This window comes from Rhodococcus sp. Leaf225, assembly GCF_001426145.1.
GTDB lineage: Bacteria > Actinomycetota > Actinomycetes > Mycobacteriales > Mycobacteriaceae > Rhodococcoides.
In genome coordinates, this window is record NZ_LMRN01000009.1 from 979,646 (window position 1) to 1,030,161 (window position 50,516).

Annotated in this window: 54 protein-coding genes and 1 riboswitch; of the genes, 38 read left to right on the forward strand and 16 right to left on the reverse strand. The window is 66.8% G+C overall.

From position 1 onward, the window contains the following. The first annotated feature begins 29 nt into the window (after nucleotides 1–29). From ASG69_RS08885 to ASG69_RS08900, 4 genes are read left to right on the forward strand one after another with little or no spacing between them, the layout of a single operon-like run. Nucleotides 30–2,840, forward strand: coding sequence for an FAD-binding and (Fe-S)-binding domain-containing protein (locus ASG69_RS08885; RefSeq protein WP_056442988.1), 2,811 nt, complete (start codon nucleotides 30–32; stop codon nucleotides 2,838–2,840). Nucleotides 2,841–2,900: 60 nt separating this feature from the next. Then, a complete protein-coding gene (locus tag ASG69_RS08890) occupies nucleotides 2,901–4,286 on the forward strand; it encodes an acyl-CoA dehydrogenase family protein (protein ID WP_056442983.1) in 1,386 nt (461 codons plus the stop codon). A 42-nt stretch (nucleotides 4,287–4,328) separates the two neighbouring features. Beyond that, nucleotides 4,329–4,847, forward strand: coding sequence for a DUF2243 domain-containing protein (locus ASG69_RS08895; protein ID WP_056442980.1), 519 nt, complete (start codon nucleotides 4,329–4,331; stop codon nucleotides 4,845–4,847). After that, a complete protein-coding gene (locus ASG69_RS08900; protein WP_056442977.1) occupies nucleotides 4,844–5,632 on the forward strand; it encodes a cytochrome c oxidase assembly protein in 789 nt (262 codons plus the stop codon). Before ASG69_RS08895 ends, ASG69_RS08900 begins: the two co-directional genes overlap by 4 nt. Here the strand turns inward: ASG69_RS08900 and ASG69_RS08905 are convergent. Continuing rightward, nucleotides 5,580–6,494: an alpha/beta hydrolase gene (locus ASG69_RS08905; RefSeq protein ID WP_056442974.1), complete on the reverse strand. Its 915-nt coding sequence runs from the start codon at nucleotides 6,492–6,494 to the stop codon at nucleotides 5,580–5,582. The two genes, ASG69_RS08900 and ASG69_RS08905, sit on opposite strands and share 53 nt — an antisense overlap. Before the next feature lie 72 nt (nucleotides 6,495–6,566). Between ASG69_RS08905 and ASG69_RS08910 the strand changes: the two genes are divergently transcribed. Next, complete coding sequence (locus ASG69_RS08910; RefSeq protein ID WP_056442972.1) at nucleotides 6,567–7,097, forward strand: TetR/AcrR family transcriptional regulator; 531 nt, start codon at nucleotides 6,567–6,569, stop codon at nucleotides 7,095–7,097. Between the two features lie 102 nt (nucleotides 7,098–7,199). Next, nucleotides 7,200–7,601, forward strand: coding sequence for a (R)-mandelonitrile lyase (locus ASG69_RS08915; RefSeq protein WP_056442969.1), 402 nt, complete (start codon nucleotides 7,200–7,202; stop codon nucleotides 7,599–7,601). Nucleotides 7,602–7,604: 3 nt separating this feature from the next. On the opposite strand, the gene ASG69_RS08920 is transcribed toward ASG69_RS08915, so the two are convergent. Further along, on the reverse strand, nucleotides 7,605–8,612 hold the full coding sequence (locus tag ASG69_RS08920; RefSeq protein WP_056442966.1) for an alpha/beta hydrolase: 1,008 nt from the start codon (nucleotides 8,610–8,612) through the stop codon (nucleotides 7,605–7,607). Between the two features lie 48 nt (nucleotides 8,613–8,660). Here ASG69_RS08920 and ASG69_RS08925 point away from each other — a divergent pair, with 48 nt between their 5' ends. The 6 genes from ASG69_RS08925 to ASG69_RS08950 all read left to right on the forward strand — a co-directional run bounded on the left by ASG69_RS08925 (nucleotide 8,661) and on the right by ASG69_RS08950 (nucleotide 15,192). Next, entirely contained in the window at nucleotides 8,661–9,506 is an 846-nt protein-coding gene (locus ASG69_RS08925) for a tryptophan 2,3-dioxygenase (RefSeq protein WP_056442964.1), read from the forward strand. Then, a complete protein-coding gene (kynU, locus tag ASG69_RS08930) occupies nucleotides 9,503–10,708 on the forward strand; it encodes a kynureninase (protein WP_056442962.1) in 1,206 nt (401 codons plus the stop codon). The genes ASG69_RS08925 and kynU overlap by 4 nt, the downstream gene beginning before the upstream one ends. Nucleotides 10,709–10,809: 101 nt before the next feature. Further along, a complete protein-coding gene (locus ASG69_RS08935) occupies nucleotides 10,810–11,442 on the forward strand; it encodes a response regulator (protein ID WP_056443005.1) in 633 nt (210 codons plus the stop codon). Continuing rightward, nucleotides 11,439–12,617, forward strand: a complete 1,179-nt coding sequence (locus ASG69_RS08940) for a sensor histidine kinase (RefSeq protein ID WP_082544374.1) — start codon at nucleotides 11,439–11,441, stop codon at nucleotides 12,615–12,617. The genes ASG69_RS08935 and ASG69_RS08940 overlap by 4 nt, the downstream gene beginning before the upstream one ends. Next, nucleotides 12,614–13,630, forward strand: coding sequence for a hypothetical protein (locus tag ASG69_RS08945; RefSeq protein WP_056442957.1), 1,017 nt, complete (start codon nucleotides 12,614–12,616; stop codon nucleotides 13,628–13,630). The genes ASG69_RS08940 and ASG69_RS08945 overlap by 4 nt, the downstream gene beginning before the upstream one ends. A gap of 41 nt (nucleotides 13,631–13,671) precedes the next feature. After that, nucleotides 13,672–15,192, forward strand: a complete 1,521-nt coding sequence (locus ASG69_RS08950) for an alkaline phosphatase D family protein (protein WP_056442955.1) — start codon at nucleotides 13,672–13,674, stop codon at nucleotides 15,190–15,192. A gap of 8 nt (nucleotides 15,193–15,200) precedes the next feature. On the opposite strand, the gene ASG69_RS08955 is transcribed toward ASG69_RS08950, so the two are convergent. From ASG69_RS08955 to ASG69_RS08965, 3 genes are read right to left on the reverse strand one after another with little or no spacing between them, the layout of a single operon-like run. After that, on the reverse strand, nucleotides 15,201–15,500 hold the full coding sequence (locus tag ASG69_RS08955) for an AtuA-related protein (RefSeq protein WP_056442954.1): 300 nt from the start codon (nucleotides 15,498–15,500) through the stop codon (nucleotides 15,201–15,203). Continuing rightward, the gene (locus ASG69_RS08960) at nucleotides 15,497–16,831 is read right to left on the reverse strand and encodes an acyclic terpene utilization AtuA family protein (protein WP_056442953.1); all 1,335 of its coding nucleotides are present in this window, start codon (nucleotides 16,829–16,831) and stop codon (nucleotides 15,497–15,499) included. Before ASG69_RS08960 ends, ASG69_RS08955 begins: the two co-directional genes overlap by 4 nt. Beyond that, nucleotides 16,828–18,141, reverse strand: a complete 1,314-nt coding sequence (locus tag ASG69_RS08965; protein WP_056442951.1) for a CitMHS family transporter — start codon at nucleotides 18,139–18,141, stop codon at nucleotides 16,828–16,830. The genes ASG69_RS08960 and ASG69_RS08965 overlap by 4 nt, the downstream gene beginning before the upstream one ends. Nucleotides 18,142–18,243: 102 nt before the next feature. On the opposite strand from ASG69_RS08965, the gene ASG69_RS08970 reads away from it, so the two are divergent. Beyond that, nucleotides 18,244–19,125: a LysR family transcriptional regulator gene (locus ASG69_RS08970; protein ID WP_235578888.1), complete on the forward strand. Its 882-nt coding sequence runs from the start codon at nucleotides 18,244–18,246 to the stop codon at nucleotides 19,123–19,125. A 4-nt stretch (nucleotides 19,126–19,129) separates the two neighbouring features. Here the strand turns inward: ASG69_RS08970 and ASG69_RS08975 are convergent, their stop codons facing one another. Further along, complete coding sequence (locus ASG69_RS08975; RefSeq protein WP_056442948.1) at nucleotides 19,130–19,822, reverse strand: TerD family protein; 693 nt, start codon at nucleotides 19,820–19,822, stop codon at nucleotides 19,130–19,132. Nucleotides 19,823–20,063: 241 nt separating this feature from the next. Between ASG69_RS08975 and ASG69_RS08980 the strand changes: the two genes are divergently transcribed. The 7 genes from ASG69_RS08980 (at nucleotide 20,064) to ASG69_RS09010 (ending at nucleotide 25,806) form a co-directional block, all read left to right on the forward strand. After that, nucleotides 20,064–20,513 (forward strand): Hsp20/alpha crystallin family protein, encoded by a 450-nt coding sequence (locus ASG69_RS08980; RefSeq protein ID WP_056442946.1) that lies wholly within the window; start codon nucleotides 20,064–20,066, stop codon nucleotides 20,511–20,513. Nucleotides 20,514–20,552: 39 nt separating this feature from the next. Beyond that, a complete protein-coding gene (locus ASG69_RS08985) occupies nucleotides 20,553–21,671 on the forward strand; it encodes a sensor histidine kinase (protein WP_056442944.1) in 1,119 nt (372 codons plus the stop codon). Nucleotides 21,672–21,676: 5 nt separating this feature from the next. Then, nucleotides 21,677–22,327, forward strand: coding sequence for a response regulator transcription factor (locus ASG69_RS08990; RefSeq protein ID WP_056442999.1), 651 nt, complete (start codon nucleotides 21,677–21,679; stop codon nucleotides 22,325–22,327). 112 nt (nucleotides 22,328–22,439) lie between these two features. Then, entirely contained in the window at nucleotides 22,440–23,342 is a 903-nt protein-coding gene (locus tag ASG69_RS08995; protein ID WP_056442941.1) for an ABC transporter ATP-binding protein, read from the forward strand. Then, nucleotides 23,339–24,115 carry an ABC transporter permease gene (locus ASG69_RS09000; protein ID WP_235578889.1) on the forward strand — a complete coding sequence of 259 codons (777 nt, stop codon included), beginning with the start codon at nucleotides 23,339–23,341 and terminating at the stop codon, nucleotides 24,113–24,115. The genes ASG69_RS08995 and ASG69_RS09000 overlap by 4 nt, the downstream gene beginning before the upstream one ends. 5 nt (nucleotides 24,116–24,120) lie before the next feature. Beyond that, complete coding sequence (locus ASG69_RS09005; RefSeq protein WP_056442995.1) at nucleotides 24,121–24,885, forward strand: ABC transporter permease; 765 nt, start codon at nucleotides 24,121–24,123, stop codon at nucleotides 24,883–24,885. A 45-nt stretch (nucleotides 24,886–24,930) separates the two neighbouring features. After that, nucleotides 24,931–25,806, forward strand: coding sequence for an SCO6745 family protein (locus ASG69_RS09010; RefSeq protein WP_056442939.1), 876 nt, complete (start codon nucleotides 24,931–24,933; stop codon nucleotides 25,804–25,806). A 1-nt stretch (nucleotide 25,807) separates the two neighbouring features. Here the strand turns inward: ASG69_RS09010 and ASG69_RS09015 are convergent, their stop codons facing one another. After that, entirely contained in the window at nucleotides 25,808–26,800 is a 993-nt protein-coding gene (locus tag ASG69_RS09015) for a sugar-binding transcriptional regulator (protein WP_051613126.1), read from the reverse strand. A gap of 191 nt (nucleotides 26,801–26,991) precedes the next feature. Between ASG69_RS09015 and ASG69_RS09020 the strand changes: the two genes are divergently transcribed. Genes ASG69_RS09020 through ASG69_RS09030 form a run of 3 tightly spaced genes read left to right on the forward strand, consistent with a single transcriptional unit; the run spans nucleotide 26,992 to nucleotide 31,041 of the window. Next, complete coding sequence (locus ASG69_RS09020) at nucleotides 26,992–27,792, forward strand: MIP/aquaporin family protein (RefSeq protein ID WP_051613174.1); 801 nt, start codon at nucleotides 26,992–26,994, stop codon at nucleotides 27,790–27,792. Between the two features lie 31 nt (nucleotides 27,793–27,823). Continuing rightward, the gene (glpK, locus tag ASG69_RS09025; protein ID WP_056442937.1) at nucleotides 27,824–29,335 is read left to right on the forward strand and encodes a glycerol kinase GlpK; all 1,512 of its coding nucleotides are present in this window, start codon (nucleotides 27,824–27,826) and stop codon (nucleotides 29,333–29,335) included. Then, nucleotides 29,332–31,041, forward strand: a complete 1,710-nt coding sequence (locus tag ASG69_RS09030) for a glycerol-3-phosphate dehydrogenase/oxidase (RefSeq protein WP_027504787.1) — start codon at nucleotides 29,332–29,334, stop codon at nucleotides 31,039–31,041. The genes glpK and ASG69_RS09030 overlap by 4 nt, the downstream gene beginning before the upstream one ends. 63 nt (nucleotides 31,042–31,104) lie before the next feature. Here ASG69_RS09030 and ASG69_RS09035 read toward each other — a convergent pair whose 3' ends face one another. Together ASG69_RS09035 and ASG69_RS22850 are read right to left on the reverse strand one after the other, a co-directional pair. After that, nucleotides 31,105–31,917 (reverse strand): formate/nitrite transporter family protein, encoded by an 813-nt coding sequence (locus ASG69_RS09035; RefSeq protein ID WP_056442935.1) that lies wholly within the window; start codon nucleotides 31,915–31,917, stop codon nucleotides 31,105–31,107. Between the two features lie 87 nt (nucleotides 31,918–32,004). After that, nucleotides 32,005–32,148 (reverse strand): hypothetical protein, encoded by a 144-nt coding sequence (locus tag ASG69_RS22850; protein ID WP_197027742.1) that lies wholly within the window; start codon nucleotides 32,146–32,148, stop codon nucleotides 32,005–32,007. Between the two features lie 140 nt (nucleotides 32,149–32,288). Here ASG69_RS22850 and ASG69_RS09040 point away from each other — a divergent pair, with 140 nt between their 5' ends. The 6 genes from ASG69_RS09040 (at nucleotide 32,289) to ASG69_RS09065 (ending at nucleotide 36,185) form a co-directional block, all read left to right on the forward strand. Next, entirely contained in the window at nucleotides 32,289–32,573 is a 285-nt protein-coding gene (locus ASG69_RS09040; RefSeq protein ID WP_156380467.1) for a hypothetical protein, read from the forward strand. After that, entirely contained in the window at nucleotides 32,560–33,513 is a 954-nt protein-coding gene (locus tag ASG69_RS09045) for a hypothetical protein (protein WP_056442929.1), read from the forward strand. The genes ASG69_RS09040 and ASG69_RS09045 overlap by 14 nt, the downstream gene beginning before the upstream one ends. Beyond that, the gene (locus ASG69_RS09050) at nucleotides 33,510–33,938 is read left to right on the forward strand and encodes a hypothetical protein (RefSeq protein WP_056442926.1); all 429 of its coding nucleotides are present in this window, start codon (nucleotides 33,510–33,512) and stop codon (nucleotides 33,936–33,938) included. Before ASG69_RS09045 ends, ASG69_RS09050 begins: the two co-directional genes overlap by 4 nt. Nucleotides 33,939–34,056: 118 nt before the next feature. Further along, nucleotides 34,057–34,461: a hypothetical protein gene (locus ASG69_RS09055; protein ID WP_056442923.1), complete on the forward strand. Its 405-nt coding sequence runs from the start codon at nucleotides 34,057–34,059 to the stop codon at nucleotides 34,459–34,461. 128 nt (nucleotides 34,462–34,589) lie between these two features. Continuing rightward, nucleotides 34,590–34,919 (forward strand): TfoX/Sxy family protein, encoded by a 330-nt coding sequence (locus tag ASG69_RS09060; RefSeq protein ID WP_056442920.1) that lies wholly within the window; start codon nucleotides 34,590–34,592, stop codon nucleotides 34,917–34,919. 222 nt (nucleotides 34,920–35,141) lie between these two features. Continuing rightward, nucleotides 35,142–36,185 carry a glycerophosphodiester phosphodiesterase family protein gene (locus ASG69_RS09065; protein WP_235578890.1) on the forward strand — a complete coding sequence of 348 codons (1,044 nt, stop codon included), beginning with the start codon at nucleotides 35,142–35,144 and terminating at the stop codon, nucleotides 36,183–36,185. A gap of 10 nt (nucleotides 36,186–36,195) precedes the next feature. Here ASG69_RS09065 and ASG69_RS09070 read toward each other — a convergent pair whose 3' ends face one another. Together ASG69_RS09070 and ASG69_RS09075 are read right to left on the reverse strand one after the other, a co-directional pair. Continuing rightward, nucleotides 36,196–37,116, reverse strand: a complete 921-nt coding sequence (locus ASG69_RS09070) for a hypothetical protein (RefSeq protein WP_056442918.1) — start codon at nucleotides 37,114–37,116, stop codon at nucleotides 36,196–36,198. Between the two features lie 798 nt (nucleotides 37,117–37,914). Next, nucleotides 37,915–38,601 carry a FadR/GntR family transcriptional regulator gene (locus tag ASG69_RS09075; RefSeq protein ID WP_056442916.1) on the reverse strand — a complete coding sequence of 229 codons (687 nt, stop codon included), beginning with the start codon at nucleotides 38,599–38,601 and terminating at the stop codon, nucleotides 37,915–37,917. A gap of 70 nt (nucleotides 38,602–38,671) precedes the next feature. On the opposite strand from ASG69_RS09075, the gene ASG69_RS09080 reads away from it, so the two are divergent. The 3 genes from ASG69_RS09080 to ASG69_RS09090 are packed head-to-tail and all read left to right on the forward strand — an operon-like array spanning nucleotide 38,672 to nucleotide 41,471. Further along, entirely contained in the window at nucleotides 38,672–39,412 is a 741-nt protein-coding gene (locus ASG69_RS09080; protein WP_056442913.1) for a (Fe-S)-binding protein, read from the forward strand. Beyond that, a complete protein-coding gene (locus tag ASG69_RS09085) occupies nucleotides 39,409–40,875 on the forward strand; it encodes a LutB/LldF family L-lactate oxidation iron-sulfur protein (protein WP_056442908.1) in 1,467 nt (488 codons plus the stop codon). Before ASG69_RS09080 ends, ASG69_RS09085 begins: the two co-directional genes overlap by 4 nt. After that, complete coding sequence (locus tag ASG69_RS09090; RefSeq protein ID WP_056442906.1) at nucleotides 40,872–41,471, forward strand: LutC/YkgG family protein; 600 nt, start codon at nucleotides 40,872–40,874, stop codon at nucleotides 41,469–41,471. The genes ASG69_RS09085 and ASG69_RS09090 overlap by 4 nt, the downstream gene beginning before the upstream one ends. 65 nt (nucleotides 41,472–41,536) lie before the next feature. On the opposite strand, the gene ASG69_RS09095 is transcribed toward ASG69_RS09090, so the two are convergent. Continuing rightward, entirely contained in the window at nucleotides 41,537–41,953 is a 417-nt protein-coding gene (locus ASG69_RS09095; protein ID WP_056442903.1) for a glyoxalase/bleomycin resistance/extradiol dioxygenase family protein, read from the reverse strand. Between the two features lie 103 nt (nucleotides 41,954–42,056). Between ASG69_RS09095 and ASG69_RS09100 the strand changes: the two genes are divergently transcribed. The 3 genes from ASG69_RS09100 to ASG69_RS09110 are packed head-to-tail and all read left to right on the forward strand — an operon-like array spanning nucleotide 42,057 to nucleotide 44,136. Beyond that, nucleotides 42,057–43,016 (forward strand): helix-turn-helix transcriptional regulator, encoded by a 960-nt coding sequence (locus tag ASG69_RS09100; RefSeq protein ID WP_056442900.1) that lies wholly within the window; start codon nucleotides 42,057–42,059, stop codon nucleotides 43,014–43,016. A 60-nt stretch (nucleotides 43,017–43,076) separates the two neighbouring features. After that, the gene (locus ASG69_RS09105) at nucleotides 43,077–43,913 is read left to right on the forward strand and encodes an SDR family oxidoreductase (RefSeq protein WP_156380468.1); all 837 of its coding nucleotides are present in this window, start codon (nucleotides 43,077–43,079) and stop codon (nucleotides 43,911–43,913) included. Between the two features lie 19 nt (nucleotides 43,914–43,932). Further along, nucleotides 43,933–44,136, forward strand: coding sequence for a zinc-ribbon domain-containing protein (locus tag ASG69_RS09110; protein ID WP_056073455.1), 204 nt, complete (start codon nucleotides 43,933–43,935; stop codon nucleotides 44,134–44,136). Between the two features lie 61 nt (nucleotides 44,137–44,197). Here the strand turns inward: ASG69_RS09110 and ASG69_RS09115 are convergent, their stop codons facing one another. The 3 genes from ASG69_RS09115 to ASG69_RS09120 form a co-directional block, all read right to left on the reverse strand. Next, nucleotides 44,198–45,424, reverse strand: coding sequence for a type II toxin-antitoxin system HipA family toxin (locus ASG69_RS09115; protein WP_056442894.1), 1,227 nt, complete (start codon nucleotides 45,422–45,424; stop codon nucleotides 44,198–44,200). Further along, on the reverse strand, nucleotides 45,421–45,678 hold the full coding sequence (locus ASG69_RS22110; RefSeq protein ID WP_082544373.1) for a helix-turn-helix domain-containing protein: 258 nt from the start codon (nucleotides 45,676–45,678) through the stop codon (nucleotides 45,421–45,423). The genes ASG69_RS09115 and ASG69_RS22110 overlap by 4 nt, the downstream gene beginning before the upstream one ends. A gap of 168 nt (nucleotides 45,679–45,846) precedes the next feature. Then, complete coding sequence (locus tag ASG69_RS09120; RefSeq protein WP_056442892.1) at nucleotides 45,847–46,494, reverse strand: response regulator; 648 nt, start codon at nucleotides 46,492–46,494, stop codon at nucleotides 45,847–45,849. 57 nt (nucleotides 46,495–46,551) lie between these two features. Then, nucleotides 46,552–46,646: riboswitch (TPP riboswitch) on the forward strand. Between ASG69_RS09120 and ASG69_RS09125 the strand changes: the two genes are divergently transcribed. After that, nucleotides 46,646–47,410 (forward strand): 3-oxoacyl-ACP reductase, encoded by a 765-nt coding sequence (locus ASG69_RS09125; RefSeq protein ID WP_235578907.1) that lies wholly within the window; start codon nucleotides 46,646–46,648, stop codon nucleotides 47,408–47,410. (Overlaps the previous riboswitch by 1 nt.) A 4-nt stretch (nucleotides 47,411–47,414) precedes the next feature. Here ASG69_RS09125 and ASG69_RS09130 read toward each other — a convergent pair whose 3' ends face one another. Next, entirely contained in the window at nucleotides 47,415–48,566 is a 1,152-nt protein-coding gene (locus ASG69_RS09130) for a sensor histidine kinase (RefSeq protein WP_235578891.1), read from the reverse strand. Between the two features lie 220 nt (nucleotides 48,567–48,786). Between ASG69_RS09130 and ASG69_RS09135 the strand changes: the two genes are divergently transcribed. Both ASG69_RS09135 and ASG69_RS09140 read left to right on the forward strand, forming a co-directional pair. Then, nucleotides 48,787–49,398 (forward strand): DUF4352 domain-containing protein, encoded by a 612-nt coding sequence (locus tag ASG69_RS09135; protein WP_056442883.1) that lies wholly within the window; start codon nucleotides 48,787–48,789, stop codon nucleotides 49,396–49,398. Between the two features lie 39 nt (nucleotides 49,399–49,437). Next, the gene (locus ASG69_RS09140) at nucleotides 49,438–50,073 is read left to right on the forward strand and encodes a VWA domain-containing protein (RefSeq protein ID WP_056442880.1); all 636 of its coding nucleotides are present in this window, start codon (nucleotides 49,438–49,440) and stop codon (nucleotides 50,071–50,073) included. The last annotated feature ends 443 nt before the right edge of the window (nucleotides 50,074–50,516 follow it).

The window sequence follows — 50,516 nt, forward strand, 5'->3', positions numbered from 1 at the left end:
CGCCCACCCGGCCCGGTAGCGTCGACACGGTGATCTCCGCCGAGGACTGCGCCCGCGCACTGCGCCGCGCGGGCCTCGACGACGTGCTCACCGACGGCACGACCCGCGCCGCGTATTCGTCCGACGCGTCGCTCTACCGCGTGCACCCGCTCGTCGTCGCGCGGCCCCGTCGCACCGAGGACATCGCGGCGGCCGTCGCGGTGTGCCGCGAGACCGGGGTTCCGCTGACCATGCGCGGCGGCGGCACGTCCGTGGCCGGCAACGCGGTGGGTACCGGAGTGGTGCTCGACGTCAGTCGGCACCTGAACCGGGTTCTCCACGTCGACCCCGAGGCGCGCACCGCGACTGTCGAACCCGGCGCCGTGCAGTCGGTGGTGCAGAAGGCAGCGGCGCAGCACGGGCTCCGGTTCGGTCCCGACCCGTCCACCTTCACGCGCTGCACCGTCGGCGGCATGATCGGGAACAACGCGTGCGGCTCGCGCACTCTCGGCTACGGCCGGACCTCCGACAACGTCTCCTCGCTCGACGTGGTGACGGGCAGCGGGGAGCAGCTGCACCTGCCGAGGGACACCACGTCTCCGACTCTCGATGCGCTGCGGCAGATCGTCGCCGGCGGACTCGGAACCGTCCGAACGGAATTCGGCACGTTCGGCCGCCAGGTCTCCGGCTACGCGCTGGAGAACCTGTTGCCGGAGAACCGTTTCGACGTCCGCCGGATGCTGGTGGGCAGCGAGGGCACGCTCGCGGTCACCACGCGCGCCACCGTCGACCTGGTGACGGAGCCTGCGTTCCGCATCCTCGTCGTTCTCGGGTACCCGGACATCGCCACCGCCGGTGACGCCGCGCCCACCGTCCTGACGTTCACGCCCACCGCATGCGAGGGCATCGATTCGCGCATCGTCGACGTCGTCCGCGAACGCCGCGGACCCCATGCGGTTCCGCCGCTTCCCGGCGGCGCCGCGTGGTTGTTCGTCGAGGTCGTCGGCGATACCCGCGAGCAGGTCACGGACCGAGCCGACGCGGTCGCACGCGGCTGCGGAGCGGTCGACTCCCTGGTGGTCACCGACGCGGAACGCGCCGCTCGGCTGTGGCAGATCCGAGCAGACGGCGCCGGACTCGCAGGGCGCAGTCCCGCGGGGTTGCCGGCACACGCCGGGTGGGAGGACGCGGCGGTACCGCCGGCCTCGCTCGGCCGATACCTCCGCGACTTCGACGACCTCATGACGCAGTACGGGGTGACCGGGCTGCCGTACGGGCACTTCGGTGACGGGTGCCTGCACGTGCGTATCGACCTGCCGCTCGACAAGCCTGGCGGGACAGGGGTGTTTCGCCGGTTCCTCGTCGACGCCGCCACGCTGGTGGCGCGGTACGGCGGGTCGTTGTCCGGTGAGCACGGCGACGGCCGTGCGCGCAGTGAGCTCTTGCCGCTGATGTACTCGGCGGACGCACTCGCGTTGTTCGGCGCCGTCAAGCATGCGTTCGATCCCGACGGCATCCTCAATCCCGGTGTGCTCGTGGATTCTCGACCTCTCGATGCGGATCTCCGTGTCCCGTCCGCGAAGCCTCGGACGCTGCTCGCGATGGCCTACGCCGAGGACGGCGGCGACTTCAGTCAGGCCGTGCACCGGTGCACGGGCGTCGGCAAGTGCCGCGCGGACACCGCCGGCACCAGCGGGGTGATGTGCCCGTCGTACCTGGCGACTCGGGAGGAGAAGGACTCCACCCGCGGGCGCGCCCGGGTACTGCAGGAGATGATCAACGGCACCGACGTCACCGGCGGGTGGCGCTCGCCCGAGGTGCACGATGCCCTGGATCTGTGCTTGTCCTGCAAGGGATGTGCCTCGGACTGTCCGACCGGTGTCGACATGGCGTCGTACAAGGCGGAGGTGCTGCACCAGAGCTACCGACGTCGGCTACGCCCCGTGGCGCACTACTCGCTCGGGTGGCTCCCGCGCTGGGCTGCTGTCGCCGCTCGGGCGCCGCGCGCCGTCAACGCTGCGGCGCGGCTTCCGGGGGTGGGGCCGCTTGCACTGCGGGCGGCGGGCATCGATCCGCGTCGCTCGATACCCGAGTTCGCCCCGAGGACGTTCCGGCAGTGGTTTCACGAATCGCACCGGCCCACGACCGGTGATCCCGTCGTGCTCTTCGTCGACTCCTTCACCAATCACTTCACGCCCGAGGTGGGCCGCGCGACGGTGCGTGTGCTCGAGTCGGCGGGCTACCGGCCCCGGCTGACCGAGAAGCAGCAGTGTTGCGGTCTCACGTGGATCTCGACCGGTCAACTGGATGCCGCGAAGCGCATCCTGGGACGCACCGTGGACGCCGTGACCGAGGCGTCGGACGGCGGTGTTCCCATCGTGGGTATCGAACCGTCGTGCACAGGTGTACTTCGCAGCGACGCAACGGAACTGCTCGGTAAGGAGCGCGCCGCGCCGGTCGCCGATGCCACCCGCACGCTGGCCGAACTGCTCACCGAGCGCGGGTGGGAACCGCCGTCCCTGAACGGCCGAGAGGTGGTGGCGCAGCCGCACTGTCACCACCACGCCGTGATGGGCTGGGGCGCAGACGCGGCTCTGCTCGAGAGAGCGGGCGCCGATGTGCAGCGCCTCGGTGGTTGCTGCGGGCTCGCCGGGAATTTCGGCGTCGAGAAGGGGCATTACGACGTCTCGGTCACCATCGCCGGTCAGCAACTTCTGCCGGCGATGCAGTCGGCAGCGGACACCGCGTCGATCCTGGCCGACGGCTATTCCTGCCGCACCCAGCTGTCGGATCTCACGGATCGTCGCGGCGAGCACCTCGCGCAAGTGTTGGCGAGCGCGTTGCCTGATGAGACGGAGTGACGTGTAACACTCGTCGAGGTGGGGTATGCCCTGCCGAAACAACCGTCCTGGGGGGACATCATGGCTTTCGATCTGACGCTCACACCGGCCCAACACGAGCTGGTCGGCCGTGCTCACGACTTCGCCGAGAACGTGGTTCGGCCCGTTGCTCAGCACTACGACAAGGAGCAGGAGTTCCCGTGGCCGGTGCTGCAGGAGGCGGCCCGCGCGGGGTTCTATTCGCCGTTGTTCTACCGCGACCTCATCGGTGATCCGACCGGCCTGTCGCTGCCGGTGTTCATGGAGGAACTGTTCTGGGGTTGCGCGGGAATCGGTCTCGCGGTGGTGATGCCGGCGCTCGCGCTGTCGGCCATCGGCCAGGCGGCGACGCCGGAGCAGATGCTCGAGTGGGCTCCACAGTGCTTCGGCACCCCCGACGATCTGAAGTTGGCGGCGCTCGCCATCTCCGAGCCCGAGGGCGGCAGCGATGTTCGCAACCTGCGGACCACCGCGCGGCAGGACGGCGACGACTGGATCATCGACGGCCACAAGATGTGGATCGGCAACGGCGGCATCGCGGACGTGCATGTGGTCAACGCCAATGTGGACCCGGAACTCGGTCACAAGGGCCAGGCCCTGTTCATCGTCCCCGGCGGGACCCCCGGACTGGAACTCGTGCGCAAGCTCGACAAGTTGGGGTGCCGCGCCTCCCACACAGCCGAGCTGAAATTCAACAGTGTCCGCATTCCCGGTGCGAACCTCCTGGGCGGTCTCGACAAGCTCGAGCACAAGCTTGCCAAGGCCCGTGAAGCGGAGAAGACCGGGATCAGAGGTCGCTCCGCCACTCTCGGAGCGCTCGAGCAGACGCGACCGATGGTGGCCGCTCAGGCACTCGGAATCGCCCGTGCCTCCTTGGAGTACGCGACGAAGTACGCCAACGAGCGTGAGGCGTTCGGGTCACCGATCATCGACAACCAGGGCATCGCCTTCCCGCTGGCGGATCTCGCGATGCGGATCGACGCGGCGCGCCTGTTGACGTGGCGCGCCAGTTGGATGGCGGCCACGGGTGTCGCCTTCGAGCGCGGCGAGGGGTCGATGGCCAAGCTCGCCGCCACCGAGGTCGCGGTGGCCTCCACCGAGCGGGCGATCCAGACGATGGGCGGGTGGGGCTACATCACCGACCACCCGGTGGAGAAGTGGTACCGCGACGCCAAGCTGTACACCATCTTCGAGGGCACCAGCGAGATCCAGCGCGTCGTGATCAGCAATGCGATCGCGCAGCAGGACGGCGCTCCGCCGCTGCACGTACAGATGGATGCCGAAGGGTCGGCGCTCAACAAGGCGTTCGGCCGCGGAACCGAGACGCGCACGAAGGTGATGGACAAGGCGATGGCGGCCAAGGACAAGGTGCCCGAGCCGGTCCTGCGCGGTGCCATGAAGTTCCTGCAGCCACCCAGCCGGAAGTAACCCGACAGTTTCGAGGACCGTGCGTCGGGTACTGCCCTGCGCATGGTCACCTCGGAACGCCCACAAGGCGTCGTGCCCGACCGCGGAGTCGCCCTGCCCGGCATCGTGCTCGGTGTGGGCCTGGGCGGTTTCGTCGACGGAATTCTGCTGCACCAGATTCTGCAGTGGCACCACCTGCTGAGCAGTTCAGGCGACGACAACATCGGCCTGCAGCCTTATCCCGTCGACACCGTCCACGGCCTCCAGATAAACACGCTGTGGGACGGCGTCTTCCACACGGTCACCTGGCTCGCCGTACTACTGGGTCTCGGACTGCTGTACTCGCGTGTCACCGGATCGCGCGGGCAGGTGTGGGCGTCGCGAGTGCTGTGGGGGTGGGTTCTGGTCGGGTGGGGCCTGTTCAACCTGGTCGAGGGCATCGCCGACCACCACCTGCTGGGAATCCACCACGTTCGCAGCGGTCCGAATCGACTGTGGTGGGACCTCGGCTTCCTCGCCCTCGGTGTCCTCCTCATCGCCGGCGGCTGGCTCATGCAGCGCAGCGCACGTCGATCGCGATGATGCTCGCGCACGACACCCATCACGGCAGCGGTGGTCTCGGACCGGTCGTGATCCTCGTCGTGGTGGCAGCCGCGTATGTCGTTGCGGCGGAAAGCTGCAGGCATGAGCCGCGGGGATGGAACCCGTGGCGCACGGTGAGCTTCCTCGTCGGCATCGGGCTCCTCGTTCTCGCCGTGGTCCCCGCACTGTTGCCCTACCCGGACGGCGACTTCCGCGGCCACATGCACCAGCACCTGCTTCTCGGCATGTACGCGCCATTGGCGCTGGTTCTCGGTGCCCCGATGACGTTGGTGCTGCGCTCGGTGTCGCCGCCGAACGGCCGTGCCATCGGCCATGTCCTGCGCTCGCGGCCGGTGCACGTGATAGCGAACCCGGTCGTCGCGCTGGCCCTGAACCTCGGTGGTCTCGCACTGCTGTACTTCACCCCGCTGTACGAGGCGACGACACACAGCACGGCGCTGCACCTGGTGGTGCACGTGCACTTCTTCGCGGCGGGGTACCTGTTCGCGTGGGTCATCGCCGGCCCCGACCCAGCACCGCATCGGCCTTCGGTACCCACCCGACTCTGGATACTCGGGGCAGCGATTCTCGGCCATGCCGTCCTGTCGCAACTCATCTACGCGGGACTCCTCGTCCAGATCCCGGTTCCCGCCGATCAGCGCCAGGGCGCCGGTGAGCTGATGTACTACGGCGGCGACATCGCCGAACTGCTTCTGGCGCCGGCGCTTCTGCTCACCTGGCGACCGGCACGACGTCGCGAAGAAACGCCAGCTGGTCGGCGATGATCCGGGGGAAGAGCGGCTCGACGTACGGGTCGAAGTGACCACCCTCGTAGGTCACCACGGTGGCGCGCGGGATCTTTCGTGCGGTGCGCAGCGCGACGTCCGTGGGAGTGATGGCGTCCTCGGTGGCGATCTGGACGAGGGCGGGGCACGTAATCTTCGCGGCGGTCTTCCCCGGCGAGTACAGGCCGATGTGGAGCAGGATGCGGGCGGCGACCGTCTCGGGGTAGTCACCGGTCCGCAGTCCCGACGCGTCGAGAAGACGGTCACGTCCGACGGCGGCGTCGGGCGAGACCATGGCGGCGAGGGCACCGGGTTCGCCGATCGAGTCGATGTAGCGAGGCTCGCGACCGAGCAGAGCCCGGATCTGGTCCGAGAGGGCCGCCGGTGCGAGACGCAGGGTCTGGCGCAGGCCGGCGGAACGGACGGCGGCGATGCCGTCGACATGCGGGACCTGCGCGATGATCGCGGCCAGGCGTTCGCCCTTGCCCGCCAGGGTGAGGACGTGGCCCCCGCCGAACGAGGTGCCCCATGCGACGACGCGGTCGGGGTCGACGCCGTCGAGTCGCCGGGCGAAGGCCAGCGCGTTGCGCCAGTCCTCGAGCTGCCTGCGCACGTCCAGGAGCTGCCGTGGGGTTCCTTCGCTGTCGCCGAAGTGCCGGTAGTCGAACAGCGCGACGACGTAGCCCGCCTGGACGAACTGGTCCGCGTAGGCGGGGAGACGCAACGCGCGCACCGATCCGAAGCCGTGGGCCATGACGATGATCGGCGCGGAACCGTCGAGCCCGGCAGGTCGGAGGACCGAGATCGCGCAGCGATCGGAACCGGAGTCGAACCACAGGTCGTCGCGAACGGTGTCAGGCATGCGGGCTCCTCTTGATTGATGTTCAAGAGAACGTAGCAGCGTCTTGATCGAGCATCAAGATAGGGTGACCGCATGCCTCGGAACAGACGTCCGCAGGATCGAGCGGAGAAACGGGCCGAGATCGTCGACGCCGCGACGGCCCTGTTCGTCGAGGCCGGATTCGACGGCACCCCGCTGAGCCGGATAGCGCAGAGCGCCGGCGTCACGCCCAACACCATCTACTGGTACTTCTCCGACAAGGACGAACTGCTCGTCGCCGCCCTCACCGAGATCACGGCGACGGCGTTGACGCGCTTCGCGGAGCTGGAGGTGACGTCACCGCAGGAACGGCTGACGTGGGTGGTGACCGAACTCGAGCGCTACCACCGGTTGGTGGACACCGTTCACGCCCGCGCTGCGGTGTCGGCTCCGATCGACGAGTGGCACAACGGTTTCCATGCCATGGCCGATGCGCTGGTCGCGGAGGAACTGCGCCACGTCGGCGTCGCCGAGGAGCGGATCGCCGCGCGGACCAAGGTCGTGGTGTTCGCCGTCGAGGGCATGCTGACGCATCCGCAGAGCGCTGCCGACAAGGCTGCGATCGTCGACGCCCTGTTCACCTAGACGACCGGGGTGCCCTGCCGGGGCGCTCCTCGGCAGGGACTTCCCCCGTGGACCGGCACCGCGAATGCTGGACACCAGCACCACCGACGAGAGGAACCGCGCATGCAGATCACCCGAAGCTCGATCGCGACCACCAAGGGTCCGGCCGACTGGTTCACCGGCGACGTCTACATCGACGCCGTTGCCGCAGCTCCGACCCCGTCGCGGGTCTCGGCCAACCTGGTCCACTTCATGCCGGGGGCGCGTACGCACTGGCACCGCCACTCGCTGAGCCAGACGGTGTTCGTCACCGAGGGCGTCGGTCTGTGCCAGCGGCAGGGTGGGCCGGTCGAGGTCATCCGTCCCGGCGACCGCGTGCTGTTCGAGGCCGACGAGGTGCACTGGCACGGCGCCGCACCGGATCGTCTGATGGTGCATCTCGCCATCAACGAGGGCGACGACGAGCACGACGTCGTCGTGTGGATGGACCCCGTCGCCGACGCGGAGTACACCGCGCACGAGTGACGATCAGCGGGGGAGACGTCCCTCGATCCGCTCCACGATGGCAGGCCAGATCTCCGACCGTGGATCGACGACACTGAAGTGGTCTCCGGGGCCTTCGACAAGCGTGACATCGTCACCTGCGGCCGATGCTGCGGTGACGTACTCGCGGCCGATGTCGTTCAGGTTCGGATCGTCCGATGCCGCGACCACGACGATCTGCGGAACCCCGAGTGGCAGTCGCGCTCGGGGGGACGACTCCGCGTGAGCATCCGTGTACCGCGAGCCCAGGGCTGCACGCACCGCGCCGTCACCCAGGCCGCGGTCGTCGGCGATCTTCAGGTCGAGGACTCCGGCGAGACTCACGGCCAGTGCGGGACGGGCATCCGCGGCCCAGCGCATCGCGAGCTGTCCTCCTGCCGAATGGCCGAGGACGGCCTGCGCACCAGCGTGCTTCAGGGCCGCGGCGACATCCGCCGTCGTCGTCTCCCACCCGTGCTCGTCGGGGCTGCGGTACTCGACGTTCCACGTGACGTAGCCGCGGTCGGCGAGATCGATGGCCGCGGCGTCGAGCGAGTCGAGTCGCCACGGTGCCCGCCAATAGCCGCCGTGGATCAGGGCGACGACCGGCCCGCTCGTCCCACGCACCTCGGCGAACTGTTCGGGGTGCGCCCCATACGACTCGACGGTCGCCGGGTGCAGTCGGTGATGCACGATCCGATCGACGGCGTAGCGGAGCCCGCCGAGTCCCCGTCCGCGAATGTGGGCGTGCAGGCCCGCCGAGAGGTCCGCGGCCACGTAGCCGTAGTCGACACGCACCACACAGCGGTCGTCGAACAGCGCGTCGACGTGTCCTCCGGGCGCAGGCACCACGATGACGTCGCCCGATGCGACCGACGGATCGTCGGACACGTGCACTTCCCCGGTGGCGCCGCGCGCAGCGAGCGCGGACTGCACCAGGTCGGTCACCGTGCCGAGGTCTCGAACGGCGTCCGGGTGCAGGACGACGTCGATTCGTTCCGAGGACTCGCTCATCCCTCGAATCTACGTCCTAGGCTCGGGGGAATCGACGGAAGAGGAGCAATGGACGAGCGCGCCATGGAGAAGGACATCGTCACCGATTTCCGCGAGCGGATGAGTTACGGGGCGTACCTGGATCTCGACACTCTGCTCAGTGCGCAGAAGCCGGTGAGTGTCCCGGAGCATCACGACGAGTTGCTGTTCATCATCCAGCACCAGACCACCGAGCTGTGGTTCAAGCTCGTGCTGCACGAACTGCTCGCCGCACGCGACGCGTTCGACGCCGACGACCTCGGGTTCGCGCTGAAGTGCGTCGCTCGTGTCAAGCACATTCAGAAGACGCTGACCGAGCAGTGGTCGGTGCTCGCGACACTCACGCCCACCGAGTACGCGCAGTTCCGCGGGTTCCTGGGAAACTCGTCGGGGTTCCAGTCCGCGCAGTACCGCGCGGTGGAGTTCGTGCTGGGCAACAAGAACGCGGCGATGCTGACGGTGTTCGAATCCGACTCGGTGGCAACCGAACTGCTGACGCGGGTGCACCGCGAGCCGAGTGTGTACGACGCCCTGTGGCGGTGCCTGGCCCGCGCAGGACTCGACGTTCCGGAGAGTGCGCTGCGGCGAGATGTCACCGCGCCGTACGCGCGCAACGACGATCTGATGCCACTGATCACGCACGTCTACGAAAACCCGACCGAGAACTGGGCCGCGTACGAGGCGTTCGAGGAATTCGTCGACCTGGAGGAGAACTTTCAGCTCTGGCGGTTCCGACACATGCGCACAGTGCTCCGTACGATCGGGCACAAGAGCGGCACCGGCGGCTCCAGTGGTGTCGGCTTCCTCCAGCGCGCCCTCGAGTTGACGTTCTTCCCCGAGTTGTTCGCCGCCCGCACCGAGATCGGACAGCCATGAACGCAGCAGACCTCGACGCACGGGACCCCCTGCGCGAGTACCGCTCTCGCTTCCACACCGACGACGCCGATCCCGTCGTGTCCTATCTCGACGGCAATTCGCTCGGTCGGCCCACGACGGCGAGCATCGAGCGTGTCTCGACGTTCATGACGCAGGCCTGGGGTGGCCGGCTGATCCGCGGGTGGGACGAGGAATGGTTCGAGCTGCCCATCACGTTGGGCGACACGCTCGGTCGAGTGGCCCTGGGTGCAGCACCCGGGCAGACCGTCATCGGTGACTCCACCACCGTCCTGCTCTACAAGATCGCGCGCGGGGCGGCGGCGCTGAGGCCGGGCCGGACCGAGATCGTCCTCGATCGCGACAACTTTCCGACCGATCGCTACGTCCTCGAGTCCATCGCGTCCGAACTCGGCCTGACGCTGGTGTGGATCGACTCGGACCGGCGGTCGGGCGTACGGACTGCGGACATCGCCGATGTCGTCACCGAGCGAACAGCTTTCGTGCTTCTCAGTCATGTCGCCTACCGCTCGGGCTTTCTCGCGGACGCGTCCGCGGCGGCCCGTGTCGCGCACGACGTCGGCGCCCTGGTGGTGCTCGACCTGTCGCACTCGGTGGGATCCGTGCCGCTCCGTCTCGACGAGTGGGGTGTCGATCTCGCCGTCGGCTGCACCTACAAGTACCTGAACGGTGGTCCCGGCTCGCCCGCGTTCGCATACGTCCGCGCGGAGCATCTGCCCGAGTTTCGGCAGCCCGTATGGGGATGGATGGGGCGTGCCGACGCCTTCGCCATGGAGCAGGGATACGTCCCGGCCGAGGGCGTGCGACGCGTCATCAGCGGCACCCCGCCGGTGCTCGGCATGATCGCGATGCAGGACACGCTCGCCATGATCGGCGAGGTCGGCATGGACGCGATCCGCGCGAAGTCGGTCGCTCTCACCGAGTACGCGCTCGAGCTGGTGCGCTCGGACCTGGTGCCACTGGGCGTGGAGATCGCCTCGCCGGAGAACGCGGACGAGCGCGGGGGACACGTCACGCTCGATCACCCCGATTTCCGCGAGGTCACGGCGCGGCTGTGGAAGCGCGGCGTCATCCCCGACTTCCGGGCCCCGAGCGGCATCAGGCTCGGCCTGAGCCCGCTCAGCACCAGCTTCGAGGAGGTGCGCATCGGCGTTCTCGCGATCGCCGAGGAGCTCCGGCGCTGACACCTGACACCTGGCACCACAACACGACCGGTCAGATGGTTATGCTCTGACGACTTTGTGGCTGAGGGGGTCCGGTGGGGGTCGAACGTGCGCGTATCGGAATGGTCGATGATCACGAGCTGACCATCCGGGGGTTGCGGGACTCCCTCGCCGATCATCCCGACCTCGACTTCGTCGCGAGCGCCCCCACGGTCGCCGAGCTGTTCGACGCGACCACGGACCTCGATCTGGTGATCCTCGATCTTCGACTGCGTGACGGATCGTCGCCGGTGTCCAACGTCGAGGCCATCCGCGCCCGCGGTCTCGACGTGCTGGTTCTCACCTCGGGCGAGGATCCGTTCCTGGTGCGCTCCGCCGCCCGCGCCGGTGTGCTCGGTGTGGTGCGCAAGTCCCAGCCGATCGACGCGGTGGTGGACGCCGTGCGGAGTGCAGCCCGGGGCGAGATGGTGCCCACCATCGACTGGGCGGCGGCCATCGACGGGGATCCCGACCTCGCCGCGGTGGATCTGAGCCCGCAGCATCGACGGCTCCTCACGCTCTACGCGGCCGGGGAGACCGCCACGCGGGTCGCGTCGTCCATGGGTATCTCACCCGAGACGGTGAACGACTATCTCGGCCGCATCCGGCTCAAGTACGCCGACGCCGGCAGGCCCGCCCCGACCAAGACCGACCTCTACAAACGGGCACTGGAGGACGGGTGGTTGCCGTTTCCTCGTCGACGCAGGAAGTCGTGACGACGGCGGAGCGCAGCGCGGCCGATCAGATCCTCACGATGTTCGGCCGCTTCATCGGCGTGGGCTACGTCTTCTACCTGCTCGTGTCGATTCCGCTCATCCGCGATCTGGAGGGGGTGTCGGCGTCCTGGTGGACTCCGGTCGGGCTCGTCCTGTTCTTCGGACCCGGACTGGCGTTGGGCGCCGCGTCGTTCGGCCGGCGGGGTCAGCGTGCGCTCCGGCCACTGGCGGCGGCCTGCGCCGTGGTCTTTCTGCTCGGGTTGCTCACCTGGCCGCTCGGATGGACGGGCGAGACCCTGCCCGACGGGAAGGCTGCCTGGTTCTCCCTCTTCCCTGCCCTGGCCTCTCTGGGGGCTGCGGTGTCGATGAGGCCGCGCTGGGCGTTCCTCCATCTCGCGGTGGCCGTCACGGGTGTCCAACTGGTCAACCACTATCTGCGTGACGCCGGTGACCGGAGTCCGTTGGTGGCAGACATCGTCTACAGCTTCGGCTTCAGCCTCATCTTCGTCGCCGCGTCGATCACGGCGTCGCGCACGGGCTTCCTTCTCGATCGCACCCGCGAGTCCACCTACGCGCAGGCCGCCAGTTCTGCCGCGGTGCAGGCGCGGACGGTCGAACGTCGACGGTTCGACGGGTTGATCCACGACAACGTCATGTCCACGCTCCTCGCCGCATCGCGCGGTCCGATGGATCAGCGTCTCGTCGACCAGGCGAGCGTCGCGTTGGCGGAGCTCGACACGTTGCGACGGAACACGCTGCCGGCCGCGGACTTCGATGTGCAGGACGTGGTCGCGCACCTTCGTGCCGCGGCCGCGGCAGTGGACGCATCGGCGACACTGAGCTTCCGGTTCGAGGCCGATGCGGCGGAACGGACGGTGCCGGCCGAGACCGTCCGCACCGTGGGCGCCGCCATGGCCGAGGCGATGCGGAACAGTCTGCGACATGCGGGCCCCGATGCCCACCGTTCGGTCGTGGCTGCGCTCTCCCCACTCGGACTCCGGGTGACGGTGACGGACGACGGCCCCGGCTTCGATCTGTCGTCGATACCGGCACATCGCCTGGGCGTCCGGGTCAGCATTCTCGACCGCATGCACCGGCTTCCGGGCGGCTTCGCCGCGCTCCGCACTGCGGTGGGTCGCGGCACCGTCGTCGAACTGCGGTGGGAGGCACAGTGAGCAGAACGAACGATGTCACGACTCTGCTGGGCATGCACACGCGTGCAGCCTTCGTGGTGGTCGCCTTCAACGTCGCCGGTGTCGTTCTGGCCGCCGCCTCGACACTCGAGGGCGTCACCGAGCCGGCGCTCGTCGCGGTGGCGGTCGTCCTGCATGCCGGGTCCGTCGCGGCACTCCTCCGCGTCCCGGGCGATCCGATCCCCTTCGGCGCGACGGCAGCCGTCACGCTCACCGGCCCGCTGTCGTGTGCGATCGTCCTCGCCGCGCTTCCGGTGCCGATCGGGAACCCTCTGCAGATGTGGCCGATCGGGACGGCGGCCGGGATCTACACCTTCCTCTGTGTCCGCGGGCGCACGTGGTGGGCGTGGGCCGGGTTCCTCGGCATCTTCGTCGTCACGCTCGTCTGGTGCCTGCTGACCGAGCAGAGCGCGGTCGACGCCGTGCTGTACGTGCTGCCCAGCGGCGCGCTGGTGTTGATGGGCACGTTCTTCGCGTTCGCGCTGCGCTCACCCGTCACGGACATCTTCCGGCTACGGGAGGAGTCCACGAGACAGGCAGCGGAGGAAGCCGCGGCCGCCGCGGCACTGCACGAGCGGGACCTTCAACTGACCCGGCTCGACGAGCTGGCCCGCCCCCTCCTCACCAGGATCGCCTCGGGCGAGCCGCTGTCCGACGACGAGCGACTGTCCTGCCGTCTTCTCGAGTTCCATCTGCGGGACACCCTGCGTGCTGCCGGACTGGCCGACTCCGAGGTGAGCAGTGCGGCGCGGGCAGCGCGGAGTCGGGGAGTCGACGTGGTCCTGCTCGACGACCGCGGCGCGGACGCGACCGGCGTGGTCGATCGCGACATCGTGACCTCGGTGATCACCGCCCTCGAGAGCGACTCCACCAGCGCGGTGACGGTGCGTCTTCTTCCGCAGGACCGGGACTCGGCGGCGTCCATCCTGGTCACAGGAGCGGACGGAACGCACCGGGCCGAGTTCGACCGATCGGGCACCCGGCTGTCCTCCTGAGAGTCATGCCCCGTTCAAGTCCGTGCGGCACGGTGCGGAGCATGCAGCTCTCGCGACGCTCCCTGTTCCGCTACGCCGCGCTCGGTGCCGCGGCCACGCCGTTGCTCGCCTGCAGCACCGGGCCCACCCTGGTGCGGGCGCGCCCGTCGCTGACCCACGGCGTCGCGAGCGGCGACGTCCGTGCCGATGGTGCGCTCGTCTGGGCACGGTCGGACACGCCCGCGACGATGATCGTCGACACGTCGGCCACCGACGCGTTCTCCTCCGTCACGACGACGCGGGGACCTCTCCTCACACCGCAGTCCGACGGTACCGGCGTGCTGCGCCTCACGGGTCTGCCGGCGGGACAGCGAGTGCACTACCGCGTGACGCTGGAAGGCGAGGACGGCGCCACGTCGGAGCCCGTCACCGGGGTGTTCTCCACAGCTCCCGACGGGCCGTCGAACATTCGCCTCCTGTGGGGCGGAGACACGGCGGGCCAGGGTTACGGGATCAACCCCGACATCGGCGGCATGACCATCTTCGGAGCGATGGCCGATCGGGAACCGGACCTGTTCCTGCACAGCGGCGACGTCATCTATGCCGACGGTCCGCTCGAGGAGAGTGTCACGTTGCCCGACGGCCGGGTGTGGCGGAACACGATGTCCGAGGCCAAGTCCAAGGTCGCGGAGACTCTCGACGAGTATCGCGGGCAGTACGCGTACAACCTCACCGACGACAACTACCGGCGCTTCAATTCCTCGGTCGCGCAGGTGGTGCAGTGGGACGATCACGAGACCGTCAACAACTGGTATCCCGGTGAGATTCTCGACCTCGAGCAGTACACCGTGAAAGATGTGAACCTGTTGTCGCAGCGGGCCTTGCAGGCCTTTCACGAGTGGCTCCCGGTCGCTCCCGCCGAGGCCGTCGACGGGCGGGTGTACCGGAAGATCGCCTACGGTCCGCTGCTCGACGTCTTCGTCCTGGACATGCGGAGCTACAAGGATGCGAACAATGCCAACACCGCCCCGACCGGGGAGATTCTCGGAGATGCACAGCGACGGTGGCTGATCGACGAGCTGTCGCGCTCGAAGGCCACGTGGAAGATCATTGCCAACGACCTCCCCCTGGGGCTCGTGGTGCCGGACGGCAAGACCGCGCAGGAGGGCGTCGGCAACGGTGACCCCGGTGCCCCGCTCGGTCGGGAGACCGACATCGCGCAGGTACTCACCGCGATCGATCGGAACGACGTCACCGGCACCGTGTGGCTCACCGCCGACGTGCATTACACGGCGGCGCATCGGTATTCACCCGAGCGCGCCGCCTACCAGGAGTTCCGCGAATTCTGGGAGTTCGTCAGCGGGCCCCTCAACGCGGGTGCGTTCGGGCCGAACGACCTCGATCCCACCTTCGGCCCGGAGGCTGTGTTCGTGCACGCACCGCCGGAGCCGAACGCCTCACCACTCGATACCTTCCAGCACTTCGGTGAGGTGCTGATCGACGAGGACTCGCGGTCGCTGACGGTGAACCTGTGCGACGGTACCGGGGCGGTTCTCTTCACACAGGTGCTGCCGGCGCCCTGACCGCGCGATCAGATCTTCAGGCCCAACAGGTGGTAACTCAGCGCCTTGCCGTGCCCGTCCAGCTCCGCCGATCCTGTGACCCCACCGCCCAGCTGGCCTGGCAGCTCGAACACGAGTGCCGAGACGCTGTCCAGTGCCGTGCGCCGCGGCGCACGGGTGGTGCGATCGCCGTAGTGCGCGACCACCACATCGAGGGTGAGCTCACGTTCGAGCGTCTCGAAGGCCGCTCGGTCCCGTGCGAAGACCGAGAGGATGAGGGTGTCGCCTTTGTCCCCGGTGCGGACGTCGGCCAGGTCGTCGACGATCATCGTGTGCCCTCCATCAGGTGAACCTCGGTGTGTACGAGGTGCCGTGGAAGCGATGTCGATCGGATGCACAGGACCTCCGCATGAGATCGTCGTGCACCGCCTCCACCGGCAGGACCGTTGGTGTACAGACTCTCCACCTCCCACCCGACCACGTCGGCATCCTCCCGTGACCCCGCCCGCCCGGTGACGCGGAGCCGCACCTCGGTCGGTGCGGTGTCGGTGGCGAGGCCACGGAAAGCCGCTCCGGCACCGATCAATTCGACGGTCACACCGTCGGGGTCGAGTCCGTGGACGTCGGCGAGGCGCTGCGTGACGATGTCCGCGGCGAGTCGGGCGCGCTCGTACGCGCGAGGTCCCGCGTAGCTGATCTGGCCCTCGCCGATCCACCCGTCGAGGAAGCCGAGCGTCACCTTGAGCTCGTCCGGTCGGGTGCGACCGGTGGCGCCGGTGAGGGACACCCTGTCGGGGCCGACCTGCTCGAAGGTCACCGCCCGGAAGTCGGCCGTGACGTCGGGTGTGAGGTACGTGGTGGGGTCGCCGACCTCGTAGAGCAGCTGCTCGGTGGCCGTGCGCGTGGTGAGGGTCCCGCCCGTGCCGTCCACCTTGCCGAAGACGGCGTCCGCGTCGGCGGACACGTCCGCATACGGGAAGCCGAGGTCGGCCATGCCGGGAACCGGTTTGGTGACGGGGTCGGCGTAGTAGCCGCCCGTCAGTTGACCGGCGCACTCGAGCAAGTGCCCCACCGCGGTCGCGGCACCGATGGTGCGGGCGTCGTCGAGGTCCCAGCCGAACTCGTGGACGAGCGGCGCGACGTACAGCGACGGGTCGGCGAGTCGGCCCGTCACGACGATGTCGGCACCGGCGCTCAGTGCCGGTAGCACCGCGTCCGCTCCGATGTAGGCGTTGGCGGACACCAACTTCTCGGGATGAGCGGAGAGGGCCTTGCCGGTCTCCCACACGAGGGGATCGAGTGTGCGGACGGCGTCGAGGACGTCGTCGCCGGTCACGGCGGCGACTCGAGCCCGACCGCCGACGAGGTCCGCGATGCGCCGCGCCGCTGCGAGGGGATGTGCTGCGCCACCGTTGGTCACCACTGTGGTTCCGCGGCGAAGCACGTGCGGCAACACCGCTCTGATGCGGGCGAGCAGGAGGGGGTCGTACCCGGTGTCGGGATCGGCGAGCCGTCTCGCGTTGCCCGCGGCGACGGTGCGTTCCCCGAGGCACTCGAAGACGAGGTAGTCGAGGTCAGCGCGATCGGCGAGGGTCACGGCCGGGTCGATGCGGTCGCCGGAGAAGCCGGAACCGGCGCCGAGGCGAATCGTCTTTTTCACAGCGAGATCGCTCCTGTCAGGAGGGCCACCACGGTCATGACGATGGTGGTGCCGAACGCCCACCCGAAGATGAAGCGCTGGTGCTTGCCCAGTTCCACCTTCGTCATGCCGATCAGCACGAACGTCGCGGCGGTCAGCGGACTGAGCGGGAAGCCGGTGGTCATCTGGCCGAGGATGGCGGCGCGGCCGGTCTCCATCGGGTCGCCGCCGAACGAGGCCGTGGTCTCGGCGAGAACCGGGAGCACACCGAAGTAGTAGGCGTCGGGCGTGAAGACCAGGCTCAGCGGCATCGATGTGATCGCGGTGATGACGGGGATGGAGGAACCGAAGGAGTCGGGGATCCAGGACACGAAGGTTTCCGCCATCGCGGTGACCATGCCGGTGCCGTTGAGGACTCCGGTGAGCACGCCCGCAGCGAGGATCATGACGACCACCATCGTGACGTTGCCGCCGTGCTTGGCGAACACTTCCTGCTGCGCCGACCACCTCGGCTTGTTGACCAGGACCGCCAGGGCGAAGGCGATGGCGAACGCCACCTGCAGCGGGGCCAACTGTAAAAGGAGGATGACCAGCAGCACCAGTGTCAGCACGACGTTGAATGCCATGACGGCGGGATGCACTGTGGCGCGGACCGGCAAGTCGTCGACATGGGGCGTACCGGGGCCGGCTTTCACGGGCGTGGCGGTCTCCGTCAGGGCGCCGATCCGCTTGCTCTCCATGCGGCCGATCATGAACGCGGAGAACAGCACCCACACGATGCCCGCGGCCATGGCCGGGATGACGGGCGTGAAGATGTCGGCGCTCGTCGCGTCGAGGGCCGCCATGGCGCGCACCGTCGGGCCGCCCCACGGGATGATGTTCATGATGCCGGCGGACAGGGCGATGATGCCGGTGAGTGCGAGCGGCCGCATGCCGATGCGCTGATAGATCGGCAGCATCGCGGACACCATGATGAGAAAGGTCGAGGTGCCGTCGCCGTCGAGAGCGACCATGAGGGTGAGCACCGCGGTGCCGACAGCGATCTTGGTGGGGCTGCCTCCGGCCCACCGCACGACGCGGCGGATCGCGGGATCGAAAAGCCCCTGGTCGACCATCAGGCTGAAATACAGCACCGCGAAGGCGATCATTATCGCGACCGGCGCGACCTTGATCAGCCCCTCCGCGATCATGTCGCCCAGGTCGGCGCCGAAGCCGCCGACCAGCGCGAAACCGATGGGTACCAGCACGAGTGCGACCAACACCGACACCCGGCGGGTGAATGTCAAGGCCAGAAACGTGATGATCGTGGCGAAGCCGAGCGCGGCAACCATGTGACCTCCTCCAAGGACTTCGTCACATGTTGCTCACATCACAATTGCAAGTCCAATATCAATTGCCGATGCATTGATGGCGCCCATGCATAGACTTGGCGGGTGAACCTCAACCTGGGGATGACGCACCTTCGTTGCATCGTCGCGATTGCCGACCACGAGAGCTTCACGGCCGCAGCGTCGGCACTGGGCATGGTGCAGTCTTCGCTCAGCAGATCGGTCGCAGAGGCGGAGCGCCGACTGGACGTCACGCTGTTCGAGCGCACGACGCGCAGGGTCGTCGTGACACCCGACGGTGTCGCCGTGACGCAATACGCCCGGAAGATGGTGCAGGACTTCGACGAGGGGCTCGCGCAGATCGGCCGTTTCGTCACTGGGGATCGCGGCACCGTGTCGGTCGCCTGCCTGCCCTCGCTCGCCGCCACCTTCCTTCCGCCCTATGTGGTGCAGTTCCGCCGCGACCACCCGGATGTTCTCCTCGAGATCCGTGACGGGCTGCGTCAGGAAGCGCTGACCGCCCTGCTGACCGGCACCGTGGACATGGCACTCGTCTCGGCGCCGACGACCGAACCTGGACTGGTCCACCGAACTCTCACCGCGGACTCGTTTCACTGTGCGTTCGCAGCCGGCCACCCCTTCGACGGCCGGGAGCACATCGACTGGGCGGAACTGGCCGGCGAGCCGTTCATCGCGTTCGGGTCCCAGAGCAGCATCGCCGGACCCGTCGCCCGTGCGCTCGGCGACGCCGACGTCCGCACGGGGCCGGTGATGCACGCGCAGAACGTCGGTGCGGTCGCCGGTCTGGTCGCGGCGGGTCTCGGTGTCACCGCCGTTCCGCAGTTGGTCCTGCCCATGATGGAGTTCGCGGGGCTGCGTCACGCCCCGTTGTCACCGACCGTCGAGCGGACCATCTCGCTCGTGCGGGTCGAGGGCCGACACGAGACGGCGAGCGTCAAGAACTTCGTGCGGTGCCTGACCGCGTGACCGGCTACTTGCGCCCGGCTGCCCAGCGCATGCCCCAGCCGTACTTCTTGTCCAGGTCCGCCTGGCTGCCCTGGATGTACTCGACCTCGCGCGTGACCGTGATGCCCTGGCCGGTGTTCTGGATCAGCGCGATGGAGCAGATGCGGGCGGAGTTGTTGTCGGAGTCCAGACGCACCTCCACCTGCGGGCCGCTGGTCGGGAACAGCGTGACGACGCCGTCGACCGCGGCCCAGTTCGGGGCGCCGTCGTAGATCATCGCGAAGATGAGGATGCGCTTGAAGGCGTCGGGCCGCGCGAGGTTGATGTGCATGTTCTCGCCGCCCGTGACGGATCCGGAGCGGTCGTCGCCGTCGAGCTGGATGAACGGTGCGCTCTCCAGCGCGCCGAAGCTCTTGCCCAGTGCCTGGATGACTCCCTTCGACCCGTCGGCCAGCTCGTACAGGCAGCCGAGGTCGAGGTCGACGCCGCCGGTGCCGTACGACGCGGCGGCGAGCTTCGCGAGGAAGCCCTTCTTCTTCGGCTCGGGTGCGGCCGCGCCCTGCGACCAGTTGAGGTTGACGCGCATCGCGCCCTGGCTCTCGCCTTTCTTGGCCAGATTCACCGTCGGCGCGGCCTTCGACAGCGTCACCTTGCTCAGATTGACACCGCCCGCTGCCGGGGCGGGGGTGGACGGCCTTTTGGTGTAGTCGATCGCCATGGATGGGAGGCCTTTCTTCCGGAAACGGCGGTGTCCGTTTCGCGCACTTCCCTCAGCGTAGTCGCCGTGAGCGGGCCGCACCTACCGTCGACCAGTCCTGCACTGCGAGAGCAACTTCGGCCAGAAATTTATCTGGAGGGTACTTGGCACTCTCGGGTGGAGAGTGCTAAATTTGGTGTCACGCACAGAGGAGCCGAGCATGACGGGCTCGGTGTCCACGAGATACAGGAGGTGTGTTGCTGTGCTTCGCTTCGATCCTTTCCGTGACCTCGACGCCGTGACCTCGAGCTTGCTGGGAGCCGGGTCGGGCACCGACCGTTCGCCGCGGTTCATGCCGATGGATCTGTACAAGGTCGACGACCATTACGTCCTCGACGCGGACCTCCCCGGTGTGGATCCGGGCTCGATCGACCTCGACGTCGACCGTGGAACCCTCACGGTGACGGCCCACCGTTCGGCGCCGAGCGGCGACTCCCGGCAGTGGCTCACCTCGGAGCGCTTCACCGGTACCTACCGTCGCCAGCTCGCGCTGGGTGACGGCATCGACACCGAGCGCATCACCGCGTCGTACGACAACGGTGTTCTCTCCGTACACATCCCGCTGTCGGAGCGCGCCGCCCCGCGCAAGATCAGCATCGCGCAGTCCGAGAACACCGGCGGACAGACGACACTGGAGGCCTCGGCGTCCTGAGCACTCGTCGTGAGTGCCCATGTCGTAGTGTCGAGACCGATGGCGACGGAGACGACATCCGGACGACGACGGCGCGCGACCGACATCGCGATCGCCGCGACGGTGTTCGCCTACAACCTGCCGGTTCAGGGCACATCGAGTCCCCTCGAGCTGATCGTGCCGGTGGGGCTGTGTCTGCCGTTCGTGTGGCGTCGTCGCCATCCTGTCGGCTCTTTCGCCGTCGTGATCGCCGCAGCTCACCTGCAGGTACTCCTCGGCCTCGGGCCCCTGGTGGCGGACGTGATGGTGGTGTTCTCCCTGTTCGCCGTCGCGTCCGCTCGCGCCTGGCATATCTCGCTACCGGCGGCAGTCGTCGCTGCCGGGTGGACTCTTCTCGTGACGCTGCCGGACCGAGAGGCGAACGATCTGTCACCGGGAGACGTCGGACTGTTCGTCGCAACCATGGCCGTCGCGTGGCTCATCGGCACGTTGGCCCGAACCCGGCGCCTGTACGTGCAGTCTCTGGAGGAGCGTGCGGCGCAGGCCGAGCGCGAGCGCGAGACCGGCACCCGCATGGCCGTTCTGGGTGAGCGCACCCGCATCGCACGAGAACTGCACGACGTCGTCTCGCACAGTCTCAGTGCGATCGTGCTGCTGTCGGAGGGTGCGGCATCGATCGCTCACGCGGATCCGGACCGTGCGGCCGAGGCGATGCGCTCGGTGCGCGACACCAGCCGCGGTGCGATGAGTGAGATGCGGTCCATGCTGACCGTGCTGAGATCCGACGACGACCCCGTCGGCCCGCAACCGGGTCTCGATCGAATCGACGCGCTGCTCGACGAGTCACGCGCCGTGGGCATCCCGGTCGTACGGGTGGACGAAGGGACACCGCGCGAGCTCGGTGCGGGTGCCGCCGCGGTCGTCTACCGTGTGATCCAGGAAGCACTCACCAACGTCCGAAAGCACGCCGGCGAGGTGCACGATGTTCGTGTGTCGCTGTGTTGGAACGACGACGGAGTCGACATTCGCGTGGTGGACGATGGGAAGAGCGGAACCGGAACCGGGGGACTCGGATTGATCGGGATGCGCGAACGAGTCGAGGCTCAGGGAGGGGACCTCGAGGTCGGCCCCACGGACTCCGGGTTCGGCGTCCACGCGCGTCTGCCGGTGCCGAGGTGACCACCATGCGTGTCGTCCTCGTCGACGACCAGGAACTCGTCCGGACGGGCCTGCGCATGGTTCTGCAGTCCCGAGGAGTCGAGGTGGTCGGCGAGGCGTCGAACGGTCGGGAAGCCCTGGAGGTCGCACGCTCGGCGAAGCCGGACGTCGTCGTGATGGACGTGCGCATGCCCGTCATGGACGGTGTCGCCGCCACGCGTGCACTCTGTCAGGATCACCGGTCTCCGAAGGTGTTGATTTTGACCACTTTCGACCTCGACGAGTACGCCTTCGAGGCGCTGCGGTGCGGTGCGAGCGGCTTCCTGCTCAAGGACGGCCCGGTCGACGAACTCGTCGCCGCGCTCGGCCACGTCAGGGACGGCGACGCGGTCGTGGCACCGTCGACCACGCGGCGCCTGGTGGAACACGTGACCCGAGGGTCGGCGCCGTCGTTCACCAGGTCGGCCGACCTCGAGAAGTTGACCGCGCGGGAGACCGAGGTGCTGTACGCGATCGCCTCCGGGCTGTCGAACGCCGAGATCGGCGCGTCGCTCGAAGTCTCCGAGGTGACCGTCAAGGCACACGTGGGACGGATCCTCGCCAAACTCGGGTTGCGCGATCGGACGCAGGCGGTGATCGTCGCGTACGAGTCCGGTCTGATGCAGCGCCCCGGCTGATGCGACGCGCTGGCCGATGCACTGTCCGGTCTGATCTCCTACTCAGGTATACCTCCGAATATCCGTCCCCGGACTGACGATTTTCGCGCCCACCGTCGGCAGAGTGTGGGTCATGGACATCGTCAACACACAGGGCCTCGGCAAGCGGTACGGATCGACCACCGTCGTCGACGACCTGAACCTACGGATTCCCGAGGGTTGCGTCTACGGCTTCCTCGGGCCCAACGGTTCGGGTAAGTCGACGACGATGAAGATGTTGTTGTCGCTGGTGACGCCCTCGTCGGGTCAGATATCACTCTTCGGCCGCCCTCTCACGCGGGAGACGCGACGCGACCAGCTCGCGCAGGTCGGTTCGTTGATCGAGGCGCCGCCGGGATACGGGCACCTGACGGGTGCGGAGAATCTGCGCGTCGTCCAGCGCAGTCTCGGACTGCGCGCGGACCAGATCGACCGGGCTGTCCGGACGGTGCGCTTGCAGGACCAGCTCGACAAGAAGGTCCGCAACTACTCCCTGGGCATGAAGCAACGCCTCGGTATCGCCATGGCGCTCGCACGCGAACCGCGCCTGCTGGTCCTCGACGAACCGACGAACGGACTGGACCCCGCAGGAATCGAGGAGATCCGTGAGCTCCTGCGTCATCTGGCGTCACACGGAGTGACTGTCATGGTGTCGAGTCATCTACTCGGTGAGATCGACCGGACCGCCGACGTACTCGGGATTCTCAGCGGCGGGCGCATGATCTTCCAGGGATCGCGTTCCGATCTGACGAGCGCGGCCACACCGGACGTGCTGATCGACACCGTCGACCCGGATCGTGCCGGAGCGGTTCTGCGAGAGAAGCTTCCGACCCGTGTCGACGGCCACACCGTTCGGGTGACGGGTATCGACGATCGCACGACGGCGCGTGTCGTGGAGGACCTGGTCGGGGCGGGGGCCGGCGTGTACGGCGTGCGCCGTGACGAGCAGTCCCTCGAGGACGTCTTCATGAACCTGACGAGCGGGGGTCGGCTGTGACCACGACACTGTCACCGTCGACGACGTCCGGCACGTCGTCGGTGCGCAACGAGTTCGCGAAGTATCGCCACCTGCGCCTGGGCGTAGTCAGTGCCGCGCTCGCGCTGGGAATCATCGCCCTGACGATGGTGGGCATGCTCGGCGGCGCCCCGCAGGGTGAGGGGGAACCGCTGACATGGGGCCTTCCCCTCGCAGGACTGTCGCTGGCACTTCCCCTCGCGTCTCCTCTGCTCATCGCGGTGATCGCCAGCCGCGCAGTGGAGATCGAGCATCAGGGAAACGGGTGGTTGCTCGCGCGGACGTCGGGTGTGACACCCGGGCGACTGTGCCGCGCCAAGTTCTGGTGCACGGCGGTGCACGTGGTCGTCGCGACCTCCCTCGGAAGCATCGGCGCTCTCGCACTCGGAGTTCTCGGCGGCATCTCGGACGCACCGCCCGCCGGACTGTGGCTCGGTCAGACCGTGTCCGCTCTCGTCGTCGCGCTGGCGGTGCTGGCCCTGCAGGTGCTGGTCTCGGCGCGCTTCGACAATCAACTCGTCGCACTGGGGATCGGCATCGTCGGCACGGTCGTCGCGCTGTGCTCGTTCGGGCTGCCTGTGTGGGCGGCGCACCTGACCCCGTGGGGGTACTGGTCGCTCATCGCGTCCGCGGACTACCAGGGCGACGCGGTGGTCACGCTCACGCCGTCCTACGGCAGCGTCGCTGTCCTCGCGGTACTCGCATCGGTGGTGTTCACACTTGCCACTCGTCGGCTCGACCGGCAGGAGGGATGAAGCTCATGCGCTATGCAGAGGTTCTGGGGGCAGAAGTGCTCAAGCTCAGGCGTTCTCAGGTGTGGGCGGTGGTGGTCGTCCTCCCACTCGTCATGGCGGCACTCGGCGTCGTGAACACCGCGGCGTCCGGCGCCGGTCTCGAGGACGGCTGGAACACGTTGTGGCTCCGGACCACCGTCTTCTTCGGACTCTTCCCCCTCGCGCTCGGAGTCGCCGTGCTGGCATCGCTGGTGTGGCGACCGGAACACCGAGGTGGCAACTGGAACGCGCTGATGGCGAGTGCGACACCCACGGGACGCATCGTGGTGGCCAAGACCGTCGCGGTGGCAGCGCTCGGAATCGCGATGCTGGCAGTGGAACTGGTGGCCGTCGTGATTCTCGGCAAGCTGCTGTTCGGGCTGCCGGGCATGCTGCCGACGCAGTACGTCGCGGTCGTTGCACTGACCGCGATCGCCGTGATCCCACTCGCTGCACTGCAGTCGACGTTGTCGATGACGATGCGGTCCTTCGCCGCTCCCATCGCGGTGGCGATGGTGGGTGCAGGTGTTGCCGTCGTCGCGATGACGGCCGAGTGGCACGCTGCCGTGTTCGTGTTTCCCTACGCCGTGACCACACGGGCGAGCCAGCTCGCGTCGGGCGCCTTCGGTGACCCCGGTGCGCTGACGACCGGCGCAGCCACCGCAGTGGTCACTGCCGCCGTTCTGCTCACGGGGGTCGTGGTGGCGGCCACGACCCGATTGCTCGATCGCCGCGACGTGCACACGCGATGAAGGAGGCGGTGTACCGCGCGGGCGAGTCATCAGTAGGTTCGACCCATGACCGACTCCACGGCAGCCGCCCATGCCCGCGCCGCGTACCGCACGTTCGAGCCCTTCCACATCTCGGCGTACTTCAATCCCGAACTCGGAGCGGCGGGCCGGGACACGGGTCTCGACGGACACGCCTGGTACGTGGGCTCGCGCGCCGAGCCGATGGGGCCGTGTGTCGCCGGGGTGGTCGCCGCCGCGTTCTACAGCTTCAACACCACGCTGATCGAGCGCTCCTGGCCCGCGGCGATCGCCGTCGGCCTCGACACCGTGGCTCGGCGCCGATGGGACGCGCTGGACATCGTCCTCGGAGGTGCGCTGGGTGAGTCGGTGTCCGACCCGGGCCTCACGTCGCTGGCCGACCGCCTGCACGGCATCGGCGACACGCTGACCTTCGCCGGCCGCCCACTGTCCGCAGCGTGGCATCAGTCGTCGGCGCCCGACGTCCCGCACCTGCAGTTGTGGCACGCCATCGCGGTTCTGCGGGAATGGCGCGGCGACGGCCACCTCGCGGCTCTCCTCGACGCAGACCTCGATCCGACGGAGGCCGGTGTCTTCCACGAGGCCCAGCACCCCGAGCCCGGTGCTCGTCGGGTGCTCGGGCGTCGCATCACCCAGCTGACGCGCGAGTGGTCGGACGAGCAGTGGGACTCGGCGGCCGAGCGTCTCGCCGCGCGCGGTCTCGTCACGACAGCCGACGGCGTCGAGACTCTGACGGACGACGGTGTCGCACTCGACCGCCACATCGAGGACCGCACCGACGCGATGGCCGCCGCTGCGTGGCGCGGTGTCGACGACGCGGAGGAGCTCATTCTCTCCGCGCGTCCCTACGTCAAGGCCGTCATCTCCGCGGGCATCCTGCCGGGAACGAAGAAGAAGGGCTGACCTACGCCTGCAGCAGGGTCGCTGCGCTGAGGTCGTCGATCACGAGATCGGTGACGATCTTGCCCGCGAGGGCCGCTCGCAGCGCGGTGAGCTTGTACTCGCCCGCGACGATGCACACGCGTCGCGGCACGGCTTTGAGTCGGTCCAGGCGTGGGCCGCTTGCACGTTCGTTCAGCGCGATGCGGTCGTAGCTACCGTCGGAGCGGAGGAAGACGGTGGCGATGTCGCCGACGACGCCGTCCCGGTCGAGTTCTTCGAGGTCCGACTTCTCCAGGTAGCCCGCGCTGTAGACGTGGCTCGGCACGGCGCCGCCGTGCACGCCGATGCTGAACACGGCGAGGTCCATGCGGTCTTGCAGGTCGAGCACTCGCTTGATGCTGCGTTCACGCCACAGCATCTGCCGAGTCTCCGGGTAGTCGAAGAACGCGGGAACCGGAAACCCCTGCGGCAGAGCGCCGTACGCGTCGGCAACGGTGCGGACGATGTCCGTCGCGTAGGACACTCCGGTGGTGCGTGTGTTGGCGGCGCCGTTGAGCTGCACGACGTGGGAGTTGTGCGTGCGCTTCGGCGCGAGATGCCGGCTGACGGCACTCACCGTAGTTCCCCACGCGACGCCCATGACCATGTCGGAGGCGAAGAACGTCGTCAGCAGGCGGCCCGCGAACATGGCGACCCGGTCCAGGCGATCGACGTCGCTGACGGTCTCCGGAACAGGCACGACGTGGGCACGGACGCCGTACCGATCGGCGAAGGCACGCTCGAGCCCGGGCGCCTGGCCGAGAGCGGTGCTGATCTTGATCTCCACGAGTCCTGACGTGCGGGCGAAGGTGATCAGCCGCGACACCGTGCTGCGGGAGACGCCCATCTCGCGGCCGATCGCGGCCATCGTCAAGTCCTGGAAGTAGTAGAGCCGCGCCGCCTGCACCGCGTCGATCGTGCGCGGATCCGTCGCGTCGGGGAGCAGGTGTTCCCCGTAGATCTGCAGCTCCGACATGAGCCCACGCTAAACCACATCGGGACCGCCGCGGTATCGCGATCCGGTCCGAGTTGCACATATGTGCACGCGGTTTGCGACAACGTGCATGTCACCTAGCATGGCTTCCAGTTGCTCTTTATGGCCTGGATCACAAACACGAGGGAGATGGCGTGACGGACAAACGCGCGAAGTGGGGGCTGCCCGCAGAGATGGCAGCCGAGTTCGCGGGAACGATGATTCTGATTCTGTTCGGTGCCGGCGTCGTGGCGCAGGTGGTCTCCGGCGGTGAGTCCGGGAGCCTCGGTGACCACGACTCGATCGCCTGGGCCTGGGGCCTCGGCGTCATGTTCGGCATCTACGTCGCCGGCCGCGCCACCGGTGCGCACCTCAATCCGGCTGTGACGCTGTCGTTCGCGTTGTTCCGGGGCTTCGCGTGGTCGAAGGTCGCGCCGTACGCGCTCGCGCAGACTCTCGGTGCCTTCGTCGCCGCGCTGCTGGTGCGGTGGAACTACAACGACATGCTGAACGCGATCGATCCCGAGCACACCACCGCGACGCAGACGATCTTCTCGACGCTGCCCGGCAACGGCACGCTGCCCGTCAGCCTCGGCTCCGCGCTGATCGACCAGATCATCGGTACCGCGATCCTGCTCTTCCTCATCGTCGCCGTGTCCGACTCGCGTAACAGCCCGCCGCTGTCCAACATGGCCCCGCTGATCGTCGGACTCATCGTCGTGGCCATCGGCTTCGCATGGGGCACCAACGCCGGCTACGCGATCAACCCGGCTCGTGACTTCGGACCCCGCCTGGCGTCGTTCATCACGGGATACGGTGGGGCATGGCGAGATCAGTACGGCAGCCTCTACTTCTGGGTGCCGATCCTCGGGCCCATCATCGGCGGCCCCATCGGCGTCCTGCTGTACGACAACCTGGTGGGTCGGTTCCTGCCGGCCGATCCCGACGGCGACGACGAGCAAGAGCCCAGCCGTCTGCCCGAGAAGTCCGCATGATCGTCCACTCCACTACCCAGGGGAACCTCTCATGACCGAAACCCGTTACGTCGCAGCGATCGATCAGGGCACCACCTCGACGCGGTGCATGATCTTCGATCACAAGGGCACCGTCGTTGCCGCCGATCAGCGTGAGCACCAGCAGATCTTCCCGCAGGCCGGCTGGGTCGAGCACGACGCCGTCGAGATCTGGAACAACGTGCGCAGTGTCTCGGCCGGAGCCCTCGCCGCTGCCGACCTCACGCCCAAGGACATCGCGGCCGTGGGCATCACCAACCAGCGTGAGACCGCGCTGGTGTGGGAGCGCGCCACCGGCAAGCCCGTCTACAACGCCATCGTCTGGCAGGACACCCGCACCGACCGCATCGTCACCAAGCTCGGCGGCGGCGACGCCACCAAGTACACCGCGAAGACCGGCCTGCCGCTCGCGACCTACTTCTCGGGCCCCAAGGTCAAGTGGATCCTCGACAACGTCGAGGGCGCGCAGGAGAAGGCCGACGCCGGCGAGCTGTGCTTCGGCAACATGGACACCTGGGTCCTGTGGAACATGACGGGCGGTGTCGACGGCGGTCTGCACTACACCGATCCCACCAATGCCTCGCGCACGCTGCTGATGGATCTCGACACCCTGTCCTGGGACGAGAGCATCTGTGCGGACATGGGCATCCCGATGTCCATGCTCCCCGAGATCCGCAGCTCCTCCGAGGTGTACGGCAACGTCCGCGAGCGCGGTTCGCTCAGCGGTGTCCCCATCGCCGGCATCCTGGGCGATCAGCAGGCCGCCACGTTCGGTCAGGCGTGCCTGTCGCCCGGTGAGGCGAAGAACACCTATGGCACAGGCAACTTCGTGCTGTTGAACACAGGCACCGACAAGGTGATGAGCAAGAACGGACTGCTCACCACGGTCTGCTACAAGATCGGCGACCAGCCGACGGTGTACGCCCTCGAGGGTTCCATCGCCGTCACCGGATCGCTCGTGCAGTGGCTGCGCGACAACCTCGGAATGATCTCCACCGCAGCAGATATCGAAACCGACGCCCGCTCCGTCGACGACAACGGCGGCGCCTACTTCGTGCCCGCGTTCTCCGGTCTGTTCGCCCCGCACTGGCGCTCCGACGCCCGCGGCGCCATCGTCGGACTCACCCGTTTCGTCAACAAGGGCCACCTGGCGCGGGCCGTGCTCGAGGCCACCGCCTACCAGACCCGCGAGGTGATCGAGGCCATGAACGCCGATTCGGGCGTCGACCTCGAGGTGCTCAAGGTCGACGGCGGTATGGTGGTGAACGAGCTGCTGATGCAGTTCCAGTCCGACATTCTGAACGTGGATGTCGTCCGGCCGGTGGTCGCCGAGACCACCGCACTGGGCGCGGCGTACGCAGCGGGCCTGGCCGTCGGTTTCTGGGCGAGCGAGGACGAGATCCGCGAGAACTGGGCCGAGGACAAGACATGGACACCGTCCATGGATGACGCGGAGCGAGACAAGCTCTACGCCGGTTGGAAGAAAGCCGTCACACGAACACTCGATTGGGTCGATGCCGAATGAATTCCACCACAACAGCTCTCAGCCCCGAAGCACGCAAGGAAGCACTCCGACGTCTCGCCACGGAGGAGATGGACGTTCTGGTCATCGGCGGGGGTGTCGTCGGTACCGGAGCTGCCCTCGACGCGGTCACCCGCGGCCTGAAGGTCGGCCTGGTCGAGGCGCGTGACTACGCCGCCGGGACGTCCAGCAGGTCCAGCAAGCTGTTCCACGGTGGCCTGCGCTACCTCGAGCAGTTCAACTTCGCGCTGGTCTTCGAGGCGCTCAAGGAGCGGTCGCTGGTCCTCAACGACCTGTGCCCGCACCTCGCCCGCCCCGTGCCGTTCATCTACCCCCTCGAGAAGCTGATCGACCGGCCGTACGTCGGCCTCGGTATCGGCGTCTACGACGTGATGGGTGCCGGCCGCGGTGTGCCCTCGCACCACAAGCACCTGGGCAAGAAGAAGACGCTGGAATCCTTCCCGTCGGGCAAGCGCTCCGCCATCCGCGGTGCCGTGCGCTTCTACGAGGGCCAGGTCGACGACGCCCGCCACACCATGATGATCGCCCGCACCGCCGCGGCCTACGGAGCGTTGTGCGCCAACAGCACTCGCGTCACCGGCTTCCTGCGTGAGGACGACCGCGTGATCGGCGTCGTCGCGACGGACCTCGAGTCGGGGGAGTCGTTCGAGATCCACGCCAAGCAGGTCATCAACGCTGCCGGTGTGTGGACCGACGAGATCCAGGAGATGGTCGGCGGCCGCGGGCAGTTCCAGGTTCGCGCGTCCAAAGGCGTGCACCTGGTGGTGCCCCGTAACCGCATCAACAGTTCGACGGGCATCATCACCCGCACCGAGAAGTCGCTGCTGTTCGTGATCCCCTGGGGGAGCCACTGGATCATCGGCACCACCGACACCGACTGGAAGCTCGACCTGGCGCATCCCGCGGCCAGCAAGAGCGATATCGACTACATCCTCGGGCACGTCAACAAGCTGCTGCAGGATCCGCTGGACCACAAGGACGTCGTCGGTGTCTACGCCGGTCTGCGTCCGTTGCTGTACGGCGAATCCGACTCCACCAGCACGCTGTCCCGCGAGCATGCCGTCTCCAGCCCCGTACGCGGCCTCACCGTCATCGCCGGCGGCAAGTACACGACGTACCGGGTCATGGCGAAGGACGCGGTCGACTCCGCGGTGCACAACATGGAGCGCAAGGTTCCGGAGTGTGTCACGGAGAAGATCCCGCTCGTGGGTGCCGACGGGTACTACGGCGCCTGGAACGCGCGCCAGCTCGCAGCCGACCGCGCAGGGATGCGCGTCGGACGCATGGAGCACCTGCTCGGTCGCTACGGCACCCTGGTCGGTGAGGTCCTCGACCTGATCGATCAGAACCCGGAGCTCGGCAAGCCGCTGGAGAATGCACCCGACTACCTCAAGGCCGAGGCCGTCTACGCCGCGAGCCACGAGGGTGCGCAGCACCTCGACGACATCCTGACGCGGCGCATCCGCGTGTCGATCGAGTTGGCCGACCGCGGCGAAGCTGCCGCAGCCGAGGTCGCCGGACTGGTCGCCCCCATCCTCGGGTGGGACGAGCAGCACGTGTCCGACGAGATCGAGCACTACCGCAAGCGCGTTGCGGCAGAGCGTGAATCGCAGGCGCAGCCGGACGACGAGACCGCCGATGCCGCACGGCTCGGGGCTCCCGACGTGCGCGTGGGAGTCGGCGGCTGACCCTCCGCACCCCGCACGACCAGAACACCCTCCCCAGTCGACTGGGGAGGGTGTTCTGCTGTCTCAGGCCGCCTCGTCCTTCCGTTCGGACTTCACCAGCTCTTTCGTCCGCACGAGGCGCAGGGCCGTCACCAGGAAGACGCCGCCCACGATGTTGAACGCCACCGTGTATCCGAACCACTCGATCCACTGCAGGTAGTCCACGTCCGCGCCGGCGTGGATCGCGCCGAAGATCAACAGCGAGTCGAGGATCGAGTGGAACAGCTGCAGCCCCGCCAACAGGAAGCCGGCCGCCATGGCCGCGATGATGCGGGCGACGTCCGAGGTGGTTCCCTGCTGCATCCTGGTCAATAGCGTCATGGTGCTGCCGCCGAGGATCGCCAGACAGATCGACTGCGTGTTCAAGGGCGCGTCGACGAAGTGGTGTGCCGATTCGGACAGCACCATCAGCCACTGCGGGAACGCCTGCGCGACCAGCCACATCACCGCCCACCCGCCGACCAGGTTGGCCAGAAGAGTGCCGATCCAGAGCTTCGCGAGTTGTGCCGGGGTGCCGTCCTTCGAGACCACCGCGGCGATGGGCATGAGAAAGTCCTCGGTGAAGAGCTCGCTGTGCGCGAGATAGATTGCGACGAGGCCGATCCCGAACGCGAGCCCGGCGAGAAGATGGCTGCCCGTCTCGTCCAGCACCGCGAGATAGGCCATCACGCCCAGCGCCACCTCGAGTCCGCCGAACAGTCCGGTGACAATCACGGCGCGGACGGTGCGGTGCAGACGCTCGCCACCCTCGGTGACCACCGAGTCGAAGCTCTCTTCGAGCTCCTCTTCGACGGGACCGTCATTGTCGCCGTCGTTACGGCGCGCTTCTTCGCTCATCTCTCGGTGTACCCCGCACGGGCTGCCACCAGACGATCGTGGACGTTCACCCCCGCTGGGAAGGGGTGAACGTCCACGATCGAGAAATCAGCGCTTCTTCTTGTTCACCGCGGCGGAGGCGTCGTCGGCAGCGATGTTGCCCGCGGCCTTTGTCTTCTTGTCGAGTCGCTTTTCCTTCAGCGACTTGCCCGATTTCTGCGTCATCGAGTTGCGCGGAGACTTGTCAGCCATGGTGTCAGCCCCTTGATCAAGGGAACCAGATGGCTCCGATACGGCGAACACTACGCCTGATGCAGCGTGAACAGCGCAAACGCTGACAGTGGAACGGGCTGCGCGACTGACGCGTCCTACCCCGCGAGGGGGTGGGAACGATGTTCGTCGTCGCTGATGTGGGGGCCGTGCGGGCCGCGAGCCGAGCTGTGCTCGGTGAGGCGGAGCAGATCGGTGTGGCGCCGCGAGGTGTGGTCGCGCTGCCCGGAGCGTCGACCGCGGCCGCACTCGCTCGAGCGGAAGAGCGAGCCGTCTCGGCACTGAACGATCTCGTCGCGGGCTTCTGTGCGACAGCGCAATCGCTGGATGTCGCTGCCGTCGGGTACGCCGACGCGGACTCGGCGAACGCCGCTCGGCTCGAGAGGGCTCGGCATGGAGGTTGCTGAGCTCGCGCCGCGCCGTGAGGTGGTGGCGTCGTGGGATCCCGACGCCGTCCGGATCGACGCGACGTGGATCGGTGACGGCGCCTCAGTCCTCGACTCTCGCGCGGCGGCGATCGACAGGAGCCGCGTCGATCTGCGCGAGGCGTGGCAGGGTGCGGCAGGCGATGCTGCTGTAGATCGCCTCGGACGGGATCTTGCTGCAGCGCAACGTCGGACGACTCAGCTTCGGGTGCTGGAGCGCGCAGTTCGCGACGGTGCTTCTGCCATCGCCGTTGCTCGCGAGGCGCTCCTCGACGCTGTCGTCGTGGCCGAGGCGGACGGCTGCCTCGTCGCACCGGACTGGTCGGTGGTCAGCAACGGTGTCTCCCACACGGGGGTCATCGCGGCGCATGTGCAGGCGCTGATCGACGCGGACGAGTCCGCCGCCCGGTCCATCGACGACGCGTCCGCTGCACTTCTCGACGGCGAACCACGTCACTTCGTTCCCCTCGCGCTCGGCCTGGCTTGGGCGGTGGAGGCGGCGGTGCACGCGATGATCGCGGCCGGCGTGCTGTCCGTCGGCGCGATGGCCTTCGCACTGGTCGACCGGTTCGGCATCGACGCGTGGGATGCGATCCACGACGCGCTGCCGACCAGCTTCTTCCAGGATGCGGGGCCGGTCGATGCGGCGGGTGTGGAGAAAGTCCTTGCGGATGAGACCGAACAAGGCAGACAGCGTGCGGTGAGGCAGGTGGATTCCGGTGATGACGTGAGGACGTTGTTCGACGACCTTGCGCAAGAGGGCCAGGCCGCCAGCACCGGAGGAAACGAGAAAATACTGGAGCGCTATGTATTACCGGACGGCACAATGATTCAGCTCCGGGTCGGTAGCAAGTCAGGTGGACCCGTGATCGACATCCAAAGACCAGGAGGCGGCGACGTGATCAAGGTGCATGTGCGATGAAGGTCGAGACCGGGATCGAGTTTCGTCTACTTCTGGATTTGGACGACGACTGGACGTCGCTGTGGAGCTTCGTCGCAAAGGTGCGCGCGTTTCGAGGGTGGCACACCCCGCTCGACGAAGTGGCTGATGTGATCCGCTGGTTCGCCGACTCGGGACTGATGACATTCGGTGCCCTGGCGGACAACGACATTGGATGGGAAGAATGGCCGACCGACACCGACGAGTCGATGAGGCGGATCGCCGAGGGGCATGGCAAAACCGACGGTTACCTGGCTGCAGAGCAAGACCTCGACCTGATGGGCTGCGAAGTCTTCCGCGGAAGCATCACGGAGAAGGGTGAGCGTCGGCTCGCGGAGCTCGAGGCCCAGGGCATGACATGGGACAACACGATCGGTCCGTTCGAGACCCGTAGCGGCCTGCTGTGAGATCCGGTGCAGAAGTAGTCGCTGAGCGAACAGTTCTGCACCGCATTCGCATCGGCAGTCGGTTGATCGCGGACGTTTGCCCCGCAATGTGTGGACGAATGATCAAGGCGGATGCGCGATGAACGACGAACAACTCGAGTTCAACCTGTTGGTCCAGTTGGACGACGACTGGATCACGTTCTGGGAGTTCATGTATTACATGATCCAGTCCAGGGGGCCGTCGACGACAGCCGAGCAGACAGCGACTGTCATCAGGTCGCTCGTCGAGTCGGGGTTGATGACTCTGGGCGCCTTGGCGGCGAACGACGTCGGGTGGGAGGAATGGGACGTCGCTCTGAATGAGGCCATGCGCCGCATTGCAGAGGGGCATGCAGGTGAGGTCGGCTACCTGACGGCGCCGGATAGAACAGCACTGACGATTTCCGAGGTCGTTCGGGCGTGCATCACAGAGAAGGGCGAGCGGCGCCTCGCCGAACTCGAAGCGCGCGGGTTCACGTTCGAAGGTCCCAGCGGACTGGTGTGAGATCCGGTGCAGGGATCGTCGCTGGACGAAGGTTTCTGCACCGAATACATCGCGACGGTGCGCTTACCCGCGCATTCCGCGGCTCCGCGCACCTTCCGACGCGTCGGGAAGCGACGTAGAGTTCCCGCATGGCTCGTGACGCCGACCTTGAGGACAGGGTTCGCGCTGCGCTGTCCGCCAGGTCCACCGTGACCGAGAAGGCGATGTTCGGCGGCCTCGCGTTCATGGTCGACGGGAAGATGGTCGTGTCCGTCGGGAACGGCGGCGGCGCATTGCTGGTGCGGGTACCGCGCGAGCACGACGACGACTATGTCGGACGCCCGGGAGCCCGTCGTGCGCAGATGGGCGCGGGTAGGTCGATGGGTCAGGGGTGGATCTCGGTGAACGCGGCTGCTCTGGAGTCCGACGACGACCTGCAGGTCTGGATCGACGCCGCAACCTCGGCCGGTACTCCGTAACCAGGGGACCGACGTTCTACCGCGACAAGTACTCGATGAACTCCCGCACCACCGGGCACGGGTCGAGTGGCCGCCCAACTTGTGTGCAGTAATCCGCTAATAGCGCGGATCACTGCACACGATCACCGCGTCGGCAGCCCGTGCCCGCGCGGGTCGACCGATCAGGCGTGGCGCGCGCGCTGATCCATCGAGCGTTCACCTTCCCGGCTTAGCGTGGGCGTCATGGCGATGCGACGAGTGCTGCTGACCGTCTCGATGTGTATGGCGCTGGCGGCCTGCTCCACGCAGGAGACCGAGACCGCGCACCCGCTCGACGGCTTCGATCTGCAGGCGCACCGCGGCGGCCTTGGACTGGTCACCGAAAGCACGATCGCCTCGTTCACCAACGCCCTCGAGCTCGGGGTCACCACACTCGAGATGGACACGCAGATCACCGAGGACGGCATCGCCGTCGTCACGCACGACCGAAAGGTATCGGACGCGAAGTGCCGCGATACCCGGCCCGCGACCGACAACGATCCTGAGTTTCCCTACGTCGGGAAGTACGTCAACACCCTGACGCTGGCACAGGTGCGGACCCTGAATTGTGGTGTCACGCAGCTCGACGGCTACCCGGAACAGCGAGTGGCGACAGACGCCGGAATCCCGACCCTCGACGAGGTGCTCGCGCTGGTGAACTCGTACGACTCCACGGTCCAGCTGAACATCGAGACCAAGGTGGAAGCGGCGGCGCCCACCGAAACGGCGCCCCGTAAGCAGTTCGCCGACGTGGTGCTCGCCTCGGTCGGGGCGGCAGGCCTGCTCGATCGCACCACCATCCAGAGTTTCGACTGGGGCGCTCTCCTCGCGGTACAGAAGGTCGACCCGTCGATGCGTCTGGTCGCACTCACGGAGCCTGACTTCCTCGAGGTCGGTGAGCCGGGAGCGTCCCCGTGGTTGGGCGGTCTCGACATCGACGAGTTCGACGGCGACCCGGTAGCGGCGGTGCAGTCGTTCGGCGCCCACGCCCTCTCGCCCGTCCAGGGAAACCCGCAGAAGGGAGCCGTGGGCGATCCGGACTTCGAGCTCTACGTGACACCGGAAATGGTGGCGTCCGCGCATGCCGCCGGGATCCGCGTCGTGCCGTGGACGGTGGACGATCCCGCGACGATGGCGGCTCTGATGGACATGGGCGTCGACGGCATCATCACCGACTACCCCGACCGTCTGCGAGAGGTGATGGGGGAGCGAGGGCTGGCGCTGCCGGAGCCGGCCACGGTGCGCTGACGCGCGCCTCTCAGCCGATAACGAGCACCGGTACCGGTTTCTCGAAGCTCTCGTTCTCCGGAAGGATCGGCTCGTCCGCGCCCGCATCGACGTCGGCGATCGTCTGCACTCCGCCCAGTGTCGATGCTCCTTCGCGGGCCACCACCAGCTCGTCGTACCAGGCGAACCACGGCATCCCGAACCGCGTGTAATCCGCGGCGCTCAGAGGAACCGAGGCGGGTTCCGATCCTGTGAGCTGCTGCCACACAGCACTGTTGACGATGTCAATGGTGAATCGTCGGCCGTGCTCGAGGTCCCACGATTCGTGCGGGACCACTGGCGTCGCCACTGCCTGTCTGATGGATCCACCGGTACCGAGGCCCATCGCGTCGTTCGGGGGCAAGGAGAAGCAGATGATGGTCGGCAGGTGGTCCAGCTCCGAGTACTTGCTCGCCAGCATCGGGTAGACGGCCACCTGGATCCCACCGCGCGCCGGCTCGGAGGACAGCTGCTCCTCCACCGTGTAGTCGGCGCCCAGCGGGGCAGCGACGAACTGGCGCACCGTGCCCTTCTCGACAGTGAACCCATCGAGCCACGGCTGGTCCGGAACTTCGAGGTAGTCCTCGGCCTCGAAGTCGGGAACGGGCGACCATGGTTCACCCGTCAAGACGTTGATGGTTCCGCTGCTCATCGTCACGAGGAACGGATAGCCGGCGTCGAAGTTGATCCAGCACGCCTCGGACTGCCACATCGGCATGGCGAAGCGCGTCACCCCTTCGTCGTCCTGGCCGGACTCCTTCACCTGCAGGCCGCCGAGGCCCGGAGGTAGGTCGTATGTTGTGCCGTCGTCGGGAACTCGGAGAGTTCGCTGGAACGAGAACGACATCCGGGCGTTCGGATGAACTTCGGGGCACCGGACCTCGATACGGTCGTCGACGACGTGCACTGTCATGGTGAACCCCTTGCCCGGGCCTCGGCCCTCGTTGTGTGTGGAGGGATGCTGGCACGAGGGTCCGACAACATTCCTCGGCCAGCCTGTTCCAGGGCACTGTGATGCGCGTGCGCATCGTTGAACGGTTTGACTGTCTCGAATAAACGTCGTTAACGCTTAGCCGAATCCGCTTGGAGTTTCCGCGTCGATTGCTCTGTTGACTTGCTGTGCGCACGTTCGATCAACGTGTCAACGTCCAGTTGCTGGCCCCGTGCAGAGCGACGTGCCAGTGCAACAGCGATGCTGACAAGCTTCCGGTGCTCCAGTACGTCGCATCTCCCACGCTGTGGTCGCGCCACACACACATGGGTAGCGGGAATCAAGCCCGCGAGCTCGGTCATTGACAACATAAGTTTGCGGCAATCGCGGCAGCAATCAACTCGTCCGCCTTTCGCCGCCGGTCCGATGTTTACCGCGCACACGACGCAATGAACTGTGGTTTCCGGATCCTTCCGAGCGATGTCGCGGATAACCACCGGTGACGGTGGGCGTCTAGTGACGGTCGCTCTGCCGCTACGGGAGCGCGAACCGCTCTGCGTCAGTCGTACGGAGGCTCGGTTCATTCGGCCAGTTGTCAGCGACACTCGTCGGTTCGATGGGTTCCCCACACGCGGGATTCTGGCACGGAGGCATGTCGAAGACGGGCGAATCGGGCAAGGGCGGAGTTCCACATGCAGTGCGCGAGACAATCCGGGCGAAACCTACTCGTCTCACTTGGCGTCTGACGTGGAGACGCCAAAGTCCAGGAGAGTTGTCCTCTTACCTGTTCAGCCGCATCAACCCGTAGAACCCCTCGATGTGATCGCGCGCCAGGGTGGCGGCCTTGGCGCCGTGGCCTCGGCGCAACGCGTCGACGATGCCGCGATGCTCGCACCGGAGGTTCACGGCGACGGCCGACCAGTCGTCGAGCATGGGTACCGCGTCCATGACGTAGCCGTGGATCGAGTCGCGGAGCGAGGTCATCATGGCCTCGATCAGCACGTTGCCGGCCAGCCCGGCGAACCGTACGTGCAGCTCGGCGTCGAGGCGGTGGAACTGATCGGGTTCGAGGCTCTGGTCGTCCATTCGGTCCAGTAACTCGTCGATGGCGGTGAGGTCGGGGGTGCGCGCCGCGGCTTCGCGTAGCGCCCACGACTCGAGAAGCACGCGCGTCTGCACCACGTCCGCGATGGGCAGGAACTGCGTGGCCATGTGCAGCCTCAGTGCCGAGCCGATGGACGTGGCGGGATCGGCCACGACGATCGCGCCCGCATCGGGACCCGACCCGACCGACGTCTTCACCACGCCCATCGCCTCCAGCACCCGGATGGCCTCACGAACGGAGCTCCGACCGACGCCGAGTTCCTCCGCGAGTGCGCGCTCGGCCGGCAGTCGATCGCCGACACGGAGTCGCGCCGCCGCCAGGTCCTGTTCGATGCGGTGGAGAACCACCTCGTGTGCGCGCATTGTCGGAGAATAGCTGGTGTGGTCCGACCACAGGGGTTACTGTGGTCGGACCACACGCTCTGGAGGCTCCATGCGGATCGCCCTGTTCGCCACCTGTCTGGCGGACGCACTGTTCCCCGAGTCAGCGAAAGCGACTGTTTCACTGCTCGAACGGCTCGGTCACACCGTCGTCTTCCCGTCGGATCAGACATGCTGCGGCCAGATGCATGTCAACACCGGCTACCTCAAAGAGGCCGCACCCCTGGTGCGTCACCACGTCGAGGTCTTCGAGAAGTCGCGGTGGGACGTCGCCGTCGCACCATCCGGTTCCTGTGTCGGATCGGTCCGTCACCAGCACGCGATGGTCGCCCGCCGCGCTGGTGACGAGGACCTGGCCACGCGCGCCGAGGACATCGCCGGACGCACCTACGAGCTGTCCGAACTGCTCGTCGACGTCCTCGGTGTCACCGACGTCGGCGCCTACTACCCGCACCGCGTCACCTACCACCCCACGTGCCATTCGCTGAGAATGCTGCGCGTCGGCGACAAGCCCCTCGAACTGCTGCGCAACGTACGCGGCATGACGTTGGTCGAACTGCCGCAGGCCGAGTCGTGCTGCGGTTTCGGCGGAACGTTCGCGTTGAAGAACTCGGAGACCTCGACGGCGATGTTGTCGGACAAGATGGCCAACGTCCTCTCCACCGGTGCCGAGGTGTGCAGCGCCGGGGACTCGTCGTGCCTGATGCACATCGGCGGTGGCCTCTCCCGCCTGCGCACCGGCGTGAAAACTGTTCACCTGGCCGAGATCCTGGCATCGACGGAGGCAGCATGACCACCTTCTTGGGTTCTCCCGGAATTGGAAACATCCGCGGCGAGGAGAGCTTCCCGAAGGCTGCGAAGCGCGCATTGCAGGACACTCAGATGCGGCGCAACGTCGGGGCTGCGACCAAGACCATCCGCGAGAAACGACTGGGAGCTGTTGCGGAGTGCGATGACTGGGAGGAGTTGCGCCTCGCCGGGAGTGCCCTCAAGAACGACGTGATGTCGAGGCTGCCCGAACTGCTGCAGCAACTCGAAGCCAAAGTCACCGCCCGCGGGGGAGTGGTGCACTGGGCACGCGACGCCGACGAGGCGAACCGCATCATCACGGATCTGGTCAAGGCCACGGGCAGTGACGAGGTGGTCAAGGTGAAGTCCATGGCCACCCAGGAGACCGGCCTGAACGAGTACCTCGAAGCCGAGGGTATCGCCGCGATCGAGACCGACCTGGCCGAGCTCATCGTTCAGCTGGGTGACGACAAGCCCAGTCACATCCTGGTTCCCGCAATCCACCGGAACCGTGCGGAGATTCGCGAGATTTTCCTCCGCCGCATGCCCGGTGTCGACGCTGCCATCACCGACGAGCCGCGCGAACTGGCCATGGCGGCGCGGGAGCACCTACGACGGAAGTTCCTGTCGGCGAAGGTGGCCATCAGTGGCGCAAACTTCGGTGTCGCGGAAACGGGGACGCTCGCCGTCGTCGAGTCCGAAGGCAACGGGCGGATGTGCCTGACGCTGCCCGACACCCTCATCACGCTGATGGGCATCGAGAAACTGGTTCCGACGTTCGCGGACCTCGAAGTATTCATGCAACTGCTTCCCCGCTCGTCCACGGCCGAACGGATGAACCCGTACACGTCGATGTGGACCGGAGTGCACGAGGGCGACGGACCGCAGAATTTCCACCTGGTGCTCATCGACAACGGCAGAACCAACGTGCTTGCCGACGAGGTGGGCCGCGCCGCACTCAACTGCATCAGGTGCAGTGCGTGCTTGAACGTGTGCCCGGTCTACGAGCGGACCGGTGGGCACGCGTACGGGTCTGTGTACCCGGGGCCGATCGGTGCGATCCTGTCGCCGCAGCTCACCGGTACTACCGGTCACGACGATCCCAATGCCTCACTGCCGTATGCGTCGTCACTGTGCGGGGCATGTTTCGATGCGTGTCCGGTGCGTATCAACATCCCGGAGATTTTGGTGCACCTTCGAGCGGAGCAGGTCGACTCCGAACGTGGCGGCATCCCCGGTGCGCAGGAGATCGCAATGCGGGCGGCAGGGTGGGCGATGAACTCGCCGAAGCGATTCGGGATGGCCGAGAAGGCTGCGGGAGTCGGACGCCTGCTGGCCGGGAAGAAGGGCCACATCGAGTCACTGCCCTTCCCCGGGTCGTTGTGGACCACCAGCCGTGACATGCTGGCCCCTCCGAAAGAAACGTTCCGCCAGTGGTGGGCACGAACGCACGAGGACGAGTCATGAACGCGAAGTCGGAGATTCTCGAGCGCATCCGGTCCGCGACTGCGGGTGGGGTTGCCGGCGTCGATGTTCCGCGGGACTACGACCGAGCTGCTCTGATCGGGCCGGGGAACGTCGACCGCTTCGCCGAAACGGTCGACGACTATCGGGCTCAGGTCTATCGGATCTCCCAGGCGGAGATCGCCGGCACGGTGGCGTCGTTGCTCGGTGATGGTCGAGCGGTCGTACCCTTCGATCTGCCCTCTGCCTGGGTTGGCGGCATAGCGGTGGTTCCGGACGAGGGCTTGTCGATCGACCAACTCGATGCCGTCGATGCGGTGATCACCGGCTGCGCGGTGGGGATCGCTGCCACGGGCACGATCGTGCTCGATGCCTCTGTCGCGCAGGGTCGTAGGGCTCTGACGCTGGTGCCGGACCATCACATCTGCATCGTCCGCGCCGACCAGGTGGTGGACACCGTGCCGCAGGCGTTCGCGGTGCTTGACGCCACTCGGCCGCTGACTTTCATCAGCGGGCCGAGTGCGACCAGTGACATCGAGCTGAACAGGGTGGAGGGCGTCCACGGGCCCCGGCGGTTGGATGTGCTGATCGTCGAGTGACTCGCGGTCGTGGACTTCTACCCCCGCTCAGCGGTGGCAGAAGTCCACAACCAGCTGGAGTTACGTCACCACTGGGGGATGACGTCGAGGATCCACACGACGCCGAACTTGTCGACGAGCTTGCCGTACAGCGGTGAGAACCCGACCGGCCCGAGCGGCACCAACACTGTTGCCCCAGGGGACAAGCCCTCGAATGCTGCGGTGATCTCGTCCGCATCGTGGCTTCGGAGCGCGCTGTAGAAGGCGTTCTCGCCCGCGTTGTAGGGAAGCGAGTCCTGGATGTCGTACGCCATGACGCGGAACCCTCCTGGTGTGCTGACCTCACCCCAGGCGATCTGCTCGGACTGGGTCGGTCCCTGGCCCGACTCGGTGTCGCCGTAGGGGAATGCGACCAGTTCGCCGCCGAAGACGGACTGGTAGAACTCCAACGCTTCACGCGCGTTGCCGCGGAGGTTGATGTGCAGGGCGGTGATGACGGTCATCGAGACTCCTCGAGTAGATCGGTCCGGCAGGCTTTGCCGACAGGAACGACGATCGCAGCCCAATAGGTCAGATCCTGACCGCTTGGTCGCGCATACTCGAGTGATGTCGGAACCGTCCTCACGCATGCTGACCCTGTTGTCGTTGCTCCAGGTCCGCCGCGAGTGGCCGGGTACCGAGCTGGCCGGCCGACTCGGCGTGAGCCCGCGAACGATCCGCCGCGACGTCGACCGGTTGCGCGTTCTGGGTTACAACGTCGCCGCGCTGCGCGGATCCGACGGTGGCTACCGGCTGGACGGGGGCGAAGAGGTACCGCCCTTACTTCTCGACGACGATCAGGTGGTCGCACTGACACTCGCCCTGCAGGTTGTGCCGGCCCTGGGTGTCGACATCGCCGATGCCGCTGAGCGTGCCTTGGCGACCCTCCGAACTGTCATGCCTACCCGCGTCCGCAACCGCGTCGATGCGCTGGCGCTCACTGCGCTGCCTGCGATCGGAGACCCGATCGGTCCCGCGGTGCTGCGCACGGTCGGAGAGGCGGCGCGCAATCACGAAGTAATTCGCTTCGATTACGTTTCGGCGGAACATGATTCAGTGGTACCTCCGCGACGAGTCGAGCCGCACGGCGTAGTCGGAGCCGGAGGTCGGTGGTACGTCGTCGGGTGGGATCTGGACCGCGACGACTGGCGTGTGTTTCGAGTCGACCGCATGACACTGAAGATGCGAACTGGCGTGCGGTTCACTCCGCGCTCGATCCCCGGCGGCTCGTCGGCCGAGCTGCTCCGTCGACGCTTCCGCGGCACGGTCTCGGGTGATTGGGCGTGTGAAGGGGAGGCGACGGTGCACCTTCCTGCGGCGGAGGTCGCTCCCTTTCTCGCCGACGGGACGGTCGAAGATCTCGGTGACGGTCGGTGTCGCGTCCGCATAGGCGCGTGGTCGTGGACGGGTATCGCGGCATCGTTGGCGCGGTTCGACGCAGAGCTGGAGGACCTACGGCCCCTGGAGCTTGTCGACGCGGTGGTGGGGGTCGGTGAGCGCTTGCGGCGGGCGGTGGCGAGTGGGTGACGGGCATACTCGACTCGGACGCGAACGGTCGCCCGTTCGACACTGCTGCGAGGGACGGTCATGCCGACTATTGCTGTTACAGGTTCGACCGGCTCGGTGGGAGGCGCTGTTGCAGCGCACCTAGCGGAAGCCGGCGCACCACAACACTTGCTGGTTCGCGATCCCTCCCGAGCGCCGAAGCTGCCCGGTGCCACCGTGGGCACCAGTTCCTACGCTGACGCAGAAGCTGCCACGCAGGCCCTGGCAGGAATCGACGTGCTGTTCATGGTGTCCGGCGCGGAGAATGCGACACGGCTGGCGGATCACCGCACCTTCATCGATGCTGCGGTGCAGGCCGGAGTTCGGCACATCGTCTACACGTCGTTCTTCAAGGCTGCGCCGGACGCGACGTTCACTCTCGCGCGCGACCACTACTTCACCGAGCAGCACATCCAGGCGTCCGGGCTGGCCCACACGTTCCTCCGCGACAACTTCTACAGCGACGTCATGGAACTGTTTGCCGGCGAGGACGGTGTCATCCGCGGCCCGGCGGGGGACGGACGAGTGTCCTTGGTGGCGCGTGCGGACGTTGCGCGAGTCGCGGCACGCGTTCTGACCGACCCTCAGCAGCACGTGAACAAGACCTACGACCTGACGGGGCCGGAGGCGCTGTCGATGTCCGAGGTGGCCGCGACCATCGCCGACGTTCGAGGTCGTGCGGTGTCGTTCCACGACGAGACCCTGGACGAGGCGTATGAGTCACGCGCGGTGTGGAACGCGCCGGACTGGCAGAACGATGCCTGGGTGTCGACGTACACGGCGATCGCCTCCGGCGAACTCAGCACCGTGACCGACGACGTCGAGCGGGTGACTGGTCGGCGTGCGATGACGCTGCGAGAGGTTCTTCAGAACGGCTAGACCACCTATCCTGGGAGAGGTGTTCCTCCTCTTCGGCTTCGGCCTGAAACGCAGATCCCTCGGCGCGGGCCACACCCGCACCTGCCAGCGCTGCCACAACACCACTCAGTGGGCTCGGATGCAGCAGTACAAGCAGTTCAGCGTCTTCTTCATCCCGCTCGCGCGCTGGAAGCGCACCGAGTTCGAGGAATGCGGAATCTGCGGGGCAGCTGTGTACGCGTGATCTGTTGCCACATGCTGTCCGTCATGGCGACCTGACTGCGCGGGTGTATGTCGGATGTGCGTCAGCTGGACAGCTCGTCGCAGCGCGCGCTGATGAACCTGGTCATCCGCGAAGTGGTTTTGTCGTCGAAGCCGATCGATTCCACGTCGCTGGTCGCCGCGCGTACACCAGCGCACACGTCGTCCAGAACTCGCTCTACCGCTTTACGTGGAAGTCGATGGCGTGCCGCGCCGTCAACTATGTGGTCGCGCGACCACTTATTGTTCCGACCGTAGAACGTCAGCGCCATCGGATCGTTCCAGCCCATGTACGGCTGAGTGCACAGCAGGTCGTATGCCGGAGTGACTCCCCACATTCCGCTGGTCTTCCGGCGAATGGAGTAATTCTTCCCGTGGAGATCTCCATTGCCGATCGCATACGAGTACACGGTGAGCCTGAGCAGTTCGAGCGCCGCCTGGCGCGCGGAACCTCCACCGCGTTCGACAGTCGAGGCGAGCGTGTCGAGCACCGTCTCGGTCTTCATCCGGTACTTCGACGATGGGTACAGCGAGTTGATCTGACACGCGTCCTCTTGCGCGAGCCTGCGATCACCGTCCCCATCGAAACGCTGAACGAGAAGTCCCGATACTCCACGCGCGTCGGTCGCTATTTGCCGACGCGGTACGACGAGCCCGCAGCTCTCGGCGACAGCCATGAAAAAGTTCTCGTTCTCGACCAGACGCGGAAAGCGTTCCGGCGGAGCCAGTTTCAGAATGGCTGCCCCTTGCGTCGTCGCTACGGGCGACGTGTACATCTGGGCGGACACCTTGCCTTGCACCCCGGGCAAGCTCGCGGTATCGACGCGCATCGAATCCGGCCCGGACAACTGATCGAACAACGCCCGCAAGTCCGGTGACGGGGATTCCGGATCGAAGGCGAGCGTTGCAGGCTGCAGCTCGGTCTCGTGGGGGACGACGCGCACGTCGCCGATAGTGTCCGATCCGACGCCCAGCAGAATGGTGAAGTGGTCGTCCTCCGACGTCTTCATTCCGGCGACCACACCGGAGAGACGAACACCTTCCGGGAGCAATCCTGCGAAGAAGGGCGGCACGCTCCCCGCTCCTACGCTGACGTCGACAGCGTCGGTGGGCAGCGACCAGGCAACCGGGTCCGCGCCGGGTCGCGCCAGGTAGTCATCGTCGTAGTGGAAGCTGACGTTGTCGCCGGACCTGGTCAGTGACCCTGCGCGAACGTTGCCCTTGTAGACGTCTGCTCGATCGATGTCGCGCAAGTCGGCTCCGGTGGTCATCGTTCCCCTGGTTCGACGATGGCTCCGGCGCGGGTCACAAGCGTCAGATCGCACCCCAACGCGTCAGCGACGGCGTTGACCCCGTCGAGTTGAGGCGCGTCCTTGCCGCCCTCGATCGCTTGAACAGTCGAACGGCCGACTCCGGCCAGCAGAGCGAGCTCAGCTTGCGTCAGACCCAATTCGTGACGGCGTGCTGTGAAAGACCTGGCGAGATTGCTGACGTCGGTACGACCCGACTTCCGAGGAGGTGCCATGCGGGTTTCCAATGCTTGCCAGAGACAACTTAAGGTCACGTTACCGCCGATGGCGACGATCGAACAGCCTTATGTCGTTTGCAGCAAGCTTAAGGATCGATGCGTGAAAATGGCCAGCACGAATCCGGCTAAAGCATGCGTCAGCAGGCGTAGTCTGGCCCGAGGTCATCAGACAACCAGTCCCGCACGGAACGCCATCAGCGCAGCCTCGACCCTGTTGGTGACCTGAAGCTTGTGATTGACCGCAGTGAGATGCGACTTGACCGTCGTTTCCGCCATGTAGAGCTGCCGTGCGATGTCGGCGTTCGTTGCCCCGGATGCCATGACCGACAACACTGTTCGTTCCTTGTCGGTCAGCACGTCCAGCGTCACCGTCGGCCGTGGTGGTCGGGTAGTGGCCACGATCTTTCGGAGGGACTCTTCGGAGAACAAAGTATTGCCCGCAGCGACGGCGCGGATCGACTGGTGGAACGTCTCCGGTGCCTCGGACTTGCTGAGGAAGCTGTGGGCGCCGGCCTCGATGGCCTGGACCACCAGATCGTCCACGTCCATCGCCGTCATCGCGACGACCTTCGGTGGGTGCGCCGATGCCATCAATGCTCGGGTGGCGTCGAGTCCGTCCACTCGGCGCATCTTCAAATCCATCAGGACGACGTCGGGCCGATGAGCAGCGACTGCGGCGGGTACCTCGTCACCGTCCGAGACCGATTCGACCACCACGATATCCGTGGTGGCGGCGAAGATGTCCGCCACGCCGCGACGAACGAATGCGTCGTCGTCCACGACGAGAACGGTGATGACCGCATCGGAGTCCATGATGGGTCGACCGTATCGGGTCGCGCCGACACGCCACAGCGGACGAGGTGTTCTATGGAGTCGGACACGGGGTGCCGAACCGAACCGGCTGAGAACACACCCGTCGAACCTGACCAGGTCATGCTGGCGAAGGGATGTCGAGATGCACACAGTGCCGCTGGCCGAACAGATCGTGCTCGTGACGGGCGGTGCTCGCGGACTGGGTGCTGCGATCACGCGAGCGTTCCTGCAGCAGGGTTCCCGCGTCGTGGTCAACTACCACCGCAGTGCAGCCGCAGCCGATGCTCTGGCATCCGAGTTCGGTCCTGACCGCGTTGTCGCGGTGCAGGCCGACGTCACGGACCGGCACCAGGTCGAAGTGCTGTTCGACAGGGCACGTGGACATTTCGGATCGACCATCACCACCGTTGTCAACAACGCTTTGATCGACTTCTCCTTCAACGGTGACGACCGTGCCAAGGCCGACGAGATCGAGTGGTCGGCATTCGATTCGCAGTTCCGCGGCAGCGTTGCCGGCGCTCTGCACACCACGCAGGCAGCTGTGCCCGGCATGCGGGAAGCGGGATTCGGGCGGATCGTCACGATCGGCACCAACCTCGTGCAGAACCCCGTCGTTCCGTATCACGACTACACGGCGGCGAAGGCTGCTCTGTTGGCGCTCACGAGGACCTTCTCGGCGGACCTCGGACCTGACGGCATCACCGTCAACATGGTGTCCGGTGGTCTGTTGCGGACCACGGATGCCAGCTCCGCGACCCCACCTGCGGTGTTCGACATGATCGCCGACAGCACCCCGCTGCGCCGGGTTACGACGCCGGCCGAATTTGCGGATGCCGTGCTCTTCTTCGCGTCGCCGTGGTCGAGAGCGGTGACGGGTCAGAACCTGGTCGTCGACGGCGGACTGGTGAAGGACTGACGCGTCAGGAGTACCAGGGCAGCCAGGCCGTCACGATGAATTCGCCACCCATGGCAGTCCACCGCACCCACCCGCCGGCGTTGTGAGCTTGCTCCGCGAGGCCGGCCAGTCCGGTTCGCGAACCACGGCCCGGTTGCGCTGTCATCGAGATGTGGTTGCGCACTGTCAGGCTGATGCCGTCCGTGTCCGCCCCGCTCACCGTGATGTGGAGGGGTGAACTCGGGGCATGCTTCTGACTGTTGGTCAGAGCTTCCTGCACGATGCGGTACGCGGTATGACTGGTCAGATCGCCGACCACGCCGGGATGAATGTCCTGGACCAGCGTCACCCGACACCCGGCAGAACGCGCTGCGTCGACGAGGTCCCCGATTCCCGCGATGCTGCGCCGACCAGCATCCTCGCCGCCGGTGTCGGACCCGCGGAGAACGCCGATGATGCGTTTGAGCTCATCCAGGGACTCGTGAGCCGTGGAACGAATCAGGGCCGACGTGTTGGAGATCTTCTCCGGTCCGTCGTTGCTCCCGACCTGTAAACTACCCGCCAGCAACGATATTCGACTGAGCCCGGCGGCCAAGGTGTCATGCATGTCGCGTGCGATGCGGGAGCGTTCCTGCTGTAACAGCATGTCCTCGTGCATGCGCTGCGACTGCGCGGTCGCCTGATCGCGGGACTGCACGGCCACCACGAGATCGGACTTCGTGCGGCGAAGTTGAGAGAGCCCCAGAACGACGGCGACGAGGACGGCCGCGACGAGCCAGGGAAGCCACCAGGGAAGCGACCACGTCGGCGGAGGAGTGCCCTCGACGTGCTTGACTCCGATCGTTAGGACCGAATAATCGCGGCGGCGCCCTGCGTCGTACACGAGGGATATCGCGCAGGCCAGGTAGACCGCGACCGCGGCTCCGGCGAGAGTACGACCTCGAGCGAAGACGCCCACCGCGTAGAGAGCTATCAGTGCGGCCGTTGCGTCGGTGGCGAAGAAGAGCGGACCGACGACGGCCATCGCGAGGACGATCCACGGTTTGTCGTGTCGCCAGATCAACGCAATCGCGGCGGCCATATTGACGACGACCCCGAGCGCGACGTTCCACACCGGTGTTCCCGATGTGCCTGCGAGACCGGCAGCCATGAATGTGCAGAACAAGCTGAGCGTCACTGCGCCGACGGTCCAGGCGCGACGCCGAACCGTAGCTGCAGTAGTGGTCACAGAGAAGACGGTACGGCCATGGTCTGACATGAGCCTCCGTTCTTCGGTCGCGAATGCCGACCGAAAGGAGGAGTGAGACCGGCCGAATCGACGAGGTGCCAGACGGGGTCACTGCGGTGTTCTTGGTGGGACGCACCGACCGGTGCCGGCACCACCGAAAGGACTCGCCATGACTCAGCCTCCCCAGAACCCGTACGCGCAGCCACAGCAGCCGCCGACAAAGAAGAACTGGTTCCTGCGGCACAAAATCCTCACGGCGATCGGTGCGGTCGTCGTCATTGCGGTCGGCGTCAACCTGGCGAGCGGAGCACAGGAATCGTCCTCGAGTGGCACCCCGTCCTCCTCGCAGGCCGCGACGGAGGGCAGCAGTGCGCCTGCAGAGGAGTCGGCATCGGGAATCGGTGCTGCGGTGAGGGACGGCAAGTTCGAGTTCACCGTGCAGAACGTCGAGCGTGGCGTCGCCAGTGTGGGGGATCAGTACACGTCGCAGACGCCGCAGGGCGAGTACGTGCTGGTCACCCTGAATGTCGCGAACATCGGCAACGAGCAGCAGCTGTTCGACACGTCGTCGCAGAAGCTACTCGACGGGCAGGGGCGCGAGTACTCGACCGACACGCTCGCGACGGTGACCAACGACCCGAATCTCGGCTTCTCGCAGATCAATCCGGGCAACTCGCTCGTGGCGACACTCGTCTACGACGTTCCGGCGGGCACCGCACCATCGGAGATCGAGCTTCACGACTCGCTGTTCTCCGGCGGCGTCACCGTCTCCGTCGCCTGACCTTCAGTTCACCTATCCGTTCCCACGTCAGGAGTTTTCATGCCAGATTCTTCTTTGTGCCTCGTTGCAGCTCTACTCGACCGTTCCGGTTCGATGTCGTCCATCGCCGACGACACCCGCGGAGGATTCGACACCTTCATCGACGCCGAGCGTGGTCACGACGGCACAACCGTCGTGACGCTGGCGCAGTTCGATGATCAGTACGCAATGGTCTACGACTCGACACCGATCGACCAGGTGCCACCGCTGTACTTGGTACCCCGCGGGATGACGGCGTTGTACGACGCGGTGGGGAAGTTCGTCACCGAGATCGGCTCGTCGCTCGCAGCCCTGCCCGAGGAAGAACGGCCAGGCTCGGTCACTGTGCTGGTGATGACCGACGGACAGGAGAACTCGAGTCGGGAGTGGTCGAACCAGGCGGTTCGCGAGCTGATCGAGCAGCAGGAATCGCAGTACGGGTGGGACTTCGTGTTCCTCGGCGCCAACATGGACGCGGTGGACACGGGTTCGCAGATGGGGTTCAAGGCCGACAAGTCTCTGACCTACGACGCATCGTCGGTGGGTGTGAGTGCTGCGTTCTCAGCGGTGGTGGACTACCAGGACCGGAAGCGGATGCACGGGATGCAGCAGGTGGACGGGTTCTCGGAGGGGGATCGGCGGCGGGCGGGGCGGTAGGGGGCGAGGGTAAGGCTGGTTACGCGCCCGGCCTCCGCCGTTTCCAGGACTGAGAACAGTTCCGCGAGTCGGGCCGCAATGCGGTTGCTTCCGAGTACCATTCATGGGAGAGAGTACTTCGGGCCCGAGTCACCTGCACGAATTCTTGGCGACGTTGTCTAGCTGTCCGGGTATGCTCCTACCAGTCACCTGAACGTGAAGATGTGCTGGAAGTCCCCCCACACGGGATCTCGACCATGTCGATGATGTAATGAGCGTGCGTCGCAGGCGAAATGCGGATTAGCTAGGTGGCGCCTGGTCCGTTACCCGTGCTGAGCACGGTTCGTATAAGTGAGGGGAAACCGGTGTCAGTTCTATCGTCTGACGGCCACACCCGACTCGAGATTGCGGTAGTTCGTGGGCGGGAGTTGGCGGAGGCGGGTGCGCGAGTTGCGTTGGACCAT

Excerpts from the sequence above, each read along its gene's own strand:
- ASG69_RS08890 (WP_056442983.1), top strand. The coding sequence starts at position 2,901 with ATGGCTTTCGATCTGACGCTCACACCGGCCCAACACGAGCTGGTCGGC.
- ASG69_RS08895 (WP_056442980.1), top strand. The coding sequence starts at position 4,329 with ATGGTCACCTCGGAACGCCCACAAGGCGTCGTGCCCGACCGCGGAGTC.
- ASG69_RS08900 (WP_056442977.1), top strand. The coding sequence starts at position 4,844 with ATGATGCTCGCGCACGACACCCATCACGGCAGCGGTGGTCTCGGACCG.
- ASG69_RS08905 (WP_056442974.1), bottom strand. The coding sequence starts at position 6,494 with ATGCCTGACACCGTTCGCGACGACCTGTGGTTCGACTCCGGTTCCGAT.
- ASG69_RS08910 (WP_056442972.1), top strand. The coding sequence starts at position 6,567 with ATGCCTCGGAACAGACGTCCGCAGGATCGAGCGGAGAAACGGGCCGAG.
- ASG69_RS08915 (WP_056442969.1), top strand. The coding sequence starts at position 7,200 with ATGCAGATCACCCGAAGCTCGATCGCGACCACCAAGGGTCCGGCCGAC.
- ASG69_RS08920 (WP_056442966.1), bottom strand. The coding sequence starts at position 8,612 with ATGAGCGAGTCCTCGGAACGAATCGACGTCGTCCTGCACCCGGACGCC.
- ASG69_RS08925 (WP_056442964.1), top strand. The coding sequence starts at position 8,661 with ATGGACGAGCGCGCCATGGAGAAGGACATCGTCACCGATTTCCGCGAG.
- kynU (WP_056442962.1), top strand. The coding sequence starts at position 9,503 with ATGAACGCAGCAGACCTCGACGCACGGGACCCCCTGCGCGAGTACCGC.
- ASG69_RS08935 (WP_056443005.1), top strand. The coding sequence starts at position 10,810 with ATGGTCGATGATCACGAGCTGACCATCCGGGGGTTGCGGGACTCCCTC.
- ASG69_RS08950 (WP_056442955.1), top strand. The coding sequence starts at position 13,672 with ATGCAGCTCTCGCGACGCTCCCTGTTCCGCTACGCCGCGCTCGGTGCC.
- ASG69_RS08955 (WP_056442954.1), bottom strand. The coding sequence starts at position 15,500 with ATGATCGTCGACGACCTGGCCGACGTCCGCACCGGGGACAAAGGCGAC.
- ASG69_RS08965 (WP_056442951.1), bottom strand. The coding sequence starts at position 18,141 with ATGGTTGCCGCGCTCGGCTTCGCCACGATCATCACGTTTCTGGCCTTG.
- ASG69_RS08975 (WP_056442948.1), bottom strand. The coding sequence starts at position 19,822 with ATGGCGATCGACTACACCAAAAGGCCGTCCACCCCCGCCCCGGCAGCG.
- ASG69_RS08985 (WP_056442944.1), top strand. The coding sequence starts at position 20,553 with ATGGCGACGGAGACGACATCCGGACGACGACGGCGCGCGACCGACATC.
- ASG69_RS08990 (WP_056442999.1), top strand. The coding sequence starts at position 21,677 with ATGCGTGTCGTCCTCGTCGACGACCAGGAACTCGTCCGGACGGGCCTG.
- ASG69_RS08995 (WP_056442941.1), top strand. The coding sequence starts at position 22,440 with ATGGACATCGTCAACACACAGGGCCTCGGCAAGCGGTACGGATCGACC.
- ASG69_RS09005 (WP_056442995.1), top strand. The coding sequence starts at position 24,121 with ATGCGCTATGCAGAGGTTCTGGGGGCAGAAGTGCTCAAGCTCAGGCGT.
- ASG69_RS09010 (WP_056442939.1), top strand. The coding sequence starts at position 24,931 with ATGACCGACTCCACGGCAGCCGCCCATGCCCGCGCCGCGTACCGCACG.
- ASG69_RS09015 (WP_051613126.1), bottom strand. The coding sequence starts at position 26,800 with ATGTCGGAGCTGCAGATCTACGGGGAACACCTGCTCCCCGACGCGACG.
- ASG69_RS09020 (WP_051613174.1), top strand. The coding sequence starts at position 26,992 with ATGGCAGCCGAGTTCGCGGGAACGATGATTCTGATTCTGTTCGGTGCC.
- glpK (WP_056442937.1), top strand. The coding sequence starts at position 27,824 with ATGACCGAAACCCGTTACGTCGCAGCGATCGATCAGGGCACCACCTCG.
- ASG69_RS09030 (WP_027504787.1), top strand. The coding sequence starts at position 29,332 with ATGAATTCCACCACAACAGCTCTCAGCCCCGAAGCACGCAAGGAAGCA.
- ASG69_RS09035 (WP_056442935.1), bottom strand. The coding sequence starts at position 31,917 with ATGAGCGAAGAAGCGCGCCGTAACGACGGCGACAATGACGGTCCCGTC.
- ASG69_RS22850 (WP_197027742.1), bottom strand. The coding sequence starts at position 32,148 with ATGGCTGACAAGTCTCCGCGCAACTCGATGACGCAGAAATCGGGCAAG.
- ASG69_RS09040 (WP_156380467.1), top strand. The coding sequence starts at position 32,289 with ATGTTCGTCGTCGCTGATGTGGGGGCCGTGCGGGCCGCGAGCCGAGCT.
- ASG69_RS09045 (WP_056442929.1), top strand. The coding sequence starts at position 32,560 with ATGGAGGTTGCTGAGCTCGCGCCGCGCCGTGAGGTGGTGGCGTCGTGG.
- ASG69_RS09050 (WP_056442926.1), top strand. The coding sequence starts at position 33,510 with ATGAAGGTCGAGACCGGGATCGAGTTTCGTCTACTTCTGGATTTGGAC.
- ASG69_RS09055 (WP_056442923.1), top strand. The coding sequence starts at position 34,057 with ATGAACGACGAACAACTCGAGTTCAACCTGTTGGTCCAGTTGGACGAC.
- ASG69_RS09060 (WP_056442920.1), top strand. The coding sequence starts at position 34,590 with ATGGCTCGTGACGCCGACCTTGAGGACAGGGTTCGCGCTGCGCTGTCC.
- ASG69_RS09065 (WP_235578890.1), top strand. The coding sequence starts at position 35,142 with ATGGCGATGCGACGAGTGCTGCTGACCGTCTCGATGTGTATGGCGCTG.
- ASG69_RS09070 (WP_056442918.1), bottom strand. The coding sequence starts at position 37,116 with ATGACAGTGCACGTCGTCGACGACCGTATCGAGGTCCGGTGCCCCGAA.
- ASG69_RS09075 (WP_056442916.1), bottom strand. The coding sequence starts at position 38,601 with ATGCGCGCACACGAGGTGGTTCTCCACCGCATCGAACAGGACCTGGCG.
- ASG69_RS09080 (WP_056442913.1), top strand. The coding sequence starts at position 38,672 with ATGCGGATCGCCCTGTTCGCCACCTGTCTGGCGGACGCACTGTTCCCC.
- ASG69_RS09085 (WP_056442908.1), top strand. The coding sequence starts at position 39,409 with ATGACCACCTTCTTGGGTTCTCCCGGAATTGGAAACATCCGCGGCGAG.
- ASG69_RS09090 (WP_056442906.1), top strand. The coding sequence starts at position 40,872 with ATGAACGCGAAGTCGGAGATTCTCGAGCGCATCCGGTCCGCGACTGCG.
- ASG69_RS09095 (WP_056442903.1), bottom strand. The coding sequence starts at position 41,953 with ATGACCGTCATCACCGCCCTGCACATCAACCTCCGCGGCAACGCGCGT.
- ASG69_RS09100 (WP_056442900.1), top strand. The coding sequence starts at position 42,057 with ATGTCGGAACCGTCCTCACGCATGCTGACCCTGTTGTCGTTGCTCCAG.
- ASG69_RS09105 (WP_156380468.1), top strand. The coding sequence starts at position 43,077 with ATGCCGACTATTGCTGTTACAGGTTCGACCGGCTCGGTGGGAGGCGCT.
- ASG69_RS09115 (WP_056442894.1), bottom strand. The coding sequence starts at position 45,424 with ATGACCACCGGAGCCGACTTGCGCGACATCGATCGAGCAGACGTCTAC.
- ASG69_RS22110 (WP_082544373.1), bottom strand. The coding sequence starts at position 45,678 with ATGGCACCTCCTCGGAAGTCGGGTCGTACCGACGTCAGCAATCTCGCC.
- ASG69_RS09120 (WP_056442892.1), bottom strand. The coding sequence starts at position 46,494 with ATGGACTCCGATGCGGTCATCACCGTTCTCGTCGTGGACGACGACGCA.
- ASG69_RS09135 (WP_056442883.1), top strand. The coding sequence starts at position 48,787 with ATGACTCAGCCTCCCCAGAACCCGTACGCGCAGCCACAGCAGCCGCCG.
- ASG69_RS09140 (WP_056442880.1), top strand. The coding sequence starts at position 49,438 with ATGCCAGATTCTTCTTTGTGCCTCGTTGCAGCTCTACTCGACCGTTCC.